The following is a 54,004-nucleotide window of genomic DNA, read 5'->3' on the forward strand; positions in this document are numbered from 1 at the left end:
CACGGTGCCCACAACTTCGGCTCACCGCGAGGGCGCAGAAGGGTTGTGCCGGAAGCACAGGTTGGCGCTCCTGCCGCGCGCAGCAGGAAGGGCTGCCTAGAACGCCCGGAACATCTCGGGCTCCCACCCCTGCGGCAGCGCGTTCGCCATGAAGAGGTAGACGGGCCCGTAGGGAGTCTCCGTCTGAAGGGCCTCCCACTGGTCCAGGTCATGAGCGCAGTACCGGCGCAGCAGATCCTTCATCTGCTGGACCTCTGCGTCGCTCAACGGCCCTTCGCCCCGCACTTCATCCATGCCGCCATGGTAGGCAGCCACGAGACCCGACTCGGGCGACGTGACCAGACGATCTCGCACAGAGAGGCAAGAACGACGATGTCCGCAGCTGCTCGACGGTTTGGCTGACCGTGACGCCGCACTCGGCGGTTCACGAAACCGGCCCCGGCATGAAGCCCGCCCGCGGGAAGGGACGAGGATCGCGCCGATGAGAAGGCGCCCGGAGCTCCACGCCGACTGTGGCTGACTGTACTGAATGCCGTTCTGATTCGACCCCGTGCTCTGTTCCGAGCACGGGGTCGAATCAGTGAAACCAGACGACGAGACGCACGTTCTCCGCGCCGTGAACCTCGCTGAGGATGCGCATGACGCTCCAGACTCGGCCCCAGTCGGTGTCGGTCCCTGCGGCCGACGCGCGGCTTCGTGTGCCGGAGGCGTCCGTCTCCTGCCAGTCGGTGGCCTCCAGCTCAGCCCAGGTCACCCATGTCGTCCCGTGTACGGAGTGAGGACCGCCGTAGCCTGCGAACTCAGCACGCAGCCCGTCCGACGCGTCATCCGGAAACCCACGGCCTTCTGCCGGCGGGCGGAAGCCGAAGGAGTTGCGGATGCCGAAGAGACAGGCGAGGCTGTCGTAGGCGTTGCCCCTGTTGAGCAGGAAGAGGTCGATGCCGAGTTCCCAGACGGCGTCCTCGTCGTCCGGACCCCACAGCCGGACCCCCGGTCGGCACTCGATCATTCCACTGACATCGGTCGACATGGCGTGATCCTGCCCGCCAGGCCCGGGAGCCGGCATCAGCCTTTCGCTCCGCGCGCTGCGGACCGTCCCCTGCTGACCGTCGCCGTTGATGTCAGCCTTAGATGTCAAAGACCCCCAACCATGATCGGTTGGGGGTCTTCGCGTTTCCCACCTGGAGCCCCCTGTCGGGTTCGAACCGACGACCCCCGCTTTACAAGAGCGGTGCTCTGGCCAGCTGAGCTAAGGAGGCAGCCAGTGCAGTGTAACCAAACCCGCACGCGGCGCGGCCGGAAATCTCGGGTCCTTCGGCTGCTGACAGATCGGGCGTGGCCAGGTAGCGTCACCTACGGTTCACCCTGGTGGACTAGACCTCAATCCTTCCTTTACTCGGATCGTCCGGCACGTTCCTGCCGGTGAAGGGACACATCACCATGGCTTCCGTCACTTTCGACAAGGCGACCCGGGTGTACCCCGGTGCCACCAAGCCCTCCGTCGACCAGCTCGACATCGAGATCGCCGACGGCGAGTTCCTCGTCCTCGTCGGGCCCTCCGGCTGTGGCAAGTCGACCTCGCTCCGCATGCTCGCGGGGCTCGAGGACGTCAACGCCGGTTCCATCCGCATCGGTGACCGCGACGTCACGCACCTGCCGCCGAAGGACCGGGACATCGCGATGGTGTTCCAGAACTACGCGCTGTACCCGCACATGACCGTCGCCGACAACATGGGCTTCGCGCTCAAGATCGCCGGCGTCAACAAGGCGGAGATCCGCGCCAAGGTCGAAGAGGCCGCGAAGATCCTCGACCTCACCGAGTACCTGGACCGCAAGCCGAAGGCGCTCTCCGGCGGTCAGCGCCAGCGTGTCGCCATGGGTCGCGCCATCGTGCGTGAGCCGCAGGTCTTCCTCATGGACGAGCCGCTGTCGAACCTCGACGCGAAGCTCCGTGTCTCGACCCGTACGCAGATCGCCGGCCTCCAGCGCCGTCTGGGCATCACCACGGTCTACGTCACCCACGACCAGACCGAGGCCCTCACCATGGGCGACCGCGTCGCCGTGCTGAAGGACGGTCTGCTCCAGCAGGTCGACTCCCCGCGCAACATGTACGACCGGCCCGCCAACCTCTTCGTCGCCGGCTTCATCGGCTCCCCCGCCATGAACCTGGTCGAGGTCCCGATCACCGACGGCGGCGTGAAGTTCGGCAACAGCCTCGTCCCGGTCACCCGTGACGCCATCGCCGCCGCCTCGGCCGCCGGCGACACCACCGTCACCGTCGGCATCCGCCCCGAGCACTTCGACGTGCAGGGCTCGGACAGCGGCGAGGGCCTGGCCGTCACGGTCAACGTCGTCGAGGAGCTCGGCTCGGACGGCTTCATCTACGGCTCCACCCGCGTCGGCGGCGAGGACAAGGACCTGGTCGTCCGCGTCGGCGGCCGTGACGTCCCCGCCAAGGGCTCCACGCTGCACGTCGTCCCGCGCGCGGCCGAGCTGCACGTCTTCTCCACCTCGACGGGCGCCCGCCTCAGCGACTGACCCGCAGTCGCCGCCGAGAACCGGTGAACGGTCCCGCATCTCTTGCAGATGCGGGGCCGTTCGCCTAAGAGGACCCAGACGGATCAAGTCGGGGTTTACCGCGGAAAACCCCGGCATTCAGGGCCTTCCCCCGACCCCCGCGTCAACACGGAATTCGAAAAGCCGCCTCGAACCATCCCCCGCGAGAGTGACTAAATGTCGCCATATCACTACCGGCCGCTACGCTCGCCTGCGTGACGCACACTGCCCGCCGAATCGGCCGCTCTCTCGCCCTCGTCCTGCCCGTCGTCCTGGTGCTCTCGGGAACGCTCGCGGTGTCCGCCGTTCCGTGGGCCGGCCAGGACTCCACCACCCAGCTGACGGCCTCCTCCACGGACGTCTCCGTCCGCGCCAAGTCCCGTGCCCCGCAGGATATTCTCCGCGACCAGCTCCTCGCAGAGCTTCAGGAGAAGGACCCCGGCATCGCCCTCACGCACCTCCAGCGCGAGGTCGAGAACCGGCCGTCGCTCGCCGAGCACTGCATGTCCATCGCCCGCGCCCTCGGCCGCGCCGCCGTGAAGCACTACGGCCCCTCCCGCGCCCAGTCCTTCTCCCGCCCGGTCTGCGACACCGCGTACGCGACCGGTGTCATGCGCGCGAGCTGAGCCGCGAGCTGAAGCGCTCGGCGCGTACGGGGCGCCTATCGTTCCCCGTATGCACACCAACCCGACGCAGGCCGTGGTCCTGGCGGGCGGCCAGGGCTCGCGGCTGCGCCCGTACACCGACGACCGCCCCAAGCCGATGGTCGAGATCCCGGGCACCGGGACCCCGATCATCGGCCATCAGCTTTCCTGGCTCGCCGAGGAGGGCGTGACCGACGCGGTCGTCTCCTGCGGCCACCTCGCCGAGGTCCTCCAGGAATGGCTGGAAAACGCCGACCTCCCCCTGAAGGTGACGACGGTCGTCGAGTCCGAGCCCCTGGGCCGCGGCGGAGGCCTCAAGTACGCCGCCACCCATCTGCCCTCGCCGGACCAGCCCTGGTACGCGACCAACGGCGACATCTGGACCCGCTTCTCGCTCCGCGAGATGGCCGCCTTCCACCACGAGCGCGACGCCGTCGCCACCCTCGCCCTGGCCCGCCCCCGCATCCCCTGGGGCGCCGTCGAGACCGACACCTTCGGGCACATCACCGACTTCGTCGAGGCGCCCCCGTCGCCGTTCCTCATCAACGCCGGCGTGTACGTCTTCTCCGCCGCCTTCACCGACCTCCTCCCGGACCTCGGCGACCACGAGCGGACCACTTTCCCCCGCCTCGCCCGCGAGCGCCGCCTGGCCGGCTTCCCGCTGCCCCAGGGCGCCTACTGGCGCGCCATCGACACCGCCAAGGACCTCACCGAGGCGGCCAAGGAGCTTGCCGCTCAGCGGGCCTGAGCCGATACGGCAGGCACGTACGGGGAGTACGAGAAGGGCGGCGCCGCTTGTGCGGTGCCGCCCTTCTCGTACGTACTCGGCTCAGCCCAGCAGGCCGCCGATCGGGTTCCTCGCGCCGCCCGTCGTCGAGCCGCTCTCCGTCGGCGTGCTGCTGCCGCCCGTCGAGCCCGTCGAACCGGTGGAGCCGCCGCTCGACGAGCCGCCCGTGCTCGTCGGGGTGTCGCTGGTGGTCGGCGGGGGTGCCGGGTCCGACTGCTTCGGCGGGCGGGTGGTCGTGGCCGAGCCCGTACCGCTGTCGCTACCGCTGCCGGTGCCCTGCGTGGACGTCGGACGCTGCTCCTGCGTGCGGGTGCTCTCCCGGGTCGTCTCGGTCGGCCGGGTCGCCTCCTCGGTCTCCTCGCGGCCCGCCGTGGCCTCCGTCGTCTCGGCGGTCGCGGACGGCTCGGGCGCGGTCGTGGCGCTCCGGGAGGGGGCGCGGCGCGTCGGCTCCGTGGGGAGCGGCTGGCCGGGGAGGTGGTTGATCGGGTCGTCGTTGGGGCCCGGGACGGTGACCATCTCGGTCGAGCGGACCGCGCCGCCGAGGACGGAGCCGATGAGGAGGGTGAGGCCGACGACGACCGAGGCGAGGAGCGTGCTGCGGCGCGTGACGCGGCGGCGGAGGGCCCAGAGTTCCGCGCGGGGGCCGAGGGTGCGCCAGGCCTCTCCCGCGAGGCGGCCGTCGAGCGAGTACACGGGGGCGCCGGCGATGATCAGCGGGGACCAGGCGGCCAGGTAGATGATGTCGGCGGAGTCGTAGACCGGGACGGTCTTCCAGCTGACGGTCAGGAGCAGAGCGGCGGAGAGCAGGGCGCCGACGACGGCCGCCGCCCGCTGCCAGAGGCCGAGGACGGTGAGGACGCCGACGACGACCTGGAGGAACGCGACGGTGAGTCCGGCGCCCACGGGGTGCTGGAGGGCGAAGTCGCGGAGGGGTTCGGCGAGCGGCCAAGGGTGCAGCGAGTTGAGCCACTTCACCATCGAGCCGCGCTCGCCGCCGTCGAAGTAGACGGGGTCGCAGAGCTTGCCCATGCCCGCGTAGATGGAGATGAAGCCGAGGAAGACGCGGAGCGGGAGGAGGACGACGCCGAGGTTCATCCGGCGGCCGGGGTAGTACGCGTGCCGGACCGCGTCGTGTCCCTGGCGGCGGCCGTCGCGGCCCGCCTGGCCGTCCCGGCCGTCGTCCGTGGCGTCCCCGTACGGCCCGGGGGCCTCGGGCCGCAGCTCGTACATGTCGTCGTAGGCGCCCTCGGCGCGGCGCATCGGCGGCAGCAGCGGGGCGGCGGCCTCGGCGGGCACCACCGGGGTGGGCATGGTGTCGTCGATGCGCGGGATGGCCTGGGTGATGCCCGTGTCGAGTCCGGCGTGGCCGACGGCCGGGTCGAGGGTGGAGACGGAGGAGTCGCGTACGGCCTGGAGGAGCCCGGTCGCGCCCGGCGCCGACTTGCCCGTCCACACGACGGGACGGCGGCGGGCCGCGCCGCCTCCCGCGGCTCCGGCTCCGGCGGCGGCTGCGCCCGCTCCCGCGAAGGCGGCGACGCGCGGGTTCGCGGCGAACGTCGGCGGCTTGGCCGGCGCGAGCCGCACACGGAAGCTGGCGTGGTTCACGATCACCTGGGCGGGATCGGAGTCCACTTTGACCATGCTCAACGCCGGCTGATCGTCGAACCCCGGCCGGGGCGTTCTGGTGTCCACACTCATCTAACCGAGTGATCTGGGTTTAGGACACTGCCTTGACAGCTCGCAAATGTCCGAGACCCGTCAAGATCAACGCCACGGCCGGGGCCGGGTCGTGCGAAGGGGTACGACGCCGGGCGCCGCGCCCGGTGTTACGCCATACGGCGGCGGGCCGCCTCGTACAGCACGACGCCCGCGGCGACACCGGCGTTCAGCGACTCGGCGCCACCCGGCATCGGGATGCGGACGAGGAAGTCGCAGGTCTCGCCGACGAGACGGGACAGGCCCTTGCCCTCGGATCCGACGACGACGACGACCGGACCGGACAGCGCCTCCAGCTCGTGGACCTCGTGGTCGCCGTCGGCGGCGAGGCCGACGACCGTCAGACCGGCCTTCTGGTACTGCTCCAGGCAGCGGGTCAGGTTGGTGGCGCGGGCGACCGGGGTACGGGCGGCGGTGCCGGCCGAGGTCTTCCACGCACCGGCCGTCATGCCGGCGGCACGGCGCTCGGGGACGACCACGCCGTGGCCGCCGAAGGCGGCGACGGAGCGGACGACGGCGCCGAGGTTGCGCGGGTCGGTGATGCCGTCGAGGGCGACGATCAGCGGGTCCTCGTGGGCGTCGTAGGCGGCCGCGGCGAGGTCCTCGGGGTGCGCGTACTCGTACGGCGGGACCTGGAGGACGAGACCCTGGTGGTTCAGGTTGTTCGTCATGCGGTCGAGCTCGGGGCGCGGCGCCTCCATGATGTGGATGTTGCCGCGGCCGGTGGCGAGGTTCAGGGCCTCGCGCACGCGCTCGTCGTTGTCGATGAACTGCTGCACGTACAGGGTCGTGGCGGGCACGCCGTCGCGCAGCGCCTCGAAGACCGGGTTGCGGCCGACGACCATCTCGGACGTCCCCTTGCCGCCGCGGCGGGCGACGGGCTTGCGCTTGGCCGCCTGCCGGGCCATCGCGTTGGAGACGCGGAACGCCTTGTGGCCCTTGCGGTCCTCGGCCTTGGGGGTCGGGCCCTTGCCTTCGAGGCCCTTGCGCCGCTGGCCACCGCTGCCGACCGTCGCACCCTTCTTGTTCGACGTGCGACGGTTCCTGCGCTGGCTGTTCCCGGCCATGACTACCTGTTTCCTCTGCTGACGTACAAAGTCTGTAACTGAAGTGTGCCGCTCGGAGCCCCGAGCGGCACGTCTTCTAACGGTTGCCCAGCGTCCAGCGGGGGCCGTCGGGGCTGTCCTCGATGGCGAGGCCGGAGTGGCTCAGCTGATCGCGGATCGCGTCCGCGGTCGCCCAGTCCTTCCGCTCGCGGGCCGACTCGCGCTGCTGGAGCACGAGCCGTACGAGGGTGTCGACGACGCCGTGGAGCTCCTCGCCGCCACCGGACTCGTCGGCCCACTGGGGGTCGAGCGGGTCCAGGCCGAGGACGCCGAGCATGGCGCGGACCTCGGCGAGGCGGGCGATGGCCTCGTCCTTGTCGTCCGCGGCGAGGGCGCTGTTGCCCTGGCGGACGGTGGTGTGGATGATCGCGAGCGCGTGCGGCACGCCCAGGTCGTCGTCCATGGCCTCGGCGAAGGCCGGCGGCACCTCGGCGGCGGGGGCGACGGTCGTCCCGGCCTTCTCGGTGGCGCGCTGGACGAAGCCCTCGATGCGGGCGAACGCCGACTCGGCCTCGCGCAGGGACTCCTCGCTGTACTCGATCATCGAGCGGTAGTGCGGGGTGCCCAGGTAGTAGCGGAGGACGATGGGGCGCCAGGCCTTCACCATCTCCGACACCAGCACGCTGTTGCCGAGCGACTTCGACATCTTCTCGCCGGCCATGGTGACCCAGGCGTTGTGCACCCAGTACTTCGCGAACTCGTCGCCGTAGGCCTTGGCCTGGGCGATCTCGTTCTCGTGGTGCGGGAAGATCAGGTCGAGGCCGCCGCCGTGGATGTCGAAGGCGGAGCCCAGGTACTTGTGGGCCATGGCCGAGCACTCCAGGTGCCAGCCGGGGCGGCCGCGGCCCCACGGGGTCTCCCAGTCGGGCTCGCCCGGCTTGGTCGCCTTCCACATCGCGAAGTCGCGCGGGTCGCGCTTGCCGGTGATGCCGTCCTCGGTGGGCTGCCGCAGGTCGTCGATGTCCTGGTTGGACAGCTCCAGGTACCCGGGGAAGGAGCGCACGTCGAAGTAGACGCTGCCGTCGGCCTCGTACGCGTGACCGCGCTCGATGAGGCCGCGCATCATCTCGATCATCTCGGGCACGTGCCCGGTGGCGCGGGGCTCGTAGGTGGGCGGCAGGCAACCGAGGGCGTCGTAGCCCGAGTTGAACGCGCGCTCGTTCTCGTAGCCGATGGACCACCAGGGGCGGCCCTGGTCCGCGCCCTTGGCGATGATCTTGTCGTCGATGTCGGTGACGTTCCGGATGAACGTGACGTCGTAGCCGCGGTAGGCGAACCAGCGGCGCATGATGTCGAAGTTCAGCCCCGACCGGATGTGGCCGATGTGCGGGGCGGCCTGCACGGTGGCACCACAGAGGTAGATCGAGACGCAGCCCGGTGTGAGCGGGGTGAAGTCACGGATCTGCCGGGCGCTGGTGTCGTACAGGCGAATAGTCACCACTCCAGGGTAGTGGGCGTGTGGTAGTGCCCCGCGACCTGTCGACGATTCGCGGGGCACGTTTTTCGCACGTTCCGGGGCTACGGAGCCGTTACGGGGTAGACGAGGGCGGTCGCGAGGGCGGCCAGGCCCTCGGCCCGGCCGGTCAGACCGAGGCCGTCGGTGGTCGTGCCGGAGACGGAGACGGGCGCGCCGGCCGCCTCGCTCAGCGCCTTCTGCGCCTCGTCGCGGCGCTTGCCGACCTTGGGGCGGACGCCGACGACCTGGACGGCGATGTTGCCGATCTCGTACCCCTCGGCGCGGACGATCCGGGCGGCCTCGGCGAGGAGGGTGACGCCGGAGGCGCCGGACCACTCGGGGCGCGAGGTGCCGAAGTGGGCGCCGAGGTCGCCGATTCCGGCGGCGGAGAAGAGGGCGTCACAGGCGGCGTGGGCGGCGACGTCTCCGTCGGAGTGCCCGGCGAGTCCGTACTCCTCGCCCTCCCAGAGCAGGCCCGCGCACCAGAGTTCGCGGCCCTTCTCGAAGGCGTGGACGTCGGTCCCGATGCCGGTACGGGGGATGAGGGGGAGGTCAGAAGCCATCGTTGGCCCTCCTGCGGGCGAGTACGGCCTCGGCGAGGACGAGGTCGAGGGGGCGGGTCACCTTGAAGGCCTCTTCGTGGCCGGGCACGACGACGACGGGCGCGCCGAGCCGCTCGACCATGCCGGCGTCGTCGGTGGCGCCCTCGCCGGTGAGGGCGATGGTGGCGTGGGCGTTGACCAGCGTGTCGTGGTCGAAGCCCTGCGGGGTCTGGACGGCGCGGAGGCGGGCGCGGACCGGTGTGGCGACGACCTGCTCGGGGTCGCCGGGCCGCTCGGCCGGCTCGACCTCCTTGACGGTGTCGGCGACGGGCAGCGCGGGGACGACGGCGACGGCCCCGTCGCGTACGGCCTCGATGACGGCGTCCACGGTGTCGACGGGGACCAGGGGGCGGGCCGCGTCGTGGACGAGGACGGTGGTGACGCCCTCGGGCAGCGCCTGGAGTCCGAGGTGGACGGATTCCTGGCGGGTGTCGCCGCCGGGGACGACGAGGTAGTCGGTCCGCTCGGGGAGGGCGTGGTCGTCGAGGAGGCGCTTGACCTCGGCGGCGCCGTCGGACGGTGCGACCACGACGACGAGCGAGACCGCGCGGGAGGCGGCCATCGCGCGGACGGCGTGGATGAGCATGGGGGTGCCGTTCAGCGCGCGGAGCGCCTTGGGGGCGCCCGGGCCGAGGCGTACGCCCCGTCCGGCCGCCGGGATCACCACGGCGGTACGAGGAGGACGCGCTTCGTCTGACATCGGTTGCACTCCGGCAGGTTTGTTTCCGCGGCCGACATGGGTATGGCCTCACCGTGCCGGACGCTCCGCCTTGACCGGGCCCTTTCCGTGACGACGGTCGAGGCGTGAGCGCGTGAGCACAGGGGTTCGGACGTAACAGGGGGTGCGGGTTCTCTTCAGCGGTACGCACGGGACGGCGGCTCTTCAGGAAGCCGGCCGGCCGGGTGCGTACGGTCGTGCGTACGCTCCGCATTCGTACGCGAACATGCCGCAGCGCCCGGCGACAGCGCTGTGTGGTTCACAGCGCGCCAGCGGGCACCGCGGCATCGCTTCACTTGGAAGCACGCTCGGAGCGAATCGCCCGGAAAGATCCGGCCGCCCGGAGGAATCCGGGTGCCCGGGGGAGACCGGAGCGATTCAGAGCGCGCTCACTCAGGACGCGAGGACCTCGTCGAGGAGAGCCTCGGCCTTGTCCTCGTTCGTGTTCTCCGCGAGAGCCAGCTCGCTGACCAGGATCTGCCGAGCCTTGGCGAGCATCCGCTTCTCACCGGCGGACAGCCCGCGCTCGCGCTCCCGGCGCCACAGGTCGCGCACCACTTCGGCGACCTTGATGACATCGCCGGAGGCGAGCTTCTCGAGATTTGCCTTGTAGCGACGGGACCAGTTCGTCGGCTCTTCGGCGTACGGCGCGCGCAGCACCTCGAAGACCCGGTCCAGCCCGTCCTGACCGACCACGTCGCGAACTCCGACGAACTCCGCATTGTCCGCCGGTACACGAACCGTCAGGTCGCCCTGCGCGACCTTGAGCACCAAGTAGGTCTTGTCCACGCCTTTGATCTGGCGAGTTTCGATGGCCTCGATCAGCGCGGCCCCGTGATGGGGATAGACCACGGTGTCGCCAACCTTGAACGTCATGTGACAGGTACCCCTTCCGTGGCTATCCAGGGTAACACGGAAACTGGTTGTTCTGAATGGCGTTTTCGCAGGTCAGAGCATATCTCGGGGCTTGACAACAGCATCACGAACGTGCTGCGGAGGGCTTCCGGAAGGCGGTATTCGCAGGTCGGAGCGGCTGTACGGACGGAGAGAAACGCGCACGTTACACCTACCTGGAGCCCCTCCAGGGAGGGGCGATGTCCCGGTTTGTCGGGTTCGGAGCGCCCTTCTTCACGTACTCCGTTCGAGGATCGTCCACCCGTACGGATGCATGCCGGGGTGATTCCGGAATTGATCAGGTCGACGACGGTCCGTGATTTTCCGGAGCGGGCCGCGAAGAATGCGGGGCAGCCGTCGAATTGATCAAGGCAGTTATGTGAACAACAGGTCAATGGGTCGCGATCCGGCCACGGAGGGTGGCCCTCGGCGGCGGGCGGAACCCCCGCGACACCCCGCTCGGCACGCGCTCGGCACCGCGCTCGACAGCCTGCCCGACAGCCCGCCCTGCAGCCCGCCCGACAGCCCCCTCCGGGCGGCCCCGGTGACGTCGCCGCGAGTGCGGCGGAGCGGTTAGGGGCGGGTCGGGTGCGGGACGGAGAGTGCGGCTCGGTAACCTAAGCGCGCTGACACACCTTTAGCTGTTCCTTAGTCCCCAGACCTGTCCGTTCGTCCTAGGAGATGCCGCCGCCGTGAGCCGCAGCCTTCGACGCGGCGCCCTCGCCGCCACCGCCATCGTGTTCTCGATCGCCGCGCTGTCCGCCTGTGGTGCGGGCAACGACGCGCAGACGCTCCAGGTCAAGCCCGACAACGCGGCCGTCACCGTGGACGACGTCAAGATCCAGAACGCGCTGGTCATCACGCAGCCCCACCAGGGCGTGAAGGGCCCGGCCGTCGTCTCGGCGACCGTCTTCAACAACGGCCGCACGCCGCAGACCATCGACGCGATCACCCTGCCGGGTACGACCGCGACGGTGAAGCTGACGGCCGCCGCGGGCGCCGCCGGCCCGATCACCGTCCCGGCGCAGGGCTCGGTCGTGATCGGCGGCGAGGGCAACCCCACCGCCACCATCGAGAACGGCACCGAGGCGGCCCGGAAGGGCGACGCGCAGAAGGTCGTCTTCAAGCTGAGCAAGACCGGCGAGGTCGGCCTGGACGCCTTCGTCGTCCCGGCGTCGAGCTACTTCAAGGAGTACGGCCCGTCGATCGTCCCGGCTCCCCCGGGCTCCGAGACGACGGCCCCGGCCCCCGCCGAGGGCGACCACGGCGCCGCCGAAGGCGGGCACGGCACCGAGCCCTCGGGCGAGGCCACGACCGCCGGTCACTGACCGCGCGGCAGGACATGCGTGAAGGGCGCCCCCCGGCCGGGGGGCGCCCTTCACGCGTACAGCGGACCAGCGGTTCTGCTACGGCTCGAACTTGTAGCCCAGGCCGCGGACCGTCACCAGGTAGCGCGGGGCGCCCGGGTCCGGCTCGATCTTGGCGCGGAGGCGCTTCACGTGGACGTCGAGGGTCTTCGTGTCCCCGACGTAGTCCGCGCCCCACACCCGGTCGATGAGCTGCATACGGGTCAGCACGCGGCCCGCGTTGCGCAGCAGCATCTCCAGGAGGTCGAACTCCTTCAGCGGCAGGTCGACCTTGCCGCCCGAGACCGTCACCACGTGGCGGTCGACGTCCATGCGGACCGGGCCGGCCTCCAGGGCCGCCGGGGTGACCTCCTCCGGCTCGCCGCGGCGGCGGAGCACCGCGCGGATGCGGGCGACCAGCTCCCGCGAGGAGAAGGGCTTCGTCACGTAGTCGTCGGCTCCTATCTCCAGGCCGACGACCTTGTCGATCTCGCTGTCCTTGGCGGTCACCATGATCACCGGGACGTTCGAGCGGCCGCGCAGCTGGCGGCACACCTCGGTACCGGGCAGCCCCGGAAGCATCAGGTCGAGGAGGACGAGGTCGGCTCCGTTGCGCTCGAACTCGTCGAGGCCGTCGGGCCCGGTCGCCGCCACGGCGACCTCGAAGCCCTCCTTGCGGAGCATGTACGACAGGGCGTCGCTGAAGGATTCCTCATCCTCGACGACGAGCACTCGGGTCACGGAAGGACCTCCGGGGAGGGAAGCGGTTCGGTCATGAGATCAGGGGTGGTGGGGGAGGAGACGGGCCTGCGGTCCCGTGAGGAGCCCGCCTCGGGAAGCCGCAGGGTGAAGGTGGAACCCTGCCCCTCGGTGCTCCACACGGTGACCTCCCCGCCGTGCGAGGCGGCCACGTGCTTGACGATGGCGAGGCCGAGCCCCGTACCGCCCGTGGCACGGGAGCGGGCCGGGTCGACGCGGTAGAAGCGCTCGAAGACGCGCTCCTTGTCCTTGTCGGGGATACCGATGCCCTGGTCGGTGACGGCTATCTCGATGAGGTCGCCGCCGGGCGCGGCGATCTTGCGTGCCGCGATGCCGACACGGGTGTGGGCCGGTGAGTAGTTGACCGCGTTCTCGACGAGGTTGCCGAGGGCGGCGGCGAGCTGGCCGCGGCTCCCCCAGACGCGCAGGTCGGCGGCGCCGCCGGAGATCATGCTGATCTGCTTGGTGGAGGCGGTGTGCCGGGAGCGGTCGATCGCCTCGGCGACGAGCTCGTCCACGGACACCGGCTCGGAGTCCTCCAGCGGGTCGTCGTTCTGCACGCGGGAGAGGTCGATGAGCTCCTGTACGAGGTTGGTGAGACGGGTCGCCTCGATCTGCATGCGGCCGGCGAAGCGGGTGACCGCCTCGGGGTCGTCCGAGGCGTCCATGACCGCCTCGGAGAGCAGGGAGAGGGCGCCCGTGGGCGTCTTGAGCTCATGGCTCACGTTGGCGACGAAGTCCCGCCGTACGGCTTCGATGCGGCGGGCCTCGGTGAGGTCCTCGACCAGGAGCAGGACCAGCCGCGAGCCCAGCGGGGCGACGCGGGCGGAGACGGCGAGGGCCTCGCCGCGTCCGGTGCCGCGCCGGGCCAGGTCCAGCTCGACCTGCCGTATCTCCCCGTCGCGGCGGGTGTCGCGGGCCATGTTGAGCATGGGCTCCACGGCCAGCTTGCCGCCCCGGACCAGGCCGAGGGCGTACGCCGCCGAGCTGGCCTTCACCACGGAGTCGCTGTCGTCGAGGACGACCGCGGACGAGCGCAGTACGGACAGCACGGTGTCGACGCCGGGCGGGAGCACCGCGTCGGTGTGCAGGGAGGTCCGGGTGGGTCGCGCCTGGTCGCGCTCGCTCCAGCGGAACGCCAGCATGGCGATCACGCCGGTGCACACGCCGGCGATCGCTGCCAATGCGGCGACCGCCGCGTTCACGTCCATGCCCTCAAGGTTATGCGGGTCGACGGACACTCTCCCAGCCGTCCGAGTGGCTGCTCGAACAGTCGTCGCCCAGAGTTCACCGAGGAGACGGGGGTGGTTCATTTGCCACGACGGCCCCGGTGGCGTGTGTCGCCCAGAGTTCACCTGGAGGAAAGTGACGATTCACATGAGGGGGTGGAACCGGACGCGTAGGGAGCCGAACGTGGGAGCGTGGGGGTCCGAAGCCCCACCCGGACCCCGGAGCTTTGCGTAGAGAGGGACACCATGCGGGACGCGTACCACGAGGAACTGGACTCGATCGGCGAGAGCCTGGTCGAGATGGCCCGACTCGTCGGATCGGCGATCGGGCGTGCCACCACGGCGATGCTCGACGCGGACCTGAAGCTCGCGGAGAGCGTGATCGCGGCGGACCAGAAGGTCGACGACCTCCAGCACGACCTGGAGGCCCGGGCGATAGCGCTGCTCGCCCGGCAGCAGCCGGTGGCGACGGACCTGCGGATCGTGGTGACCTCGCTGCGGATGAGCGCGGACCTGGAGCGCTCGGGCGACCTGGCGCAGCACGTGGCGAAGCTGGCGCGGCTGCGGTTCCCCGACACGGCGGTGCCGCGGGACCTGCACGCGACCATCCTGGAGATGGGCCAGCTGGCGCAGCGTCTGATGGCGAAGGCGGCGGAGGTCATCATCACGAAGGACGTCGACCTGGCGCTCCAGCTGGAGCAGGACGACGACGAGATGGACCTGCTGCACAGGACGCTGTTCCAGCACCTGATGGACGACCGCTGGCGGCACGGCATCGAGACGGCCGTGGACGTGACGCTGCTCGGCCGGTACTACGAGCGGTTCGCGGACCACGCGGTGTCGGTGGCGAAGCGCGTCGTGTACCTGGTGACGGGTGAGCACGCGGACGAGCTCCAGGCGGCGGACGCGCCGGTGGAGGGCGCGTAGTCGCGTCCGGGGGCGCGGGCGCCTGTGCGCCGTTGATGCGCCGGTCCGAGTGGGCATGCAATGGGGGGAGGCGACGCGCGCCTCGAAAGGGAGGGACCCCCATGGCCGAATCCCCCATGACGACCGACCCCCGGCAGGAGGCCCCGCGCGGGACGGAGTTCCTGCCCGTCCTCGGGGCCTGCGGCTGCGGCTCGGGCTGCGGCTGCGGGTGCCAGTCGGGCTCGCCGTGCCAGTGCGGAGGCTGCTCGGGCTGACCGGCGGGGAGGGGCGGGGCCGCGACCCCGCCCCTCCCCGTGTGTCCGTACGCCGTTTCCGCGTCCCGCCTGTCCCCGCTCGGGGCTCAGATGTCGAGGACGCCGACGGTCTGGCCTCCGCTGAGCTCGCCGGTCGTACGGAAGCCGAGCCGGCGGTAGAACTCGCCGGGCCCGTCCTCGCCGGGCTCCCAGGTCACGTACAGCTGTGTCGCGCCGCGCCGCCGGAGCTCTTCGCGCACCGCCTCGACGGCGAAGCGCCCGTACCCCTTGCCCTGTCCGGTGGCGGTGATGTTGAGCCGCCAGAGGCCGCTGCGGCGGTCGGCGGGGTCCTTCTTCTCGTTCCACGGGACGTCGAGGAAGGCCATGAGGAAGCCGACCAGCTCGTCCCCGTCGAAGATGAGCCGGGGCCAGGCTGTCTCCCCGAAGGCGTACGCCTCGGCGAGGGAGCGCACGACGGGGGCGACGTTGCGCTCCTGGTGGGGGTGGACGCGCAGCTCCAGGGCGGCGTCCACGTTCTCGGGGGTGACCCGCTCCAGGCGGAGTGTCGTACTGGTCTGTGACGTGTTCATGGCCCGGAACGCTAGCGAGTCGGCGGGCCCGGAGCGAGAAAACACCCCCGACCCGCGCCGTGTGCGCAGGTCAGGGGCATGATCACTTTTCTTACTTCTTCTTGCCCTGGTTCTTCACGGCCTCGATCGCCGCTGCAGCCGCGTCCGGGTCGAGGTACGTGCCGCCCGGGTTGAGGGGCTTGAAGTTCTCGTCGAGCTCGTACGACAGGGGGATGCCCGTCGGGATGTTCAGGCCCGCGATGTCCGCGTCCGAGATGCCGTCCAGGTGCTTGACCAGGGCGCGGAGGCTGTTGCCGTGGGCCGCGACCAGGACCGTGCGACCGGCCAGGAGGTCCGGGACGATGTTGTCGTACCAGTACGGGAGCATCCGCTCGACGACGTCCTTGAGGCACTCGGTCTGCGGGCGCAGCTCCGGCGGGATCGTCGCGTAGCGGGCGTCGTGGGCCTGCGAGTACTCGTTGTCGTCGGCGAGCGCCGGCGGCGGGGTGTCGTAGGAGCGGCGCCACAGCATGAACTGCTCCTCGCCGAACTCGGCGAGCGTCTGGGCCTTGTCCTTGCCCTGGAGCGCGCCGTAGTGGCGCTCGTTGAGGCGCCACGAGCGGTTGACCGGGATCCAGTGGCGGTCTGCCGACTCGAGGGCGAGCTGCGCGGTGCGGATGGCGCGCTTCTGGAGGGAGGTGTGCAGCACGTCGGGCAGCAGGCCGGCGTCCTTGAGCAGCTCGCCGCCGCGCGTCGCCTCCTTCTCGCCCTTCGCGGTGAGGTTCACGTCCACCCAACCGGTGAACAGATTCTTCTCGTTCCATTCGCTCTCGCCGTGGCGGAGGAGGATCAGCTTGTACGGTGCGTCGGCCATGCGTAGGAGCCTAATCGACCGCCGACGATTGACGCGCGTCGTCAATTCGCTGGCGTCCGACCCCTGAGATACGTAAGTTACGGAAGCCGAGGTAGGGGCTTACAACAGCAAGGGGCCGGCCACACATGTCCATCGACTCGCTCAGACGATCAGCTCGTGCGACCGTTTCCGGCTTCCCCCCGGGATTCTGGTGGCTCTGGCTCTCGACCCTGGTCAACCGCACCGGTGCCTTCGTCCTGACCTTCCTCCCCCTCTACCTGACGCTGGAGCTCGGCCACTCCGCCTGGTTCTCCGGGCTCGTCGTCGCCCTCCACGGCCTCGGCGGCGTCGCCGGCTCGCCGCTCGGCGGCGCGCTCACCGACCGCTGGGGCCGCCGCCCCACCATGGTCACGATGCACCTGGCCGCCGCCGCCTGCGCCGCCGCCCTCGCCGTCGTCACCGCCCCGTGGGCCATCGCCACCGTCGTCCTCCTCATGGGCGTGGCCATGCAGGCCGTCCGGCCGTCGATCAACGCCACGATCGCGGACATGGTCCCCGCCCACGACGTGCGCCGGGCGTACGCCCTCAACTACTGGGCCCTCAACCTCGGCTTCGCCATCGCCTCCATCGGCGGCGGCGCCGCCGCCTTCCTCGGCTACCGCACCCTCTTCGTCGTCGACGCCGTCGCGACCGTCCTGTGCGCCGTCATCGTCTTCCTCCGGCTCCCCGAGACCCGCCCCGAGACCCCCGTCGACAAGCGCGGCGAGCCCGTCGCCGAGGCGAAGGTCAGCATGCTGACCGTGCTCCGCGACGCCCCCTTCCGCACGCTCGTCCTCCTCAACCTGCTCGTCTGCGTCGTCTTCACCGCGCCCTGGATCGGCCTCCCGCTGACCATGGCGGGCCAGGGTCTGCCCGCGTCCTCCTTCGGCATGGTCATCGCCGTCAACGGCATCGTGATCGTCGGCTTCCAGCTGCTCGTCAACAAGCTGACCGACAAGCGCTCCCCCGTCCTCCTCCTGTCCCTCTCCTCCCTCCTCTTCGCCTTCGGCACCGGCGCCACCGCGCTCGCCGGCTCCTCCGTCGCCTTCGCCATGACGGTGATCGTGTGGACGGTCGGCGAGATGATCCACGTCCCGACGAACGCCGCCGCCACCGCCCGGCTCGCCCCCGAGCACGCCCGCGGCCGCTACCAGGGCGTCATGGGCATGTCCTGGGCCGTCGCCGGGTTCGTCGCCCCCATCGCGGCCGGCGCGATCGTCGGCGGGCCCGGCCCCGACGTCCTCTGGGCGGCGACCGCCGCCATCGGCGTCCTCGCCGCCGTCGGCTACTACACCCGGCTCCGGAAGGCCCTCGGGGACGAGGACGGTCCCTCGCGGGAGACCTTCACGAAGGAGCGCGGCGCGGAGGACGGTGTCGCGAGGGACGGCGTCGCGAGGGACGGTGTCGCGAGGGACGGTGTCGCGAGGGACGGTGTCGCCGAGAGCGGTGTCACCGAGGACGGCGTCCCGGAGGACACCTCCCGGAACGCCGGTGCCGCCGGCCAGGCCTCCGTCAGCGCCTGACCCCGTACTCCGCCCACCGCACCAGGCCGAACCCCTCCCCCTCCCTGCGCACTTCGACGGCTCCGGACCCGCCGAAGTGCGCAGGGACGACCAGCTCCCGCTCGTCCGCCGCCCGTTCGAGGATCCGGCGACGGCTCGCCGCCCCCCGGACCGGGTCGAGGCAGAAGCAGCTGCCGCAGGACGGTTCGAGGAGCTGTACGGGGCTGTGCACCAGGTCGCCGACGAAGACCGCCCTGTCTCCCCCCGACGTCAGCCGCAGCACCGCCGAGCCCGGCGTGTGGCCGGGCGCCGACTCCAGGGTCAGGTTCTCGTCGACACGGTGCTCCCCGTCCCACAGCGTGACCTGCCCGGCCCGGTGGACGGGCGCGACGCTGTCCTCGTAGACGAGCCGGTCCTCCTCCTGGAGGCCGCCGCCGTAGCCGTTCGCCGGGCCGTAGTGGAAGTCGTCGGCGGCCGGTACGAGGTACTCGGCGTTCGGGAAGGTCGGCACCCACTCCCCTTCCTCCTCGGCGGCGCGGGTGTTCCAGCCGACGTGGTCGGCGTGCACATGGGTGTTGACGACGACGTCGACGTCCTCGGGCCGGATGCCGGCCCGCTCCAGCCGGCCCAGGAACCCGTCCCGCCGCCGGTGGAACTGCGGCGAGTGCGGCCGCTCACGCCCGTCGCCCACCCCCGTGTCGACCAGGATCGTCCGCCCGCCGCTGCGCAGCACCCAGCTCTGCAGCGCCATGACCGCGCTGTCGCTCTCCGGCGCCCAGTGGTCCGGCGCCAGCCACTCCTCGTTGTCCTTCCACACCTCGGCCCCGATCTCCGGGACGATGCGGCGGGCCGGACCGAACGGGCCCTGCCACTCGACGACCCGGATGACCTCGACGTCTCCCAGGACGAGACTCCGCGCGTGCTCTCTCGTGTTCATGTCGTCGAGCGTAGGAAGCCGCCGTGAGGCTCTCAATGCTCCTGCCGCTCCTCTGGATACGCGTACGTCTCACCGGACTTGGGGAGCACGGCCGTACGCTGACGGCATGGACGTGGTGAGCGACGCGATCTCGGCCGTACGCGTCGGGCGGCCCTCCTCCGACCGCGTGCGGGTCGGCGGCGACTGGTGCGCCCGGCTGGACCCGTACGACGGTGCCGGGTTCCACGTCGTCCTGAAGGGCAGCTGCTGGCTGCTGCCCGACGGCGGCGAACCGGTCGCGCTCGGACCCGGCGACGCCGTGCTGCTCCCACACGGTACGGGGCACGTCATCGCCGACTCGCCCGCCGACGCGGCGACCGTGGCGCGCGCGGTGCCGTTCGCCCGGTGGGCCGACAGGACCCTGCCGAGGCCGCCCCGGCCGGCCGTCGACGCGCGCGTGCGCGAGGTCGAGATGCTCTGCGGCAAGTACCGGCTCGACCACAGCCACGCGCACCCGCTCCTCGCGGAGCTCCCCCCACTCGTCCACCTGCCGACCCGCACCGGCCACCACCCCGAACTCCGCGCCGCCGTCGACCTCCTGGGCGGCGAGGTGAGCGGCGGGCCGGGCGGCCGGCTGCCCGGTTCGGCCGTGGCGCTGCCCAGCCTGCTCGACCTGCTGCTCGTCTACATGATCCGTTCCTGGCTGGCGGCCGGGAGCGCGGGCGGCGCCTGGCCGGGCGCCCTCGGTGACCCGGTGACCGCCGCCGCCCTGCGGGCGATGCACGCCGACCCGGCCGCCCCCTGGACCAACGAGCTGCTCGCCGCCGAGGCCGGTGTCTCCCGGCCCACCCTGGCCCGCCGCTTCACCGCGCTGACCGGCCGGCCCCCGATGGCGTACCTGACCTGGTGGCGGCTGACGCGCGCCGCCGCGCTGCTCCGGGACACCCCGGATCCGCTGGCCTCGGTCGCCCGCCGGGTCGGCTACAGCTCGCCGTACGCCCTCTCGCACGCCTTCCGCCGGGAGTTCGGCACGACACCGGGCCGGTACCGGGCGGCACGGGAGGAGTCGTTGCCCGTCACCGGTGCCTGAGCACCCGCTGGGCCTCGTACAGGTTCCGCGGGCGCACCGACGCCGGGCTCCCGTACGCCTCCACGCGCGAGGTCAGGGAGCGGTTTTCTGGGTCAGGTTCTTGAACGCGTCGAGGTTGCGCGTCGACTCGCCGCGCGAGACCCGCCACTCGTACTCCCGCCGGATCGCCGACGCGAAGCCCAGCTCCAGGAGCGTGTTGAAGTCGCCGTCCGCCGCCTCCAGGACCGAGCCGAGCAGGCGGTCCAGCTCCTCGGGCGTGACGGCGGCGAGCGGGAGCTTGCCGGCGAGGTAGATGTCGCCGAGGCCGTCGACCGCGTAACTCACCCCGTACAGCTTGAGGTTGCGCTCCAGGAGCCAGCGGTGGACGCCCGGCTCGTTCTCGTCGGGGTGCCGGATGACGAAGGCGTTGAGGGAGAGGGAGTGGCGGCCCGCCCGGAGCGACAGGGTGGTGAACAGCTTGCGCGTGCCCGGGAGCTTCACGACGTACGCGCCGGGCTCCGGGGACTCCCAGTCCAGCTCCGCGTCGTTGAAGGTGTCCTCGATGATCCGCCGAACGTCCTCAGCCATGGTGCGAGCGTACGCGACGGCGGTTCTCCCGGACCCGGTGGTCGTGCATGGCGGCCGTGTACACGTCGGCCGTGCCCGAGGCCGCCGTGTCCCAGCCGAACGACCCCGCGTGCAGGGCCGCCGCCGCACCCATCCGGTCCGACAGGCCCGGGTCGGCGAGGAAGCGGCCGAGCGCGCGGGCGTAGTCCGCCGGGTCGTGCCCCTGGACGAGGAAGCCGGTCACGTCGTCCCGCACGGCGACGGGCAGACCGCCCACCGCCGCCGCGACGACCGGGGTGCCGGCCGCCTGCGCCTCGATGGCGACCAGGCCGAAGGACTCGCTGTACGAGGGCATGACGAGGACGCTGGCCGCGCGGAACCAGTCCGCGAGCCGGTCCTGCCCCACCGGCGGGTGGAAGCGCACGATGTCCGCGATCCCGAGCCGCGCGGCGAGCTTCTGGAGGCCCTCCGGCTTGGCCAGGCCGCTGCCGCTCGGGCCGCCGACGACGGGGACGAGCATGCGCGTGCGCAGCGAGGGGTCCTGCTCCAGGAGCCGGGCCGCGGCGTGCAGGAGGATGTCCGGGGCCTTGAGCGGCTGGATGCGGCCGGCGAAGACGGGGATGAAGGCGTCCGCGGGGAGCCCGAGGCGGGCGCGGGCGGCGGCGCGGCCGTCGGCGGGGCGGAAGTGGTCGAGGTTCACGCCCGGGTGGACGACCGCGATCTTGCCGGGGTCGGCCTCGTAGAAGCGGGCGAGCTCGTCGGCCTCCTCGGCCGTGTTGGCGATCAGCCGGTCGGCGGCGGAGACGATCTGGGTCTCGCCGATGACCCGGGCGGCGGGCTCGGGGGTGTCGCCCTCGGCCAGCGCCGCGTTCTTGACCTTCGCCATGGTGTGCATCGCGTGGACGAGCGGGACGCCCCAGCGCTCGGCGGCCAGCCAGCCGACGTGGCCGGAGAGCCAGTAGTGGGAGTGGACCAGGTCGTAGTGGCCCGGCCGGTGGCCCGCCCATGCCTGCATCACACCGTGGGTGAAGGCGCAGAGCTGCGCCGGCAGCTCCTCCTTGGCCAGACCCTCGTAGGGGCCCGCGTCGACGTGCCGGACGAGGACGCCGGGGGTGAGCTCGACGACCGGCGGGAGGCCGCCGGTGGTGGCCCGGGTGAAGATCTCCACCTCGATGTCGATGGCGGCCAGGCGCTTGGCCAGCTCGACGATGTAGACGTTCATGCCGCCCGCGTCGCCCGTGCCCGGCTGGTGCAGCGGGGAGGTGTGGACGCTGAGCATGGCCACCCGGCGCGGGGTGCGGTTCCGGCCGGGGAGCCGGAGCCGGGTCGGCGCATGGTGCCGGTGCCGGGTACCGGCGAGCCGGGACACGTACTGGCTCACGTCGGCGGTCCTTCCGCTCGGGGATCCCGAGGGCGGCCTCGGGGCTGAGCTGTGTCGGGCTGAGCTGAGTCGGGCGTGCGGTGCCGTACCCGGTCGTGGGGGCGGCCGGGCATGACTCTCGGAGGGCGCGTACGTCCTCCAGCCCCGACAACACCGGAATGGCCCCTTTCATTTCCTCCGGCGGGGGCGCTTTGCCAATTCGTTGCCCGGACGGGGCCCCCTCGGCCCCCGTTCCCCACCCCTTACGCTCGTGTCATGGCCCCGCGCACCACCCGCCCCGTCGGCACACCGACCCGCGGGACCACCAACCCGAACCGACTGCGCCGCATGGACCGCTGGATCGCCGCCGTCCACGGCCCCGCCCTGCGCCGCTCCCCCGAACCGCCGCTCGCCGTCGACCTCGGGTACGGGGCCGCCCCCTGGACCGCCGTCGAGCTCCTCGCCCGGCTCCGCACCGCCGAGCCCCGCACCCGGCTCTACGGCATCGAGATCGAGCCCGCCCGTGTCGAGGCCGCGCGGCCGTACGAGCACGAGGGCCTCTCCTTCCTGCACGGCGGCTTCGAGGTGCCGGTGCCCGGCGAGGTCGCGCTGATCCGGGCGGCGAACGTGCTGCGCCAGTACGACGAGGAGCAGGTCGAGGCCGTGTGGGCCCGGCTGTGCGGGCGGCTCGCGCCCGGGGGGCTGCTCGTCGAGGGCACCTGCGACGAGATCGGGCGGCGGCACGTGTGGGTGGCCCTGGACCGGAGCGGGCCGCGCACGGTGACCTTCGCGACCCGGCTCGGCTCGCTGGAGCGCCCCTCGGACCTCGCGGAGCGGCTCCCGAAGGCGCTCATCCACCGCAACGTCCCGGGCGAGCCGGTGCACGCCTTCCTGCGGGACTTCGACCGGGCGTGGGCGGCGGCCGCCCCGTACGCCTCGCTCGGCGCGCGCCAGCGCTGGATCCGCTCCGTACGCGAACTGGCGGCGGACTGGCCGCTGACGGACGGTCCGCGGCGGTGGCGGCAGGGCGAGGTGACGGTGCGCTGGGACGCCCTGGCCCCGCGCGCCTGACGGAGCCTCCGCCGCTCCTTCCTTCTCCGGCACCCCGACTCCGGCTGAATTTCCCGTGCGTCGGGAACGCCTCCCGCGCATCTCTCGTCCCTTGAGGAGAACCGGCCCGACAGGCCCTGGTTTCCCCTGTTGTTTTGCGGTCCCGCGTGGCACTATCGCCAAGGTCACCGCCAAGTTACTGACGGTAAATCAGAGAAGACGCGGGCCGCATACGAGGGGGAGCTTGTGAACCGACGTCGCCACACCACCGCCGCGATCACCGTGATCTGCGCCCTGGCGGTGCTGGCCTCACCGGCACTGACCCTCCAGGCCGCCGCCGCGCCGCTGCCCCCGCCCCCTCCGAAGAAGAGCCTGGAGGAGGTGCGCAAGGAGATAGACGGCCTGTACCGGCAGGCCGCCGTCGCCACCGACGCGTACAACCTCGCCGAGGAGAAGACCAAGGAGCAGTCCGCGGAGATCGTCCGGCTCGCCCGGATGATCGTCGAGGGCCGCGAGAAGGTCGAGGACCTCAAGGCCAAGGCGGGCGCCGCCGCCCGCGCCCAGTACCGCAACGGCGGGCTCCCGGACGGCGCGCAGCTCGTCCTCACCGACGACCCGCAGCTCTTCCTCGACACCGCGGGACGGCTCAAGGCCGGCGCGAAGGCCACCACGGACCTGCTCGGCGAGATGACCCGCACGCAGGCCGAGTTGGGCGTCTACGCCAAGGACGCCGGCGCCAACTGGACCAAGCTGGAGGCCCACCGGGTCAAGCAGGCCCAGGCGAAGAAGGAGATCAACGGCAAGATCGCCGCGGCCGAGAAGCTGGAGTCCGAGCTCGCCGCCGAGGAGCGCGAGCGACTGCGCCGGCTGGAGGAGCAGGCGCAGTACCGGGCCCAGACGAACTGGCTCGACACCGGCATCCTCGGCGACCTCAAGACGGGGGCGACCCCGTCGGGCAAGAAGGCGGTCGAGTTCGCGACGGCGCAGATCGGCAAGCCGTACGTGTGGGGGGCGGAGGGCCCGGACTCGTTCGACTGCTCCGGCCTCACCCAGCTCGCCTGGGCCAAGGCGGGCGCCCCGATCCCGCGCACCTCGCAGGAGCAGTGGCGGCTGCTGCCGCGCGTGGACGTCAAGGACATGCGCCCGGGCGACCTGATCGTCTACTTCAAGGACGCGAGCCACATCGGGATGTACATCGGCAACGGAGCGATGGTGCACGCACCGCGCCCGGGCCGGAACGTGACCATCGCGGGGGCGGGCTCGATGGAGATCCTGGGAGTGGTCCGGCCCGGATAGGGGCCTGCAGCGAGCCGGGCGGACCGGGCAGGGGCATGCAGCGAACCGGGCCGAACCCGGACGGACGGGCCAGGGGCCCCGGCAGGTCGCGCCGAACCCGGACGGACCGGGGCAGACCGCCACCCCGGCAGGACATGGCGGGATTTCGCGCCCCAGGCCTGGCCGGATCCCGTCCATCGACCTGACGGACGCCGGCCGCCCGGCGTGACCTTTCTCATTGCCGCCGGACCCCTTCCGCGGCCCTCCGCGGCACTTCCCGCGACAACTACCTCCCCATCCGCGGCATATGCCAAGCACGGGCAGGCCACTCCCCCGCTGATCACCATTCCGCTGCGCACCGACCTACCGCTAGGGTCCGGGACGGGCGGGGCGCCACCCGGCGCCCTGCGCACCCTCGGGGGGAGGGAAGGAAGCTCCGGACCGATGCCCGTATCCGTACCGCGCCAGAGAATCGTCTCTGCTGACGCGGGACCCGGCGACGCCACCGCTATGGACGCCACCGCTATGACTGGCACAGGCACAGGAACCGACCGCGATCGCACCGATCTCACCCTCCTGGTCGTCGAGGACGACCCGGCGGGTGCCCTCGCCGTGCCCGAGCTCCTGGACGCGGCAGACGCCGCCGGCACCCGCGTACGCATCCGTACCGCCCGCAACCTCACCGAGGCCGAGCGGCTCCTCACCGACGACGTCCACTGCGTCCTCGTCGACCTCTCGCTGCCCGGCCCCCGCGCCGCGGCCGGGGACGACCCGCTCGCCCCGCTGCGCCACATCCTGCGCCTCGCCCCCCGCCACGCCGTCCTCGCCCTCGCGACCTCCGCGGACGCGGAGCTGGCGGCCGAGGCGGTACGCGTCGGGGCCCAGGACCACCTCTTCCGCGAGGAGCTCGACGGGCGGCTGCTCAGCCGGGCCATCCGGTACGCGGTCGAGCGCAAGCGCGCCGACGCCGTCCAGGTGAAGCTGGCCGAGTCCCGGCTGCGGGCCCAGGAGAACGCCCGCCTGGAGCGCGGCCTGCTCCCCACCCCGCTCCTGGAGGGCTCCGACCTGCGGTTCGCGGCCCGCTACCGGCCCGGCCGCGAGCGCGCGCTGCTCGGCGGCGACTTCTACGACGTCGTCCGCACGCCCGACGGCACCGTCCACGCCATGATCGGCGACGTCTGCGGGCACGGCCCCGACGAGGCCGCGCTCGGCGTCGAGCTGCGGATCGCGTGGCGGGCCCTGACCTTCGCGGGGCTGTGCGGGGACGAACTGCTCTCGACGATGCAGCAGGTCCTGGAGCACGAGCGGGAGAGCGACGAGATCTTCGCGACCCTCTGCACGGTCGACATCGCGCCCGACGGCCGCCGGGCGGGCCTCTGCCTCGCCGGCCACCCGTCACCGCTGATCGCCCGGCAGGGACGGGCGGCCCGGCTGCTCCCGTACGAGGACGGCGGACCGGCCCTGGGGCTGCTGCCGCGCGCCCGCTGGCCGCGCCGCCAGGTGGAGCTGGGCGGGGCGTGGAGCCTGCTCATGTACACGGACGGGCTGATCGAGGGCCGCTCGGCCGGCCCCGGTTCGCCGCGGCTCGGTCAGGACGGGATGGTCCAGATGATCAACCGGCAGCTGTCCGAGGGCCTGCGGGGCGAGGAGCTCCTGGAGACGGCGGTGACGGAGGTCAGGGCGCTGAACGGCGGCGAGCTGACGGACGACGTCGCCGTCCTGGCCCTGGAAAGGGACAGGACCCGGGGCTGACCGCCCCAGGTCCCGTCACTCGTCGCTCTCGGTACCGCTGCCGGTCCGCTACCGGCCGCCGTTGTAGGGGCCGTACGGTCCGTCGCTGCTGGAGCCGCCGCCCCGGCGGCCGCGGCCGCCTCCGCCGGAGACCTGCGCGAGCGCGGGGCGCACGTCCACCATGAAGACGATGGCGGCGATCAGCCCGGCGATCTGCAGGAACAGCATGGGCAGCAGCAGGTTCAGGGCGAGGTTGATCGCCAGGAGGATCAGCCAGAACTTCTTCGTCTGCTTGTCGGCGGCGCGGTAGGCGTCCTCGCGCGCCATGGCGGCGAAGACGAGCGCTGCGACGGCGAAGCCGGTGAAGACCAGGAAGATCACCAGAGAGAGAAGAGAGTCGAATCCCGCGCGCAACATGCTGAGCACCGCCTAGTGGTGATGTGGAGAAAGCGCCTCGCGGTCAAGGTACCCGTTACAACGCATCGGGTACCCGTATTGGTGCCCGACCTGTTCGGCCCGCTCCCCTGCCCGGTTCCTGCTCGTCCTGCCCGGTTCCTGCTCGTCCTACTCGGCCTCGGCGGCGACGGACGCCTTCTTGGCGGGGGCCTTACGGGTGGTGGCCTTCTTCGCCGGCGCCTTCTCGGCCGCGACGACCGGGGTCTCCTCGGCCTCCGCCTCGGCCACCCGGGGCTCCGGGTCCGGCTCCACGACGACCGCGATCTCCGTGATCTCCTCGGCGGCCTCGCCCCGCCAGACCTTGACGGCCTCCTCGCCGCGGGCGGCGACCTCCTCGTACTTCTCGCGCGCCTTGACCGCGTACTCGGCGGCCACGCCGACACCGCGGAGGGCGAGGTCCTGCGCCGTCTCGCCGAGCTTCTTGAGGTCCGTGTCGAGACCGCCGACGACCTCGGCGAACTTCGACTGGACGGTGACCTGGGCCTCCTTGGCCTGGGCGGTCACCTTCTCCTGGACGGCCTTCGGGTCGGTCTTCCGCACGGCCTCGATGCGGGCGGGCGCCTCGGCGGCGAGCTGCTCGATCAGGCCGGGGACCTTCCTGGCCTGCCGCACGGCGAGGTCGGCGGTGCCGGCGGCGAAGTAGAGGGGGGTACGCAGTTCGTCGATGATGGCCATGCTGGTGGTCCTCCCGGGTGTGGCGTACGTACGTACTACGGCGAAGGCGAATCGGCATCGGGCGCGGGGCCGGCGGTACCGGTCTCGGCGGCTGCGGCGGCTGCGGCCTGGGCCGCGGCGACCGCGGCCTCGGCGGCGTTCTCCTTGCGGAAGGAGTCGTAGATCTGGAGCAGCACCTGCTTCTGCCGCTCGCTGATCGAGGGATCGGCCAGGATGACGGCGCGCGTCTCCAGCTCCTCCCGCTCCTTCTCGTCGAGGATCCCGGCCCGCACGTAGAGCGTCTCGGCGGAGATCCGCAGCGCCTTGGCGACCTGCTGCAGCACCTCCGCGCTGGGCTTCCGCAGCCCGCGCTCGATCTGGCTCAGGTACGGGTTCGACACGCCGGCGGCGTCGGCGAGCTGCCGCAGGGACAGCTGCGCGGTCCTCCGCTGCTCGCGGAGGTACTCACCGAGATTGCCGACGTTGAGCGATGCCATGCCCCGACCATGCCAGCCTCTGCTAACTATTGCAAGCAGGCGCTTGCAACTGTGTCGGCCTTCGCGCGGGGCCGTGCGATGCTGGGAGCGTGAGGCTGGAGGACTTGACGCGGCTGCGGCGGGCGCGGGACGTGATGGACCGGGACTACGCGCTGCCGCTCGACGTACCGGCGCTGGCCAGGGTCGCGCTGATGTCGGCGGGGCACTTCTCCCGCAGCTTCCGGGCCGCGTACGGCGAGACGCCGTACAGCTATCTGATGACCCGGCGCGTCGAACGGGCGAAGGCGCTGCTGCGGCGCGGGGACCTGAGCGTGACGGAGGTCTGCTTCGCGGTGGGCTGCACCTCGCTCGGCTCGTTCAGCTCGCGGTTCACGGAGCTGGTGGGCGAGCCCCCGAGCACGTACCGGGCGCGGTGCCACCAGGCGGGTGCGGTGATCCCGGCGTGCGTGGCGAAGGTCCTCACGCGCCCGACCAGGACCGACTGAGCGGGCGGCGCCGCAAGCGGTCACGATCGGAGAAGCGGATTCCGGGCCGCCGCCGTACCGTCGAAGCCATGAACGTCAAACTCTCGCAGTGCTTCATCGCCGTCGACGACCACGACAAGGCCCTCACCTTCTACCGCGACGCCCTGGGCCTTGAGGTCCGCAACGACGTCGGGTTCGAGGGGATGCGCTGGGTGACCGTCGGCTCGCCGACGCAGCCGGACGTCGAGATCGTCCTCGAACCGCCGCTCGCCGACCCGAACGCCTCCGCCGCCGACCGCCAGGCCATGGCGGAACTGCTCGCCAAGGGCATGCTGCGCGGCGTGATCTTCTCCACCGACGACGTCGACGCCACCTTCGAGCACGTCAGGGCGGCCGGCGGCGAGGTGCTGCAGGAGCCGGTCGACCAGCCGTACGGCGTCCGCGACTGCGCCTTCCGCGACCCGGCGGGCAACATGCTCCGCTTCTCCCAGCCCCGCAAGTCCTGACCTCACCCGTACATCCGCAGCGACCCGCACGGGACCCGGCCCGCGCATCCCACGCCCCAGCCCCCGCACCCGTCCCGCCCCGCGCTCAGCCCGCAGCCGCCGCCCAGGCGGCGAGCGCCGCGAAGTCGGCCTCGGCGAGCCCGCGCCGGGGGTCCACCCGGTGGAGGAGCGCCCGGCCGGGGTGCCGGGCGGCGACCCACTCCCGGTCGACGGCGCCGATCTCGTCGTCCACCCAGGCGAACGGCCGCCCCGCCGCCCACGCCACCAGCGCCGGCGCCTTCCAGTGGAGCCCCGGCACCCAGGCCTCCTCTCCGGGGCCGTCCGGCCAGGGGACGAGGGGCAGAGTGGGGAGCCCGAGACGCGGGGCGACCCAGGTGTTGGCGTCCTCCTCCCAGGTCGTCGCCCACACCAGCTCGCACGGGAGCGCCGCGAGCCGAGCCCCCTGCGCCGGGTCGAGCCGCGCGAGGAGCGGGCTCACGGACGGGGGCGGTGCGGGCGGATGGGCCGGGTATATCCCTCCCGGCGCGCCGAACGGGATCAGCGGCCCGTCCACGTCCAGGAAGAGCAGCGGTGCGGTCACGCCACCATCCTGACGCCCCCGGCAAAGAAGTCGTCCGCTTCCTGACGATCCGCCACAGATCTAGTTTCGTTACCCTGGCAGACATGACTGCCATGGCGCCCACCCGCACCGAGCCCGATCTCTCCTACCTCCTCGACCACACCAGTCACGTCCTGCGCACCCGCATGACCGCGGAGCTCGGCGAGATCGGGCTCACCCCCCGGATGCACTGCGTCCTCGTCCACGCCCTGGAGGAGGAGCGCACGCAGGCGCAGCTCGCGGAGATCGGGGACATGGACAAGACCACGATGGTCGTGACCGTCGACGCCCTGGAGAAGGCCGGGCTCGCCGAGCGGCAGCCGTCGAGCACCGACCGGCGGGCGCGCATCATCGCCGTCACCGCGGAGGGGGCGAAGGTCGCCCAGGAGAGCCAGAAGATCGTGGACGGGGTCCACGAGAAGGCCCTCGCCTCCCTCCCCGACGAGGAGCGCGAGGTGCTGCTGCGCGCGCTGAACCGCCTGGCCACCGGCCATCTGGAGACCCCCGTGGAGGGCCCGAGGACCGCCCGCCGGGCCCGGCAGCGCGGCTGAGCCGGACCGGGAAGCCCCGCCAGAGCCCACCAGGAACCTGCCCCACTCCCGAAACTCCTCCCGTAAAAAATAGTCTGCAACAAAACCATCTGTTAATGTCTCTCCTGTTGCCTCCATCGAACAGGAGAGAGAGCCATGTCCTCCCCGCGCCTCGCCCTCGGCGTCCTCGCCACGAGCATGCTGATGACCGTCCTCGACGGCAGCATCGTCACCGTCGCGATGCCCGCCATCCAGAGCGACCTCGGCTTCACCCCCGTCGGCCTCAGCTGGGTCGTCAACGCCTACCTCATCGCCTTCGGCTCGCTCCTCCTGCTCGCCGGCCGTCTCGGCGACCTCCTCGGCCGCAAGCGGATGTTCCTCCTCGGGACGGGCCTCTTCACCGCCTCCTCCCTCCTCGCCGGCGTCGCCGCCTCCCCCGAGGTCCTGATCGCCGCCCGCTTCCTCCAGGGCGTCGGCAGCGCGATGTCCGCGGCCGTCGGCCTCGGCATCCTCGTCACCCTCTTCGCGGAACCCCGCGAACGCGCCAAGGCCATCGCCGTGTTCAGCTTCACCGGAGCCGCCGGCGCCTCCCTCGGCCAGGTCCTCGGCGGAGTCCTCACCGACGCCCTCGCCTGGAACTGGATCTTCTTCATCAACCTCCCCATCGGCGTCGCCGCCCTCCTCCTCGCCCTCCCCGCCCTGCCCGCCGACCGCGGCCTCGGCCTGAAGGCCGGCGCGGACGTCCTCGGGGCGCTGCTCGTCACCTCCGGCCTGATGACCGGGATCTACGCCGTCGTCACCATCGAGGAGTACGGGGCCGGTTCGGCCCACACCCTCGGCTTCGGCGCCCTCGCCGTCGCCCTCCTGGCCGGCTTCCTCGTCCGCCAGACGAAGGCCGCCACCCCGCTCATGCCCCTGCGGATCCTCCGCTCGCGCAGCGTCTCCGGCGCCAACCTCGTCCAGATGCTGATGGTCGCCGCGCTCTTCTCCTTCCAGATCCTCGTCGCCCTCTACCTGCAGAAGGTCCGCGGCTACGGCGCCGCCGAGACCGGCCTCGCGATGCTGCCCGCCGCCGCCGTCATCGGCGCCGTCTCCCTCGGCGTCTCGGCCCGCCTCATCGCCCGCTTCGGCGAGCGGAACATCCTCCTCACCGGCCTCCTCCTGCTCGTCGGCGTCCTCGGCCTGCTGACCCGCCTCCCGGTCGACGCCGACTACGCCACCGACCTGCTCCCCGTCATGCTGCTCGCCGCCGGCTTCGGCCTCGCGCTCCCCGCCCTCACCTCGCTCGCCATGTCCGGCGCCGAGGAGCAGGACGCGGGCCTCGCCTCCGGCCTCTTCAACACCACCCAGCAGATCGGCATGGCCCTCGGCGTCGCGGTCCTCTCCACCCTCGCCGCCTCCCGCACCGAGTCCCTCACGGCGGCCGGCCGGCCCACCGCCGAGGCCCTGACCGGCGGATACCACCTCGCCTTCGCCGTCGGCACCGCGCTCGTCCTCGCCGCCCTGGCGGTCGCCTTCACGGTCCTGCGCCCGTCGAAGAACGCCCCCACCGGCACCGCCACCGACACGACCACCTCCGGCACCGGCACCGGCACCGACACCTCCGACTCCGACTCCGACTCCGACTCCGACTCCGAGAAGACTCCCGGGGTGGCCGTGGCCGCATGAGAGCCGACCCGCTCGCCGCCGAACCGGCGTGTCCGAACGGACCGCCCCCCGGGACCTCGAAGCGCTCGCGAGCGCTTCGAGGTCCCGGTCCGTTCACAGGCCGGCCAGGGCGGCGACCGGACCTCCCGGCTCCGCCACCAGGCACTCCGGCAGTTCCTCCGCGTGCACCAGCGCCAGACGCGACACGGCGCGGGTGAGCACCACGTACAGCCGGTTCACCCCGCGCGCCTCGGCCGCCACGATCGCGGCGGGTTCGACCACGACGACATGGTCGAACTCCAGGCCCTTGACCGCCGTCGCGGGCAGCACGGTCACCCGCTCGTCCGCCCGCGCGCCGCACCCGCGCACCGCCTCCTCCACCCGCCCGACCAGGCCGTCGGCCGTGATCACCCCCACCGAGCCCTCCGCCGCGAGCGCGGCACGGACGGCGGTGGCGATCGCGGCCGAGAGGTCCGAGGCCCGGTGGACCGTCAGCTCCCCGTCCGTACGGACCGACCGGCCCGCCGGCACGTCAGCGCCCAGGTGCGGCAGGAGCCGGTTGGCGAGGTCCACGATCGCCGCCGGAACGCGGTACCCGAGGGTCAGCGGCACCACCGGCGCCTCGGGCCTGCCCAGGTGGACCAGTTGCTCGCGCCAGTCGCGGGCCGCCCACGGGGTCGTGCCCTGGGCGAGGTCCCCGAGGACGGTGAGCGAGCCGAAGGCCGTACGGCGGGCGATCGCCCGGCACTGCATCGGCGAGAGGTCCTGGGCCTCGTCGACGACGACGTGGCCGTAGCTCTCGGGGCGTTCGATCAGTCCCGCCAGCTCGTCGAGGAGGACGAGATCGGCGGCGGTCCACCGCGCCGAGCGGTACGACCGGGGCGGCCGCTCCCAGCGGATCGCCGCGGCCTCTCCTTCCAGCAGACCGCCGCCCTCCACGCCCCCCGCCGACCCGTCCCCCACCAAGGACGCGCCCCGCACAGCCCCGTCCCCCACCACGGCCCCGGCCCCCACCGGGTCCGTCAGCAGCTCCGCGAGCACCTCCTCCGGTGTCGTCCGCGGCCAGCACGCGTCGAGGAACGCGGTCACCGCCCGGGCCCGCTCGACGCGCCGCACCCACGCCGCGCCCACGGCCCCCGCCCGGCGCTCGGCCCGGAGCTGGAGTGCCCGGACGACGCGGGCCCGGACCCGTTCGCGTCCCGTGGCGTAGGGCGGCGACTCCTCCCGTACCGCCTCGACGATCGCGGCGAGTTCGGCGGCCGGCAGCCGCCAGTGGTACGAGCCGTCGGGGACGGCCAGGTCGCCCGGCGGGACCGGGTCGACCCTGCCGTACAGCGCACGGTGCAGCACCCCCGCCATCCGGGCGTCGTGCTTGACCCGGGCCGCCGCCTCCCCGTCCTCGGCCCGCACGGGGTGGCGGGCGAGTTCCTCGTCGAGGGTCGCCTGCCGCACACCGGTCTCGCCGAGCGAGGGCAGCACCTCGGCGATGTACGACAGGAAGGCGCGGTGCGGACCGAGGACGAGGAGGCCGGAGCGGCTGATGCGCTGCGGGTGGCTGTAGAGGAGGTAGGCGGCCCGGTGCAGGCCGACGGCGGTCTTGCCGGTGCCGGGCGCGCCCTGCACGCAGAGCGAGGCGGCCGGGTCGGAGCGGACGAGGTCGTCCTGTTCGGGCTGGATGGTGGCGGCGATGTCCCGCATGGGGCCCACCCGGGGCCGCTCGATCTCCCCGGCGACGAGCGCGCTCACGGTCTCCGTCCCGCCGTTCGCGAGGCGTTCGTCCTCCAGGGCGGTGAGGTCCTCCGTGGCGCCCCGGCTGTTCGGGGCCCAGCCGAAGCGGCGGCGCCGGAGGACACCCTGCGGGTCATGCGCGCCGGCCTGGTAGTAGGCGCGGGAGACGGGGGCGCGCCAGTCGACGACGAGCGGCGGGGCGGCGGGGTCCTCGGAGATCCGGCGGCGGCCGATGTGGTGGGTCTGGCCGTCCTCGCGGTCGAGGCGCCCGAAGAACAGCGGGCCCGGCGGCTGTTCCCCCATCTCCTTGGCGCGACTGCGCAGATGGAAGCCGAGGGCCTCGGCGTCGGCGCCGGACGCGGCGACGTCCTCGCCGGTCACGACCTGTTCGGAGACGTCCTCGGCCATCCGGGTCAGGGCGGCGCGGCAGGCGTCGTGGTGGGCGCGTTCACGGGCGAGCTCAAGGTCCGGTGACGTCATTCCGCCAAGACTAACGGAAAACGTTACCGGGTTACGTTTTTTACTTCGCCATTACGCTCGCCCGGGCGGCAGGTCAGTACGGCAGCCCCTCCCGGAGCGCCCGGAACGCCCGCCCCGCCGCGGCCACCGCGTCCGCCGCCACCTCCCCGGCCGTCTCACCGCCCGCGATCCGGGCCGTGTTCTCCTCGGCGAGGACCCGCAGCACGGCCACGATCTGCCCGGCCGCGATCCGCGCGTCCAGCGGATCGCCGCCGAGCGCCTCCGCGAGGGCCGCCTCCGACCGCGCGCGGTACCCGTGGAGGCGGGCGACCAGGGCAGGCGTGCCGTACAGGAGCCGGTGGTACGCCAGCACGGCCGGGTGGTCGCAGAGACCGGTCACCGGGTCCTGCCTGCGGAGCCCGTCGAGCACGTGCGCGTACAGCGCGTCGAGCGGAGCCGTACCGGCGAGCCGCCCGGCGGCCACCACCCGGGCGGCCTCGTCCTCGTGGTCCGCGAACCGGTGGAGGACGAGGTCCTCCTTGGCCGGGAAGTACCGGAAGAGGGTCGGCTTCGACACCTCGGCGGCGGCGGCCACCTCCGCGACCGAGACCGCGTCGAAGCCCTTCTCCAGGAAGAGCGCGACGGCGGCCTCCGACAGGGCCTGCCGGGTGCGCTCCTTCTTCCGTTCGCGCAGCCCGGACGACTCCGGAGCGTCCGAGGTCATGAACTCCCTCTCCTTTCCCGGCCCGTAGGGCTCAGAAGACATCCGGCGAGAACGGCCGCAGCGACGTGCGGAACAGCAGGTCGGCGCGGGCCGCCGCACCGGGGGTGAGCTCCTCGACGCGGCCGAGGCGGGCGAGCCGTACCGCCGACTCGTCGCCGAAGGCCAGCGTCCCCAACTCCGCGATGTCGAAGGCGAGATCGGCGGAGTCGGTGGTACGGACACAGCTCGCGCCCGCCGGGGAGGCGTCGAGACGGTAGCGCCCGCCCGCCGGCCCGGTCCCGTCACGCAGGTCGAGGACGAGGCTCCCGTCCACCGGATACGTCCGGCCCTCCAGGACCTTGACGACGTCCAGGACCCGGACCCACATCATGTCCGCGTACGTCAGCATCTTCGCCGCGCGCGGGTCCGGCAGGAGCAGCGGCAGCAGATCGTCGGGCGCCCGGTAGCCGGAGCGGACCGTGGTGATCCAGTCGACCGAGCAGACGTACTGCCAGAGGGCCCGCTCGGCGGCCGGGGTGACGGCGATCAGGTCCCGCACGGACGCGGTGTTCAGCGGCTGCTTGGCGTCGTCCCACTTGTCGTCGGCGGTGTAGGCGACGTACCCCTCCACCTCGCCGGAGGCGGAACGGTAGACCGCGTAGAACGGCTCCTTCCACGGGTCGAGCTGGTACCCGAGACCGGTGCCCTGCTCCCAGAGGCGCGCGGTCCGGTCGGTGACCCCGGCGCGGACCCCGGCGAGCCGGCGGTGCACCTCGGGGCCGATCTTGCGGATCTCCTCGCCGTCGGCCAGGTCGATCCGGCCGCCGTCGTCCGGGCGCCCCGTGCGCCGCGGGTCGAGCCCGGCCCGCGGCACGTCCACGCTCCACTCGGTGGCCCAGCTCGCCGGCCCGAAGCCGTACCGGCCGTAGATGGGGTACTCGGCGGCGATCAGAGTGGCGATCGCGTCGCCCCGCTCCTTCGCCGCGGCGAGGTCGACGGCCATCATGCGGCTGAGCAGCCCCTGGCGCCGGTGCGTCGGGGAGACGGTGACCTGGGTGACGGCGTTGGCGGTGAGGCTGCCGCCGCCGACCGTGCTGACCTCCTGCCGGAACGACCGGAAGGTGGCGACGATCCGGTCGCGGTCGAAGACGCCCTGCGTCCGCGCGAGATCCGAGTTCGCGAGCCGGTCGGCGACCAGCTCGTCGGGGACGTGGGGCGGCCGGAGGAACCCCGTCTGCAGGGCGAGGAGCCAGCCGGGGAACTCGGATTCCGTCACCGCACGCACGTCGACACTCATCCTTCGACCCTACGCAGCGCCCCACCACGCCCGCACCCGGGTTTTCCCCGGCACGGCCCGGCGTCCCCGGCCCCTCGGACACTCGCCACGTCCACGACCAGGTCGGTCCCCGCCCCCTCAGGCCAGCAGGTCGTCGACCTGCGCCTCGCCCTCGCGGTAGCGGCGGGCGATCTCGCCGCTGCAGTCGTCGGCGGTCCGCTGGAGGTGCTGCCGGCGGCGCGAGATCTGCTGCTCGTACCCCGCGAGCCGCCCCATCGCCGTGTGCAGCTCCTCGTCCGTACGGGCCGTCAGGTCCGACAGCTCGACCTCCGACAGCATCTCGGCCGCCAGCCGCCGGTACTCGTCGCCGCGCGGCGTCGACATCGTCACGTGCCGGGCCGAGCTGCGGTGCCGCGAGGGGACGTCGGCGAGGATCTCGGAGAGCCGGTCGAGGACCGGGGCCTCCGGGTCGGTCCGCCGCGCCAGCTCGGCCCGCAGGATGTCGATCCGCCCCTGGAGCATCCGCCGTACGTAGCTCAGGTCGGCCTCGTCGCTCTGCGCCTCGCGCCGCAGCGCGCGCAGCTCGGGCAGCCGCAGCGCGCCGAGCTCCGGCCGCGCCGGGTCCGCGAGGGCCGGCTCCCCGGTCCGCTGCACGGGTGGACGCACGATCGGGCTTCCGCCGACGCCTACGGCGGGGCTTCGCCCCACCCCTGCGCTTCCGGCGCGGAACAGCGGTACGGGACCGGACGGCGTCGGCCCGGTGCCAGGTGCACTCATGAGAATCGTCCCCTCGACCGGTGCGGAGCCGCACCGCCTGACAGGCATCGTGCCACTCCCACCCGGGCCCGTGCAGGCGCTCTGCACCCGTTCGGCCCCTTACTGTTCCCGGCCGGTACGTTGGGACGCATGCGAGCTGTGGTGCAGAGAGTGGACGGCGCGAACGTCGTCGTCGCAGGGGAGACCGTCGGGGAGATCGTCGGCGAGGGGCTGTGCGTCCTGGTCGGGGTGACCCATGACGACACCCCGGAGAAGGCGGCCCAATTGGCCAGAAAGCTCTGGTCCGTCCGGGTGCTCGACGGCGAGAAGTCATGCTCCGACGTGAACGCTCCGCTGCTCGTCATCTCCCAGTTCACCCTCTACGGAGACGCCCGCAAGGGCCGCCGCCCCACCTGGAACGCCGCGGCCCCCGGCCCCGTCGCCGAGCCGCTCGTCGACGAGGTCGTCGCGCAGCTGCGGAACCTGGGGGCGCACGTGGAGACGGGCCGCTTCGGAGCGGACATGCGCGTCTCGCTCACGAACCACGGCCCGTTCACCGTACTGATCGACGTCTGAGCCCCCACGGCCCGACGGTCGTCGCCCCTACGGCTCGACGACCGTCTCCTGGGCGGCCGCCGTGTTCCCGGCGAGCAGCGGCGCGTCCACCGGGACGTTCCGCTTCACCAGGGCCAGGGCGATCGGGCCCAGCTCGTAGTGGCGGACGGCGCTCGTCACGAAGCCGAGCTGCCGGCCCTCCTCACCGTCGGCGGCCAGCCGGACCGGCGCGCCGTGGGAGGGCAGCAGCACCTCGCTGCCGTCCAGGTGCAGGAAGACCAGACGGCGCGGGGGCTTCCCCAGGTTCTGCACGCGGGCGACGGTCTCCTGGCCCCGGTAGCAGCCCTTCTGGAGGTGGACGGCGCTGCCGATGAGGCCGACCTCGTGCGGGATGGTCCGGTGGTCGGTCTCGAAGCCGAGCCTCGGCCGGTGGCCCTCGACGCGCAGTGCCTCGTACGCGAGGACACCCGCGGCCGGGCCGTGCGAGGCCGCGAAGGACTCCAGGTCGGCGCGGGGCAGGAACAGGTCGCGGCCGTGCGGGGTCTCCCGTACGACGGCGCCTTCGGGGACCTCGGCGATGGAGCCGGCCGGGAGGTGGACGACGGCGATGTCGTCCGTACGGTCGGCGACCTCCACCCGGTAGAAGAACTTCATCGACTCCAGGTACGCGAGGAGTTCGTCCCGCGTCCCCGGCTCGACGTGCGCCCACACGGTCTCGCCGTCGTCGACGAGGTACAGGGCGTGCTCGATGTGCCCGTTCGCGGAGAGGATGAGCGCCTCGGTCGCCCGCCCGGGCGCCAGGTCGGTCATGTGCTGGGTGACGAGCAGGTGCAGCCAGCTCAGCCGGTCGTCACCGGTGACGGCGACGACACCGCGGTGGGAGAGGTCGACGAAACCGGAGCCGCCGGCGAGGGCTCGCTGCTCACGGAACAGGTCGCCGTAGTGGGCGGCGACGCCTTCGTCGCGCCCTTCGGCGGCGACGGCGCCCGGCAGGGACAGCAGAGGGCTGGTCGTGGAATGTCGCTGCATGGGAGCCAGCCTACGACTCGCCGGACGACGACCTCGGGGCCGTCCTGCCGATCAGGCCTCTCGGCCCTCTCAGGCCCCCGCGGCCTTCCCGCTCTCCCCGACCGCCCCGACCGCCTTGGCCTCCTTGGCCTCCTTGGCCACCCCGGCCTTCGCCGCCTTCGCGGTGCAGTCGGCGCACCGGCCGAAGATGGCGAAGTGCTTCATGTCCGTCTCGAAGCCGAAGGTCTCCCGGAGCTTGCCGGTGAACTCGGCGGCCACCTCGACGTGCGCCTCGATGACGCCGGAGCAGTCACGGCAGACGAGGTGCAGATGGTGGTGCCGGTCGGCGAGGTGGTACGTCGGAGCCCCGTGCCCCAGGTGCGCGTGGCTCACCAGCCCGAGCTCCTCCAGGAGCTCCAGGGTCCGGTACACGGTGGAGATGTTCACCCCGGAGGCCGTCCTGCGGACCTCGCCCAGGATCTCGTCCGGGGTCGCGTGCTCCAGCGTGTCCACGGCCTCCAGGACAAGCTGGCGCTGCGGGGTCAGCCGGTAGCCGCGCTGCCGCAGGTCGCTCTTCCAGTCGGTGCTGTCGGTGGTCACCACGCCCTCCATTGTAGGAGGGCGCGGCGCGCCACCCCCGGGTGTCTAGCGGAAGAAGGCGATGCCGTCGTCCGGCAGGTCGCCGAGGTTGCGGGCCATGTCCGCGACCTCCTCGGGCGTCACGACCTTCTTCAGGTGGGCCGACATGTAGGGGCGGAGCGGGACCTCGGGGGTCGCCTTCTCGCCGACCCACATGAGGTCGCTCTTGACGTAGCCGTAGAGGCGCTTGCCACCGCTGTACGGGCTCGCGGCCTCGGTCCGGGCGACGGCGTCCGTCGCCAGGTCGATCTGCGGCTTCTGGTCGGCGAGCTCGCCGTACCAGACCTCGACGATGCCCTGGTCGCGGACCATGACGACCTCGACCTTGCGGTCCTTGTCGATGCGCCAGTAGCCGCTCTCGCTCTCCAGCGGGCGGACCTTGTTGCCGTCGTTGTCGAGGACCCAGGAGTGCGAGTGGTACTCGAGGAAGTCCCGGCCGTCGTGGCTGAAGGTCACGGACTGGCCGAAGTTGCACTTCTCGGCGCCGGGGAAGTCGGAGACGCCCGCGCCCTCCCACGTACCGAGCAGGAACGCGAGGGGGACGAGGTCCGGGTTGAGGTCGGACGGGATCTCGATCATGAGCAGCTCTGGCGTTCTCTAGAGGTGGTTAGCGCTGGCCCTGGTACAGCTTCTTCACGGCCAGACCGGTGAAGGCGAGCACGCCGACACAGACCAGGGCCAGCAGAACTTCGAAGAAAATGATCACGGAGTGCTCCTCGAGTGAGCGGTGAAGGCGGAACGGGCCGGACCCCAGCTTAGTGGGCGGGGGCCCGGCCCACTCTGTGAGGTGGGTCTAGCGACGCGGCGTGACGAACGGGCTCAGCCGAGCAGCTGCGCCTGGAGGGCGACGGTCTGCTGGAAGGGCACGGTGAGCACCTCGCCCTTACGGGTCTGGGTGATCACCCCGAAGGTGTCGCCCGCGGCGATGTACGCCCACCGGGTCTGCTCGGTCCCGTACTCCCCGTCCTCCGTGTAGGCGTAGGCGGAGACGCCCGGGACCACGATGTCCTTCGTGGACATGTCGATCTTCGAGGCGTCGACCCCGAGGGGCAGCCGCTCGAACTGCGAGACCTCGCGCATGGTCTCGTCCTTGAACGCCTCCGCGTAGGCCACCGAGGAGAACCGCAGCAGGTGGATCCGGGTCGTCGTGCCGTCCGGGGCGGTCCAGCCGCGGGCGGCGACGTGCCGGAGCGCGGACTCCGCCGCGTACTCCTTCACCGGGGCGCGGTCCTTCTCCTTCAGCAGCGCCAGGTACGAGTCGAGCCCGGCCCAGCCGCCCTTCAGCTTCGGGTCGGCCGTGGCGCCGGCCGGGGCGGGCAGCAGGAGCCGTCGCAGGTCGGCGTGGTGGATCTCGCCGTCGTTGCCGTCGCTGAACGGCCGCGGGGAGCCCTCGGGCAGCGCCGGGAGCGTGAGCTCCGGGTACTCCCAGCGGCCGTCGGACGCGGTCGCGAGCCCGGGCACGTCGGACCGGTCGAGGGCGGTGATCCCCATCGCCGTCCCGGCCCCGACCCCGCCGCAGACGAGGACGGCGGCGGTCCAGCGGGCGATGCCCAGGAGCAGGGCCTTCCGGGACCTCCGGGGCTTGGGCTCGACCGTCTCGGTCCGAGCCTGCTCGGGCGCCGGGAGCGACGACTCGGGTGCCGGGAGCTGCTCGGGCGCCGGGAGCGACTCGGGCGTCCCGGTCTGCTCCGTCGTCCCGACCTGCTCGGGCGTCCCGGTCCGCTCAGGCGTCTCGGCCTGCTCCGTCGTCCCGGCCTGCTCGGGCGTCTGGGTCTGCTCGGTCATACGTACTCCCCCGGGGACTCGATGTGTTCGAGCTGCTTCTTCAGCAGGTCCGCCACGCGCGCCTTGTCGAACGGCTTGGCGCCCGCCGCCTTGACGGTGACGAAGACCTCGGAGTCGTACGCGATGCAGTACATCTCCCCCAGCGCCACGGCCCGCTCCTTCTTGTCGAGCGAGTCGTTCTCGGGTGCCAGGTAGCAGGCCGCGTTCCGGTGGTCCTTCACCTTGGGCCCCTTCGGGAACTCCAGGGTGTCGAGGACCTCCTTGCGGATGCGGTAGCTGGTCCTGATCTGCTTCTTGTCCTTCATCCGCATGATCTCGACGGTGACGACGACGTCGTTGCCCAGGTCGGCGAAGGTACGGACGCCGACGCCCGCGATGCCCAGCTTGTCGACCTCCTTCTCGAACGCGCGGCGCTTCTTCCCGGAGAGCCCTTCGCCCGCCTGCTTCATCAGCGCGGTGGCCTCCGCGGCCCCGAGCTCGCCGTCGTTCCCGTACAGCCCCTCGTCGGGGCCGAAGGCGTACCCCTGCGGCAGCGGCAGCAGGAGCTTGCCGAGTGGCGTGCCGGTCCTGCCGCGTGCGTGTGCGGCGGCCGGGTCCTCGTTCCTGTCCTTCGCCGCGGCGTCCGTCGAGCCCCACACCTCGGTCGGCGCGGTGCGGTCGGCGGAGGAGACGGTGACGGCGGTGTACGCGACGCCGCCGCCGATCAGGCCCAGGACCAGCACGGAGGGCAGGACGATTCCGAGCAGGACCCGCCGGGCACCCCGCTTCCCCTTCGCCTTCCCGTCCGGCTCCGCCGGCTGCTGGTCCACCACGGGTTCGGTCACGTCGTTCCGGTCCTCACTCACAGGCGCCCCAGCTGTCGCTCGGCCAGCGAACGGATGTCCTTCTCCGCGACCTTCTTCGTGCCCACGACGAAGATCTCGACCGCGATGTCACCGCGGTCGAAGTAGGCCCGGGCCTCGTAGATGTCCTGGTAGCCGGCCTTCCGCTGCACGGGGAAGACGTAGTAGCGGCCGTGGGTCGAGCCCTTGAGGGCGGTTCCCTCGCTGTCGGCGTAGTCCTCGTCCGGCATGTAGAACTGCTGGTCCTCGACGAAGTCCCGCGCGCCGCGGACGTCGTTGGAGCGGTACTGGACCAGCCGGATCTCGGTCGCCGTGTGCTCGCCCGTCATCCAGGACCCGACCGCGATCCGCCGGATGCCCAGGTCCAGCTGGTAGTCGAGCACTTTGCTCGGCCCCTTGAACTGCGACGCGAAATCGCTCACCGACATCCAGCCGTCGGCGTCGTGGAACTCGGTCTTCTTCGCTCCGGCGGGCTTCGGCAGCAGCAGCTTCCGCAGATCGCCCTGCGTCTTCGCCTGCAGGTCGTCCTTGGCCGGCAGCGGCGCGGTCTCCTGCCCCTTCGGGAGCGGCTTCGCCGGGTAGGCGAGGCCCGGCTGGTTGAGCGGCGGGAGGGCGACGGGCTCCCGCTCGGCCTGGATGCCGTAGCCGACGGCGGTGCCGCCGACGAGGCCGAGGACGGCGGCGACGGCGACGATGCCGACGGTACGGAGACCGCGGCGGCGCGGACGAGCGACCGGACCCGCTGGTTCCGTCACCGCCTCCGACTCCGGCGGTGGTCCGGTTCGCCGCTGTTCGTCCGCACTCCGGATACTTTCTTCGATGCTCAAGAGTCCCCCCACGAGACCTGAAGCGCGGATTCCGATCACCCGCGCACCCAGCTGACACGCGAGGGGCACCAGGGGTTGCGGCGGCGCGCATTACAGTTCGGCACATGGCGAAGAAGCTCGTGATCAAGGTGACCGCAGGGGCCGACGCCCCCGAACGCTGCTCCCAGGCCTTCACGGTGGCCGCCGTCGCCGTCGCCAGTGGGGTCGAGGTCTCGCTCTGGCTGACCGGCGAGTCCTCGTGGTTCGCCCTCCCGGGCCGCGCGGCCGAGTTCGAGCTGCCGCACGCCGCGCCCCTGCCGGACCTGATCGACTCGGTGCTCGCGGCCGGCCGGGTGACCCTCTGCACGCAGTGCGCGACCCGCCGCGAGATCACGGAGAAGGACGTCCTGGACGGCATCCGCATCGCGGGCGCCCAGGTCTTCGTCCAGGAGGCCATGGCGGACGAGACGCAGGCCCTCGTCTACTGAGGACCGGCGGAATCTCCTAGGGCGTGTGCCAGGCGCCGTCGGGCAGGCGGGACTTTCGCAACACGCCCTAGGACCGGCGCTTCTTGCCGTCGAGTTCGTCCCACCACTCGTCCGACTTCGGGTCCCCGGAGGGGTCGTCCCACCAGCGGTCCTCAGGGCCCCGCCGGTTCGCGACCATCGCGGCGAACGGGGGGATGACCATGGCGACGACGCACATCCCGATCGCCACCGGCATCGAGAAGAGCCGCACGACGGCCCAGGCGCCCACGAAAAGCACCAGGCAGGCGCCCATCATCCAGAAGTAGACGTGGCGACGGCGTGCGTACACACCTTCAGCGTACGTCCGGACGGGTCGCCCGTCACCGGCGGCCGGAGGCTGCCGCAGCGGCTCGGACCCTGCTCGGCGCCCCGGCGCCGAGCAGTGCGAGGGCCGCGTGAAAGGAAAGGACCGGAGGGCCGTGCCTCAGGTCCTGGTGATGGCGTCCAACCCCCCAGGAGGCACGGCCCTCCGGCCGTTCGGGTGCGGTGTGTCACCGCGTCCGCGGATCAGACCGCGATGGCCACGTCCGTCAGGCCGCCGGCCTCGGTGACGACGACCTTGCGGTCGGCCTGGGCGCCCGGAACCAGGGCGCGCAGGGTCCACTCGCCGGTGGCCGCGTAGAAGCGGAACTGGCCGGTGGCCGAGGTCGGGACCTCGGCGGTGAACTCACCGGAGCCGTCGAGGAGGCGCACGTAACCGGTGACGGGCTCGCCGTCCTTGGTCACCTGGCCCTGGATGGCCGTCTCACCGGGCTTGAGCGTGCTGACGTCGGGGCCGCCGACCTGAGCTCCACACATGTTCTCTGTCCTGTCCTAGAGGAATCGGGGGTCGCGCGACCGGGACTACTTGTTGGCGCCGAGCTCGATCGGCACGCCGACGAGGGAGCCGTACTCGGTCCACGAACCGTCGTAGTTCTTGACGTTCGTGACCTCGAGCAGCTCGTGCAGGACGAACCACGTGAGCGCGGAGCGCTCACCGATGCGGCAGTACGCGATGGTGTCCTTCGCCAGGTCGACCTGCTCGTCCTCGTAGAGGGCCTTGAGCTCGTCGTCCGACTTGAAGGTGCCGTCGTCGTTGGCGTTCTTCGACCACGGGATGTTGCGGGCGCTCGGCACGTGGCCGGGGCGCTGCGACTGCTCCTGCGGGAGGTGCGCGGGGGCGAGCAGCTTGCCGGAGAACTCGTCGGGCGAGCGGACGTCGACCAGGTTCTGGGAGCCGATCGCGGCCACGACGTCGTCGCGGAAGGCGCGGATCGAGGAGTCCTGGGCCTTGGCCTTGTACTCGGTGGCCGGGCGGGACGGCACCTCGGCGACGAGGTCGCGGGAGTCGAGCTCCCACTTCTTGCGGCCGCCGTCGAGGAGCTTCACGTCCTGGTGGCCGTAGAGCTTGAAGTACCAGTAGGCGTAGGAGGCGAACCAGTTGTTGTTGCCGCCGTAGAGGACGACCGTGGTGTCGTTGCCGATGCCCTTGGCCGAGAGGAGCTTCTCGAAGCCCTCCTGGTCGATGAAGTCACGGCGGACCGGGTCCTGAAGGTCCTGGGTCCAGTCGATCCGGACGGCGTTGCGGATGTGGTTCTTCTCGTAGGCCGAGGTGTCCTCGTCGACCTCGACGATGGCGACCTGCGGGTTGTCGAGGTTGGCCTCGACCCAGTCCGCGTCGACCAGGACGTCGCTGCGAGCCATGCTGTTCTCCTCCGGGGCAGTGTGCGGCGGTGTGGTGCGGTTGGTGCGGGTTTGTGATGCGGTACGCGTCGTCGCGTGGCGTACGACGGACGTGCGTACGGCTGCACAGGGTGGCCCCGACCGCGGTCGAAGGGCCTGAGGGAATACGGGAGTCGGCGCTCCCGCTCAGACTGAACGACAGAGCATGGCGGCGACGCGGCACAGGTCTACTGCCCGCCGCTTCGTGAGATCCGCCTGTCGCTTCATGCCCTCGATCGTAGGGACGGACAGGCGGCCGTGTCACCGGTGTGTCGTATTTTGAGACGCGATCGTCCGAGATGCGAGACGTGATCACCGTACGAGTCGGCTCCGGACGCCTCCGTACAGCGGTGTCCGCTTCGGTTTCTGCGGATCGGACGGGGGCGTCTCACCATGTGATCACCGCGCCGTTCGTCAGCCCCCCAGGGCGATGTCCTTGCCCGAGACCGCGACCGCGAGGCCCTCCGGCGTCGCCTCGACCTTCTCCACCTTCATGCCGGCGATCAGACCGATCGGCCGCTCGAAGTCGGTCCGCTTGCGGACCAGTTCCTCCACACCCGGGATGCCCTCACCCGGCACCTCGTCCGCGCGCACCTTGATCGTGTCGCCGTTGACGATGGTCACGGTGGACAGGACCGAGCGGGTGAGCGTGCGGCCCATGATCTCGACCCCGCCCGTGACCTTCAGCTTGCCGTCGCCCCCGTAGGCGACGGTCGCCTCGCGGTCGGAGGCCGCCGTGAGGTCCGCGTACGAGATGAGGGCCGTGCCCGAGGCCGAGCCCGCCCGCGCGCCCGCCCAGTCGCCGGTGACGGTCACGTCCCGGAGCCCGGCCGTCAGCTCGGAGATCTTGACCTTCCGGCTGCCGGCCGTCGTCTCGACGCCCTTCGCCACCACGTCGACCTCGCCGAAGCGCTTGTCCATGACCTGGGTCAGGAAGGGGAAGCCCTTGATGTCGACCTCGACCGAGTCGCTCCGGGCCCCCGAGAGCTTCACCCGGCTCGCCGCCTCCGACTCGGCGTACGCCACGGCGAGCCGGTCGATCCCGACGAACACCCCGCCCAGCACGACGGCCACGATCAACAGAATCCGCAGTGCTCGCATGGGTTGTGCGTCCCCCCGGTAGAGAGTCAAAGGTCTGGATAAGCGTTCGGCCCCCCGACACGAAGATCGACGTGTCGAGGGGCCGGTTGGTTCCCCTGCCGTGGCCGGCCCTGCTCAGCCGAGGGCGCGGCCCAGCAGGTAGACGGCGGGCGCGGCGGCCGTCAGCGGCAGCGCGATGCCCGCGGTCATGTGGACGAAGCGCGACGGGTAGTCGTAGCTGGCGACCCGCAGGCCGATCAGCGCGCAGACCCCGGCCGCGAGGCCGACCAGCGCCCCGGAGGTGCCCAGTCCGGTCAGGCCGCCGGCCGCGATCCCGGCGCCCGCGCCCGCGAGGAGCGCGACGACCAGGGAGACCGGGCCGGGCAGCGGGAGCGCCCGGGCGACGACGGTCGCGGCGACCGCGATCCCGCCGGCGACGACGGTGTCCGGGTCCGCTCCGAGGTGCCCGGCGGCGACGACCGTCAGCGCGGCCGAGGCGATGGTGGCCATCAGGCCGTACATCCGCTCGTCCGGGTCGGCGTGGCTGCGGAGCTGGAGGACGAGACAGAGCAGCACCCAGGCGCCGAGCGTGCCCAGGATCGCGGCGGCCGCGTGCTCCCGGCCGGTGGCGAGCAGGGCGGCGTCGGCGACGAGACCGCCGGCGAAGGCGAGGGCGATGCCCTGGCGGGCCGGCCACATGCCGTTGAGCCGGAACCAGCCGGCGGCCGTGAGGCCCTGGAGCAGCACGAGCGGGACGAGCAGCCCGTACGGGCCGAGGGCGGCGCCGCCGGCGAGCAGCAGGCCGAGGACGGCGGTCAGGACCGCCGGCTGGAACCCGGGCTCGATCACGGGCGAGCGGCCTTCGGCACGCGCGCGCTGGGCGTCGGTGATCCGGAGGTTCCCGGAGGTGGTCGGCGAGGACCAGCCGGGCCCGGCCTCCTCTGCCACGGCGGCGGCCGCGGGGGCGGTCACGGGGGCGGTCACGGGGGCCATGGGCTCCCCGGCGGGCGTGCCGTACGCCACGGGGGCGGCCGGGGCCGCCGCGTACGGCTGCTGCTGGTGCTGCTGCTGCTCGTACATCACGCCCTGCGGCGGCAGATACGCCGTGCTGTCGTACGCCGGCTCGTACGCGGGCTGCGCGTACGGGTCCTGGTACGGGGCGGGCTCGTACGCCACGGGCGGCTGCTGGGCCTGCTGCGCCGCGGGCCGCGCCACCGGCTGGACCGTGGGCTGGAACTGCGTGTCCCAGGTCTGGCCCTCCCACGTCTGCGTGACGTCGTGGGCCTGCGGCCCGTGCCCCTGCGGCCCGTGGTCCGGCTGCCCGTTCGCGTACGGGTCGTACTGCTGGTCGTTGCTCATGCTCTGGGGTTCACCCTCCTGCGAACGGGGGGAGCACCTCGACCGTGCCGCCCTCGGCAAGCCGTACGGTCTCATGGCTCCGGGTGCCGACGGGGTCGCCGTCGATCAGGAACGAGCACCGCTGGAGGACCCGGACGAGCTCACCGGGGTGCTTCTCGCGGGCCGCGTCCAGGGCCTCCGCCAGGGTCTCGGCGGTGTACGGCTCCTCGGCGACACCGGCGGCGGCCTTGGCCGCGGCCCAGTAGCGGATGGTTCCCGCTGCCATAGCGGCGCTCCCTTCGTTCGTGTGCGCGCCGCCCCCCATGATGGGCTATCGGCGCGTGAGCCAGTCCCCCAGCCGGGCGAGCAGCTCCTCGTCCGCCGCGTTCTCGGCGTGGCCCATGCCGCGCTCCAGCCACAGCTCCGCCGCGCCGCCGGCGGCGGCGGCCAGCGCGCGGGGGTGGTCGAGCGGGAAGTACGCGTCCCGGTCGCCGTGCACGACCAGCAGCGGGACCGGCGCGATCAGCGGGACCGCCTCGACGGGCGAGAGGGGTACGGGGTCCCAGGCCCGCCGGTCGATCCGGGTGCGGAGCCCGTACCGGCCGACCAGCCGGCCCGTGGGACGGGTGACCACCCAGTGGAGGCGGCGCATCGGGGCCGTGCCCCGGTAGTACCAGCGTGCGGGGGCGGAGACGGCTGCCACCGCGTCCACCCGGCCCTCCGTGCCCCGCTCAAGGGCCGCGTGGCGCAGGACGACGGACCCGCCCATGGAGAAGCCGACCGTCGCCACGCGCGCGTGGCCGAGCTCGCGGGCCCAGCGGACGGCGGCGGACAGGTCGAGGACCTCCCGGTCGCCGACCGTGGAGCGGCCGCCGGAGCCGCCGTGCCCGCGGAAGGAGAAGGTCACGACGGCCGCGCCGCGCTCCGCGAAGGCGCGGGCGGCGCGGCGGACGGCGGGCCGGTCCGCCGATCCGGTGAAGCCGTGCGCGACGACCACGGCCGTATCGGTGACACTTGCCGCAGGTGGTTCGTAAACCGCCTCGATACGGACACCGTCATCCGTACGCAACATCACACGCCGTGGATCAGCAGGATGGACGGAAGTGAGCGACGAGACATCCACCATGTGAAATCGGCTCTCTCCCTCTGAACTCATGTGGGCTATTCTGCTGGGCAGAGGATCCGGGCGATGCAGCCCCCGGGTCCTTTTGCGTTTTCCGACCGTTGTTACGGATAGGTGAACAAAAGCTCTCAGGGCGCGAGAGCCGTCAGTGATCTGTACGAAGCAGTGCACGTCCTCGCAGGGACCGAGGAGGAACCGACGTTATGAGCGAGCGAACGCAGCACGTCCGACCGATGGCAGGTGGCGCGGTATGAGCTCTCTGCTGCTCCTGACCAACGCCCTCCAGCCGTCGACCGAGGTGCTGCCCGCACTCGGCCTGCTGCTGCACAACGTCCGGGTGGCCCCGGCCGAGGGCCCGGCCCTCGTGGACACCCCCGGCGCGGACGTGATCCTCGTCGACGGCCGGCGCGACCTCCCGCAGGTCCGCTCGCTCTGCCAGCTGCTGCGCTCCACGGGGCCCGGCTGTCCGCTGATCCTCGTCGTCACCGAGGGCGGCCTCGCGGCCGTCACGGCCGACTGGGGCATCGACGACGTCCTGCTCGACACCGCGGGCCCGGCCGAGGTCGAGGCGCGGCTGCGGCTCGCGATGGGCCGCCAGCAGATCGTCTCCGACGACTCCCCGATGGAGATCCGCAACGGCGACCTGTCGGTCGACGAGGCGACGTACAGCGCGAAGCTCAAGGGCCGGGTCCTGGACCTGACCTTCAAGGAGTTCGAGCTGCTCAAGTACCTGGCCCAGCACCCCGGCCGGGTCTTCACGCGTGCCCAGCTCCTCCAGGAGGTGTGGGGGTACGACTACTTCGGCGGCACCCGTACGGTCGACGTCCATGTGCGTCGGCTGCGGGCGAAGCTCGGCCCCGAGCACGAGTCGCTGATCGGCACCGTGCGGAACGTCGGATACCGCTTCGTCACCCCGGAGAAGGTCGAGCGCGCGGCGGAGGAGGCCCGGGCGAAGGACACCCGGTCGGCCGAGGCCGCCCGTACCGCCCGTGTCAAGGAGACGGACCGCGACGTCACTCCGGCGGAGGACAGGAACGTGGCGGACGCCACAGTGCGACCTGCCGGTAGGTAGGTCACCCCGCGTAGACTGCCGCGCGTGGCCAAGGTGACGCGGGATGACGTAGCTCGACTGGCAGGTACTTCGACCGCGGTCGTGAGCTACGTGATCAACAACGGACCCCGGCCGGTCGCCCCGGCCACGCGCGAGCGTGTCCTCGCCGCCATCAAGGAGCTGGGCTACCGCCCCGACCGGGTGGCCCAGGCGATGGCGTCCCGACGCACGGACCTCATAGGCATGATCGTCCCGGACGCCCGCCAGCCCTTCTTCGCCGAGCTGGCGCACGCGGTCGAGCAGGCCGCCGCCGAGCGCGGCAAGATGGTCCTCGTCGGCAACTCCGACTACCGCACCGAGCGCGAGATCCACTACCTGCGCGCCTTCCTCGGGATGCGGGTCTCCGGACTGATCCTGGTCAGCCAGGGCATGAGCGAGCAGGCCGCGAGCGAGATCGAGGCCTGGGACGCACGTGTGGTGCTGCTCCACGAGCGGCCCGAGGCGATCGACGACGTGGCCGTCGTGACCGACGACATCGACGGCGCCAAGCTCGCCGTCCGGCACCTCCTGGAGCACGGCCACGCGTACGTGGCCTGCCTGGGCGGCGTCCCGAACACCCCCGCCGTCGGCGACCCCGTCGCCGACCACGAGGAGGGCTGGCGCCAGGCCATGCTGGAGGCGGGCCTGTCGATCGAGGGCCGGCTGTTCCAGGCCCCGTACAACCGCTACGACGCCTACCAGGTGGCCCTGAAGCTGCTCTCCGGCCCGGACAGGCCGCCGGCCATCTTCTGCTCCACCGACGACCAGGCCTTCGGTGTCCTGCGGGCGGCGCGCGAGCTGCGCATCGAGGTGCCCACGGAGCTGGCGGTCGCGGGCTTCGACGACGTGAAGGAGGCGGCGCTCACCGACCCGCCGCTGACCACGGTCTCCTCGGACCGCCCGGCGATGGCCAGGGCCGCGGTGGACCTGGTCCTGGACGACGGCCTGCGCGTCGCCGGCTCGCGCCGCGAGCGGCTCAAGCTCTTCCCCTCGACCCTGGTCGTCCGCCGCTCCTGCGGCTGCGGAGAGTAGCCCCCACCCCCTCCTCCCCCGGCCTCTTTATATGGGGCATACAGGGTTCTGTCGGGCTTCTCAGCCGGTCCTCAGACGGCTCTCATGAACGGCTCCGAGAGTCATAGCCATGACGGACTTCCAGGAGCAGCAGCCACAGCCACAGCAGCCGTACTATCCGCCGCAGCCCCCGTACGCCCCGACCCGGCCGATCACCACCGAGCCGGGCACGACGGTCTGGCCGTCCGGCGGGCACGTCCCGCCGCCGCCCGCCGGCCCCCCGGTCGCCACCGCGGCGGCCGGCGCCGCTCCGGGCTCCCGCCGGCGCGCCAAGCGCGGGGTCGGGCTCCTCGCCGCCGTGGCCATCGCGGCCGCTGCGGTCGGCGGCGGCACGGCGACCCTCGTCCAGCAACTGACCTCCGACAGCCCCGTGACCGCCTCCTCGGTCGTGAACGGCACGAACGTCTCCGCGAGCAGCGTGGGCACGGTCGCCGGCGTCGCCCAGGCCGTCTCCCCCTCCATCGTCGAGATCTCCGCGAGCTCGAACTCCGGCAAGTCCACCGGCTCGGGCGTGATCATCACCTCCGACGGCGAGATCGTCACCAACAACCACGTGATCTCCGGCGCCTCCTCGATCTCCGTCCAGCTCAGCGACGGGAAGACGTACGAGGCCCAGGTCGTCGGCACGGACCCCGACAAGGACCTCGCGCTGATCAAGCTCCAGGGCGCCTCCGGCCTCAAGGCCGCCACGCTCGGCGACTCGTCCGAGGTGAGGGTCGGCGAGGAGGTCGTGGCGATCGGCTCCCCCGAGGGCCTCACCGGCACCGTCACGAGCGGCATCGTCTCCGCGCTCGACCGCGACGTGACCGTCGCCAAGGACGACGACGGCGGCAGCCAGGACCAGCAGCAGGGGCAGCGGTACGACCCGCGACAGGGCTGGCCGTTCGAGTTCGGCGGACAGCAGTTCAACGGCGACACGGGCACGTCGAAGACGACGTACAAGGCGATCCAGACCGATGCCTCGCTCAACCCGGGTAATTCCGGCGGCGCCTTGATCAATATGAAGGGCGAGATCATCGGAATCAATTCGGCCATGTATTCGCCCAGTTCTTCGAACGGTTCCACGGCAGGAAGTGTCGGCCTCGGATTCGCCATTCCGGTCGACGCGGTGAAGGCCGACCTGGACAGTCTGCGCGCGGGCGGCGACAACTGACCGGCGAAGGGACGCCGTGCGAGGCTGAGCCCATGACGGGACAGCAGAACGAAGCCGAGCGCATCCTGATCGTCGAGGACGAGCCCGCCGTGCGGGAGGCCCTGCGCCGCAGCCTCGCCTTCGAGGGGTACGACACGCAGGACGCCGTCGACGGCCTCGACGCGCTCGCGCGGATGGAGGCCTACGCCCCCGACCTCGTCGTCCTCGACGTCCAGATGCCCCGCATGGACGGGCTCACCGCGGCCCGGCGGATCAGGGCCGCCGGCTCGACCGTGCCGATCCTCATGCTGACCGCCCGCGACACCGTCGGCGACCGGGTCACCGGCCTCGACGCGGGCGCGGACGACTACCTCGTGAAGCCCTTCGAGCTCGACGAGCTCTTCGCCAGGATCCGGGCGCTGCTCCGGCGCAGCTCGTACGCCTCCGCCGCCGCGGCCCCGGCCGCCGCCGAGGACGTGCTGTCCTTCGAGGACCTGCGCATGGACCTCTCGACGCGCGAGGTGACCCGAGGCGGGCGGACGGTGGAGCTGACGCGCACCGAGTACACGCTCCTGGAGATGTTCCTGGCGCACCCGCGGCAGGTGCTGACCCGCGAGCAGATCCTCAAGGCCGTGTGGGGCTTCGACTTCGAGCCGAGCTCGAACTCGCTCGACGTGTACGTGATGTACCTGCGGCGCAAGACGGAGGCGGGCGGGGAGCCGCGCCTCGTGCACACGGTGCGGGGCGTCGGCTACGTCCTGCGGGGAGGAGGCGGCGAGTGACCCGGTTCCGGCCCCTGGCCTGGTTCCGTTCGCGGCCCCTGCGGTCGCGGCTCGCGCTGCTCACCGCCTTCGCGGTGGCGGTCGCGGTGGCGGCGGTCTCGCTGGCCTGCTGGTTCGTGACGCGGGCCCAGCTGGAGGCCGAGCTGGACTCCTCGCTGCGCAACAGCCGGCTCGACGGCGCCTCGGTGGGCACCCTGCTCACCCTGTGCCGCGAGGGCACGACACCGCCGCCGATGGCGGGCGGCTCGTACACGGTGCAGGTGATCCTCGCCAACGGCAGCGTCTGCACCTCCGGCCAGGCCCCGATCCCCGCGGGCCCCGCCGACCTCGCGGTGGCACGCGGGCAGCTGACGTACGCGCTGCACACGGTGAAGGACGAGGACGGCCGGGAGATGCGGGTCTACACCTACCCGCAGCAGGTGCCGCCCGGCCTCACCCTCGGCGTCTCCGTCGCCCGCCCGCTCGCCGAGATCGACAACTCGATGTCCACCCTGCGCTGGGTGCTGCTCCTGGTCTCCGGGATCGGCGTCGTCGGCGCCGGCGCGGCCGGCCTGTGGGTGGCGCGGACCGGCCTCGAACCGGTGAACCGGCTGACCGGCGCCGTCGAGCACGTCGCCGCGACCGAGGACCTGACCGTCCGCATCCCGGTGGAGGGCGAGGACGAGATCGCCCGGCTGTCGCGCTCCTTCAACGCGATGACGGCGGCGCTCGCGACCTCCCGCGACCGGCAGGCTCAGCTGATCGCGGACGCCGGCCACGAACTCCGTACGCCCCTCACGTCCCTCCGGACGAACGTCGAGCTGCTCGCGCGGAGCGAGGAGACCGGGCGGGCGATCCCGGCCGACGACCGGCGGGCCCTGATGGCCTCGGTGAAGGCGCAGATGACGGAGCTGGCGGCGCTGATCGGCGACCTCCAGGAGCTGGCCCGCCCGGACACCGTGCGGCCCGGCCCGCTGGAGGTCGTACCGCTGCACGGCATCCTGCGCTCGGCCCTGGACCGGGCCCGGCTGCGCGGCCCGGAGCTGACCTTCGTCACGGACCTCGCGCCCTGGTATGTACGGGCGGAGCCGGCGGCGATCGAGCGCGCCCTCGTCAACGTCCTGGACAACGCGGTGAAGTTCTCGCCGCCCCGGGGCACGGTCGAGGTGACCCTGATGCGGGGCGAACTGACGGTCCGGGACCACGGCCCCGGCGTCCCGCCGGACGAGCTCCCGCACGTCTTCGACCGCTTCTGGCGCTCGCCGTCGGCCCGCAGCCTGCCGGGCTCGGGCCTGGGGCTCTCGATCGTCGCCCGTACGGTCCACCAGGCGGGCGGCGCGGTGACCCTGGCCCCGGCCCCGGGCGGCGGCACGGTGGCGACGCTCCGTCTGCCGGGCGCGCCGACACCGCCGCCGTCAGTTGTGGCGGACGAGCGACGCGACGAGGCCTGAGCGGGTGTTCGGGTAGTCCATGGCGACGATGCCGAGCCCCTTCCAGGCGTTCGCCGTGCCGTCCAGGAAGCCGTGGACCCGGGGGTTGAGGTTGTCGGAGTTCCAGCGCGGCGGCAGGGACGCGGACGTGCTGACGAAGTTGACGTACAGCTTGCCGGGCTGCTCGACGGCCGCGCGGAAGTGGGCCTCGATCTTGGGGTACTTGGCGTTCGGCAGGGCGTTCCAGTCGTCCTGGATCGCGATGGCCCCGCCGTCCCACCACTTGAGGCCGGGCAGCCCGCCGTTGTCGGCGATGAGGACGACCTTGCCGCGGGCCTCGCCGAGGGCGGGCAGGGTGTCGCCGATGCGGAACAGCGACCGCCAGCCGCGGTTGTCGAGGTAGTCGTCGAAGATCGCGCGGAAGGTGGCGTCGGAGTCAGAGGAGTACTCCTGCTTGACCCGCATGAGGACGGTCTCGGAGGGGTGGGCGGCGAGGAAGTCGCGGCAGGCGACGAGGACGTCGCCGAACATCATGTTCTGGTAGGAGGGGCCGTGGTGGATGGCGAAGGATCCGCCGGTCACCCGGCACCGGACGTCCAGGAACCGGATGCCGCTGTCCAGCTGCTGGGCGACGGTGGTGTTCTGGCACTCGGACCAGGGGCCGCCGAAGCGGGCGCCGGAGTCGTGGGTGCCGGGGATGGTGAGCCGCGCGAGGGCGGTCCCGTCCGGGTGCGCCCCCATCCACGCGCGCGTGTCCACGGCGGCGGCCGGGGGTGCCCCGACGAGAAGAGCCGTCCCGGCCGCGCCCATGGCCCCCAAGGCCCCCGCGAGAAATCGTCGTCGGTCCATGGCACCGCACTATGACAGGTCCACATCAAGCCCACCAGACCGCGGACCCCTCCCGCCCCGCGGGGGAACGGGAAAGGGGCGCCGGACCG

At 72.2% G+C, this 54,004-nt stretch carries 60 protein-coding genes and 1 tRNA gene; 22 read left to right on the forward strand and 39 right to left on the reverse strand.

Translation table 11 applies throughout. The features are described from left to right. Positions 1-96: 96 nt before the first annotated feature. The 3 genes from ACF08F_RS13485 to ACF08F_RS13495 form a co-directional block, all read right to left on the reverse strand. A complete protein-coding gene (locus ACF08F_RS13485; RefSeq protein ID WP_392298635.1) occupies positions 97-294 on the reverse strand; it encodes a hypothetical protein in 198 nt (65 codons plus the stop codon). Positions 295-577: 283 nt separating this feature from the next. Then, on the reverse strand, positions 578-1,030 hold the full coding sequence (locus tag ACF08F_RS13490) for a hypothetical protein (RefSeq protein WP_392298636.1): 453 nt from the start codon (positions 1,028-1,030) through the stop codon (positions 578-580). Between the two features lie 152 nt (positions 1,031-1,182). Next, positions 1,183-1,259 (reverse strand) — tRNA-Thr (locus ACF08F_RS13495). Positions 1,260-1,440: 181 nt separating this feature from the next. On the opposite strand from ACF08F_RS13495, the gene ACF08F_RS13500 reads away from it, so the two are divergent. The 3 genes from ACF08F_RS13500 to ACF08F_RS13510 all read left to right on the forward strand — a co-directional run bounded on the left by ACF08F_RS13500 (position 1,441) and on the right by ACF08F_RS13510 (position 3,948). Then, the gene (locus ACF08F_RS13500; RefSeq protein WP_392298637.1) at positions 1,441-2,538 is read left to right on the forward strand and encodes an ABC transporter ATP-binding protein; all 1,098 of its coding nucleotides are present in this window, start codon (positions 1,441-1,443) and stop codon (positions 2,536-2,538) included. A 233-nt stretch (positions 2,539-2,771) separates the two neighbouring features. After that, positions 2,772-3,182 carry a hypothetical protein gene (locus ACF08F_RS13505; protein WP_392298638.1) on the forward strand — a complete coding sequence of 137 codons (411 nt, stop codon included), beginning with the start codon at positions 2,772-2,774 and terminating at the stop codon, positions 3,180-3,182. Positions 3,183-3,231: 49 nt separating this feature from the next. Then, complete coding sequence (locus tag ACF08F_RS13510) at positions 3,232-3,948, forward strand: NDP-sugar synthase (protein ID WP_392298639.1); 717 nt, start codon at positions 3,232-3,234, stop codon at positions 3,946-3,948. A gap of 81 nt (positions 3,949-4,029) precedes the next feature. Here ACF08F_RS13510 and ACF08F_RS13515 read toward each other — a convergent pair whose 3' ends face one another. The 6 genes from ACF08F_RS13515 to ACF08F_RS13540 all read right to left on the reverse strand — a co-directional run bounded on the left by ACF08F_RS13515 (position 4,030) and on the right by ACF08F_RS13540 (position 10,461). Further along, positions 4,030-5,685, reverse strand: a complete 1,656-nt coding sequence (locus ACF08F_RS13515) for a DoxX family membrane protein (RefSeq protein WP_392298640.1) — start codon at positions 5,683-5,685, stop codon at positions 4,030-4,032. 128 nt (positions 5,686-5,813) lie between these two features. Continuing rightward, positions 5,814-6,770: a 23S rRNA (guanosine(2251)-2'-O)-methyltransferase RlmB gene (gene rlmB, locus ACF08F_RS13520; protein ID WP_392298641.1), complete on the reverse strand. Its 957-nt coding sequence runs from the start codon at positions 6,768-6,770 to the stop codon at positions 5,814-5,816. Positions 6,771-6,846: 76 nt separating this feature from the next. Then, positions 6,847-8,247: a cysteine--tRNA ligase gene (gene cysS, locus ACF08F_RS13525; protein ID WP_392298642.1), complete on the reverse strand. Its 1,401-nt coding sequence runs from the start codon at positions 8,245-8,247 to the stop codon at positions 6,847-6,849. Between the two features lie 80 nt (positions 8,248-8,327). After that, a complete protein-coding gene (ispF, locus tag ACF08F_RS13530) occupies positions 8,328-8,828 on the reverse strand; it encodes a 2-C-methyl-D-erythritol 2,4-cyclodiphosphate synthase (RefSeq protein ID WP_392298643.1) in 501 nt (166 codons plus the stop codon). After that, positions 8,818-9,567 (reverse strand): 2-C-methyl-D-erythritol 4-phosphate cytidylyltransferase, encoded by a 750-nt coding sequence (gene ispD, locus ACF08F_RS13535; RefSeq protein ID WP_392298644.1) that lies wholly within the window; start codon positions 9,565-9,567, stop codon positions 8,818-8,820. The genes ispF and ispD overlap by 11 nt, the downstream gene beginning before the upstream one ends. Before the next feature lie 411 nt (positions 9,568-9,978). Then, positions 9,979-10,461, reverse strand: a complete 483-nt coding sequence (locus ACF08F_RS13540; protein WP_003953493.1) for a CarD family transcriptional regulator — start codon at positions 10,459-10,461, stop codon at positions 9,979-9,981. Positions 10,462-11,171: 710 nt separating this feature from the next. On the opposite strand from ACF08F_RS13540, the gene ACF08F_RS13545 reads away from it, so the two are divergent. Further along, positions 11,172-11,807, forward strand: coding sequence for a DUF461 domain-containing protein (locus ACF08F_RS13545; RefSeq protein ID WP_392298645.1), 636 nt, complete (start codon positions 11,172-11,174; stop codon positions 11,805-11,807). A 78-nt stretch (positions 11,808-11,885) separates the two neighbouring features. Here ACF08F_RS13545 and ACF08F_RS13550 read toward each other — a convergent pair whose 3' ends face one another. Together ACF08F_RS13550 and ACF08F_RS13555 are read right to left on the reverse strand one after the other, a co-directional pair. After that, a complete protein-coding gene (locus tag ACF08F_RS13550; RefSeq protein WP_017242433.1) occupies positions 11,886-12,566 on the reverse strand; it encodes a response regulator transcription factor in 681 nt (226 codons plus the stop codon). Further along, on the reverse strand, positions 12,563-13,795 hold the full coding sequence (locus tag ACF08F_RS13555) for a sensor histidine kinase (protein ID WP_392298646.1): 1,233 nt from the start codon (positions 13,793-13,795) through the stop codon (positions 12,563-12,565). Before ACF08F_RS13555 ends, ACF08F_RS13550 begins: the two co-directional genes overlap by 4 nt. Before the next feature lie 264 nt (positions 13,796-14,059). Here ACF08F_RS13555 and phoU point away from each other — a divergent pair, with 264 nt between their 5' ends. Next, on the forward strand, positions 14,060-14,740 hold the full coding sequence (gene phoU, locus ACF08F_RS13560) for a phosphate signaling complex protein PhoU (RefSeq protein WP_024756335.1): 681 nt from the start codon (positions 14,060-14,062) through the stop codon (positions 14,738-14,740). Between the two features lie 101 nt (positions 14,741-14,841). Next, positions 14,842-14,994, forward strand: coding sequence for a hypothetical protein (locus tag ACF08F_RS13565; protein WP_392298647.1), 153 nt, complete (start codon positions 14,842-14,844; stop codon positions 14,992-14,994). Between the two features lie 86 nt (positions 14,995-15,080). Here ACF08F_RS13565 and ACF08F_RS13570 read toward each other — a convergent pair whose 3' ends face one another. Both ACF08F_RS13570 and ACF08F_RS13575 read right to left on the reverse strand, forming a co-directional pair. Further along, positions 15,081-15,563 carry a GNAT family N-acetyltransferase gene (locus ACF08F_RS13570; RefSeq protein WP_392298648.1) on the reverse strand — a complete coding sequence of 161 codons (483 nt, stop codon included), beginning with the start codon at positions 15,561-15,563 and terminating at the stop codon, positions 15,081-15,083. A gap of 91 nt (positions 15,564-15,654) precedes the next feature. Next, positions 15,655-16,416 (reverse strand): phosphoglyceromutase, encoded by a 762-nt coding sequence (locus ACF08F_RS13575; RefSeq protein ID WP_030554270.1) that lies wholly within the window; start codon positions 16,414-16,416, stop codon positions 15,655-15,657. 125 nt (positions 16,417-16,541) lie between these two features. Between ACF08F_RS13575 and ACF08F_RS13580 the strand changes: the two genes are divergently transcribed. After that, on the forward strand, positions 16,542-17,957 hold the full coding sequence (locus ACF08F_RS13580; RefSeq protein ID WP_392298649.1) for an MDR family MFS transporter: 1,416 nt from the start codon (positions 16,542-16,544) through the stop codon (positions 17,955-17,957). Here ACF08F_RS13580 and ACF08F_RS13585 read toward each other — a convergent pair. Beyond that, positions 17,947-18,873, reverse strand: coding sequence for an MBL fold metallo-hydrolase (locus ACF08F_RS13585; RefSeq protein ID WP_392298650.1), 927 nt, complete (start codon positions 18,871-18,873; stop codon positions 17,947-17,949). The two genes, ACF08F_RS13580 and ACF08F_RS13585, sit on opposite strands and share 11 nt — an antisense overlap. Before the next feature lie 106 nt (positions 18,874-18,979). On the opposite strand from ACF08F_RS13585, the gene ACF08F_RS13590 reads away from it, so the two are divergent. Next, positions 18,980-19,942, forward strand: a complete 963-nt coding sequence (locus ACF08F_RS13590; protein ID WP_392298651.1) for an AraC family transcriptional regulator — start codon at positions 18,980-18,982, stop codon at positions 19,940-19,942. 72 nt (positions 19,943-20,014) lie between these two features. On the opposite strand, the gene ACF08F_RS13595 is transcribed toward ACF08F_RS13590, so the two are convergent. Continuing rightward, positions 20,015-20,509, reverse strand: a complete 495-nt coding sequence (locus ACF08F_RS13595) for a YbjN domain-containing protein (RefSeq protein WP_392298652.1) — start codon at positions 20,507-20,509, stop codon at positions 20,015-20,017. After that, entirely contained in the window at positions 20,502-21,869 is a 1,368-nt protein-coding gene (gene mshA, locus ACF08F_RS13600; protein ID WP_392298653.1) for a D-inositol-3-phosphate glycosyltransferase, read from the reverse strand. The genes ACF08F_RS13595 and mshA overlap by 8 nt, the downstream gene beginning before the upstream one ends. A 255-nt stretch (positions 21,870-22,124) precedes the next feature. Here mshA and ACF08F_RS13605 point away from each other — a divergent pair, with 255 nt between their 5' ends. The 3 genes from ACF08F_RS13605 (at position 22,125) to ACF08F_RS13615 (ending at position 25,925) form a co-directional block, all read left to right on the forward strand. After that, positions 22,125-22,919 carry a class I SAM-dependent methyltransferase gene (locus tag ACF08F_RS13605; protein ID WP_392298654.1) on the forward strand — a complete coding sequence of 265 codons (795 nt, stop codon included), beginning with the start codon at positions 22,125-22,127 and terminating at the stop codon, positions 22,917-22,919. A gap of 225 nt (positions 22,920-23,144) precedes the next feature. After that, entirely contained in the window at positions 23,145-24,194 is a 1,050-nt protein-coding gene (locus ACF08F_RS13610; protein WP_392298655.1) for an NlpC/P60 family protein, read from the forward strand. Positions 24,195-24,683: 489 nt separating this feature from the next. After that, positions 24,684-25,925, forward strand: coding sequence for a PP2C family protein-serine/threonine phosphatase (locus ACF08F_RS13615; RefSeq protein WP_392298656.1), 1,242 nt, complete (start codon positions 24,684-24,686; stop codon positions 25,923-25,925). 48 nt (positions 25,926-25,973) lie between these two features. On the opposite strand, the gene ACF08F_RS13620 is transcribed toward ACF08F_RS13615, so the two are convergent. From ACF08F_RS13620 to ACF08F_RS13630, 3 genes are all read right to left on the reverse strand, one after another. Next, positions 25,974-26,321 (reverse strand): DUF2516 family protein, encoded by a 348-nt coding sequence (locus ACF08F_RS13620; RefSeq protein ID WP_392298657.1) that lies wholly within the window; start codon positions 26,319-26,321, stop codon positions 25,974-25,976. A 147-nt stretch (positions 26,322-26,468) separates the two neighbouring features. After that, positions 26,469-27,035 (reverse strand): hypothetical protein, encoded by a 567-nt coding sequence (locus ACF08F_RS13625; RefSeq protein ID WP_392298658.1) that lies wholly within the window; start codon positions 27,033-27,035, stop codon positions 26,469-26,471. 35 nt (positions 27,036-27,070) lie between these two features. Continuing rightward, positions 27,071-27,511 carry a helix-turn-helix domain-containing protein gene (locus ACF08F_RS13630; protein WP_392298659.1) on the reverse strand — a complete coding sequence of 147 codons (441 nt, stop codon included), beginning with the start codon at positions 27,509-27,511 and terminating at the stop codon, positions 27,071-27,073. An 89-nt stretch (positions 27,512-27,600) separates the two neighbouring features. Here ACF08F_RS13630 and ACF08F_RS13635 point away from each other — a divergent pair, with 89 nt between their 5' ends. Both ACF08F_RS13635 and ACF08F_RS13640 read left to right on the forward strand, forming a co-directional pair. Continuing rightward, positions 27,601-27,996, forward strand: a complete 396-nt coding sequence (locus ACF08F_RS13635; RefSeq protein ID WP_392298660.1) for a helix-turn-helix transcriptional regulator — start codon at positions 27,601-27,603, stop codon at positions 27,994-27,996. 68 nt (positions 27,997-28,064) lie between these two features. Next, a complete protein-coding gene (locus ACF08F_RS13640; RefSeq protein ID WP_392298661.1) occupies positions 28,065-28,481 on the forward strand; it encodes a VOC family protein in 417 nt (138 codons plus the stop codon). Between the two features lie 85 nt (positions 28,482-28,566). Here the strand turns inward: ACF08F_RS13640 and ACF08F_RS13645 are convergent, their stop codons facing one another. After that, the gene (locus ACF08F_RS13645) at positions 28,567-29,061 is read right to left on the reverse strand and encodes a hypothetical protein (protein ID WP_392298662.1); all 495 of its coding nucleotides are present in this window, start codon (positions 29,059-29,061) and stop codon (positions 28,567-28,569) included. An 83-nt stretch (positions 29,062-29,144) separates the two neighbouring features. Between ACF08F_RS13645 and ACF08F_RS13650 the strand changes: the two genes are divergently transcribed. After that, positions 29,145-29,630, forward strand: coding sequence for a MarR family winged helix-turn-helix transcriptional regulator (locus ACF08F_RS13650; RefSeq protein WP_392298663.1), 486 nt, complete (start codon positions 29,145-29,147; stop codon positions 29,628-29,630). 135 nt (positions 29,631-29,765) lie between these two features. Beyond that, positions 29,766-31,277, forward strand: a complete 1,512-nt coding sequence (locus tag ACF08F_RS13655; protein WP_392298664.1) for an MFS transporter — start codon at positions 29,766-29,768, stop codon at positions 31,275-31,277. A gap of 93 nt (positions 31,278-31,370) precedes the next feature. Here ACF08F_RS13655 and ACF08F_RS13660 read toward each other — a convergent pair whose 3' ends face one another. The 4 genes from ACF08F_RS13660 to ACF08F_RS13675 all read right to left on the reverse strand — a co-directional run bounded on the left by ACF08F_RS13660 (position 31,371) and on the right by ACF08F_RS13675 (position 36,199). Further along, a complete protein-coding gene (locus tag ACF08F_RS13660) occupies positions 31,371-33,464 on the reverse strand; it encodes a HelD family protein (protein ID WP_392298665.1) in 2,094 nt (697 codons plus the stop codon). A 73-nt stretch (positions 33,465-33,537) separates the two neighbouring features. Beyond that, on the reverse strand, positions 33,538-34,167 hold the full coding sequence (locus ACF08F_RS13665; RefSeq protein ID WP_392298666.1) for a TetR/AcrR family transcriptional regulator: 630 nt from the start codon (positions 34,165-34,167) through the stop codon (positions 33,538-33,540). A gap of 31 nt (positions 34,168-34,198) precedes the next feature. Next, positions 34,199-35,443 carry a GNAT family N-acetyltransferase gene (locus ACF08F_RS13670; RefSeq protein ID WP_392298667.1) on the reverse strand — a complete coding sequence of 415 codons (1,245 nt, stop codon included), beginning with the start codon at positions 35,441-35,443 and terminating at the stop codon, positions 34,199-34,201. Positions 35,444-35,560: 117 nt separating this feature from the next. Next, positions 35,561-36,199: an ABC transporter substrate-binding protein gene (locus ACF08F_RS13675; protein WP_392298668.1), complete on the reverse strand. Its 639-nt coding sequence runs from the start codon at positions 36,197-36,199 to the stop codon at positions 35,561-35,563. Between the two features lie 129 nt (positions 36,200-36,328). Between ACF08F_RS13675 and dtd the strand changes: the two genes are divergently transcribed. Continuing rightward, positions 36,329-36,754, forward strand: coding sequence for a D-aminoacyl-tRNA deacylase (gene dtd, locus ACF08F_RS13680; RefSeq protein WP_392298669.1), 426 nt, complete (start codon positions 36,329-36,331; stop codon positions 36,752-36,754). A gap of 27 nt (positions 36,755-36,781) precedes the next feature. Here dtd and ACF08F_RS13685 read toward each other — a convergent pair whose 3' ends face one another. The 6 genes from ACF08F_RS13685 to ACF08F_RS13710 all read right to left on the reverse strand — a co-directional run bounded on the left by ACF08F_RS13685 (position 36,782) and on the right by ACF08F_RS13710 (position 41,762). Beyond that, positions 36,782-37,762: a YgfZ/GcvT domain-containing protein gene (locus ACF08F_RS13685; RefSeq protein WP_392298670.1), complete on the reverse strand. Its 981-nt coding sequence runs from the start codon at positions 37,760-37,762 to the stop codon at positions 36,782-36,784. 69 nt (positions 37,763-37,831) lie between these two features. Next, complete coding sequence (locus ACF08F_RS13690; RefSeq protein WP_392298671.1) at positions 37,832-38,344, reverse strand: Fur family transcriptional regulator; 513 nt, start codon at positions 38,342-38,344, stop codon at positions 37,832-37,834. 42 nt (positions 38,345-38,386) lie between these two features. Beyond that, positions 38,387-38,959 (reverse strand): FABP family protein, encoded by a 573-nt coding sequence (locus ACF08F_RS13695; RefSeq protein WP_392298672.1) that lies wholly within the window; start codon positions 38,957-38,959, stop codon positions 38,387-38,389. 240 nt (positions 38,960-39,199) lie between these two features. Further along, entirely contained in the window at positions 39,200-40,165 is a 966-nt protein-coding gene (locus ACF08F_RS13700) for a hypothetical protein (RefSeq protein ID WP_392298673.1), read from the reverse strand. Next, positions 40,162-40,989: a hypothetical protein gene (locus ACF08F_RS13705; RefSeq protein WP_392298674.1), complete on the reverse strand. Its 828-nt coding sequence runs from the start codon at positions 40,987-40,989 to the stop codon at positions 40,162-40,164. Before ACF08F_RS13705 ends, ACF08F_RS13700 begins: the two co-directional genes overlap by 4 nt. Before the next feature lie 17 nt (positions 40,990-41,006). Further along, a complete protein-coding gene (locus tag ACF08F_RS13710; protein ID WP_392298675.1) occupies positions 41,007-41,762 on the reverse strand; it encodes a hypothetical protein in 756 nt (251 codons plus the stop codon). A gap of 176 nt (positions 41,763-41,938) precedes the next feature. Here ACF08F_RS13710 and ACF08F_RS13715 point away from each other — a divergent pair, with 176 nt between their 5' ends. Then, entirely contained in the window at positions 41,939-42,301 is a 363-nt protein-coding gene (locus ACF08F_RS13715) for a DsrE family protein (protein WP_024756301.1), read from the forward strand. Between the two features lie 67 nt (positions 42,302-42,368). Here the strand turns inward: ACF08F_RS13715 and ACF08F_RS13720 are convergent, their stop codons facing one another. The 8 genes from ACF08F_RS13720 to ACF08F_RS13755 all read right to left on the reverse strand — a co-directional run bounded on the left by ACF08F_RS13720 (position 42,369) and on the right by ACF08F_RS13755 (position 47,615). Then, the gene (locus ACF08F_RS13720; RefSeq protein ID WP_392298676.1) at positions 42,369-42,629 is read right to left on the reverse strand and encodes a DUF3099 domain-containing protein; all 261 of its coding nucleotides are present in this window, start codon (positions 42,627-42,629) and stop codon (positions 42,369-42,371) included. 218 nt (positions 42,630-42,847) lie between these two features. After that, a complete protein-coding gene (locus tag ACF08F_RS13725) occupies positions 42,848-43,138 on the reverse strand; it encodes a DUF1416 domain-containing protein (protein ID WP_389307668.1) in 291 nt (96 codons plus the stop codon). 45 nt (positions 43,139-43,183) lie between these two features. After that, positions 43,184-44,023 carry a sulfurtransferase gene (locus ACF08F_RS13730; RefSeq protein WP_392298677.1) on the reverse strand — a complete coding sequence of 280 codons (840 nt, stop codon included), beginning with the start codon at positions 44,021-44,023 and terminating at the stop codon, positions 43,184-43,186. A gap of 165 nt (positions 44,024-44,188) precedes the next feature. Next, on the reverse strand, positions 44,189-44,269 hold the full coding sequence (locus ACF08F_RS13735; RefSeq protein ID WP_350497993.1) for a putative leader peptide: 81 nt from the start codon (positions 44,267-44,269) through the stop codon (positions 44,189-44,191). A gap of 186 nt (positions 44,270-44,455) precedes the next feature. Beyond that, positions 44,456-45,142 (reverse strand): DUF2993 domain-containing protein, encoded by a 687-nt coding sequence (locus ACF08F_RS13740; protein WP_392298678.1) that lies wholly within the window; start codon positions 45,140-45,142, stop codon positions 44,456-44,458. Between the two features lie 114 nt (positions 45,143-45,256). After that, complete coding sequence (locus ACF08F_RS13745) at positions 45,257-46,480, reverse strand: hypothetical protein (RefSeq protein ID WP_392298679.1); 1,224 nt, start codon at positions 46,478-46,480, stop codon at positions 45,257-45,259. A 10-nt stretch (positions 46,481-46,490) separates the two neighbouring features. After that, the gene (locus ACF08F_RS13750) at positions 46,491-46,745 is read right to left on the reverse strand and encodes a MoaD/ThiS family protein (RefSeq protein ID WP_024756296.1); all 255 of its coding nucleotides are present in this window, start codon (positions 46,743-46,745) and stop codon (positions 46,491-46,493) included. 45 nt (positions 46,746-46,790) lie between these two features. Then, positions 46,791-47,615 carry an alpha/beta hydrolase gene (locus ACF08F_RS13755; protein ID WP_392298680.1) on the reverse strand — a complete coding sequence of 275 codons (825 nt, stop codon included), beginning with the start codon at positions 47,613-47,615 and terminating at the stop codon, positions 46,791-46,793. A 217-nt stretch (positions 47,616-47,832) separates the two neighbouring features. Between ACF08F_RS13755 and ACF08F_RS13760 the strand changes: the two genes are divergently transcribed. The 5 genes from ACF08F_RS13760 to ACF08F_RS13780 all read left to right on the forward strand — a co-directional run bounded on the left by ACF08F_RS13760 (position 47,833) and on the right by ACF08F_RS13780 (position 53,087). Then, a complete protein-coding gene (locus tag ACF08F_RS13760) occupies positions 47,833-48,654 on the forward strand; it encodes a response regulator transcription factor (protein WP_392298681.1) in 822 nt (273 codons plus the stop codon). Positions 48,655-48,678: 24 nt separating this feature from the next. After that, positions 48,679-49,704, forward strand: a complete 1,026-nt coding sequence (locus ACF08F_RS13765; protein WP_392298682.1) for a LacI family DNA-binding transcriptional regulator — start codon at positions 48,679-48,681, stop codon at positions 49,702-49,704. Positions 49,705-49,813: 109 nt separating this feature from the next. Further along, positions 49,814-50,896, forward strand: a complete 1,083-nt coding sequence (locus ACF08F_RS13770; RefSeq protein WP_392298683.1) for a S1C family serine protease — start codon at positions 49,814-49,816, stop codon at positions 50,894-50,896. Between the two features lie 32 nt (positions 50,897-50,928). Next, entirely contained in the window at positions 50,929-51,657 is a 729-nt protein-coding gene (locus ACF08F_RS13775) for a response regulator transcription factor (protein ID WP_392298684.1), read from the forward strand. Further along, on the forward strand, positions 51,654-53,087 hold the full coding sequence (locus ACF08F_RS13780; protein WP_392298685.1) for a sensor histidine kinase: 1,434 nt from the start codon (positions 51,654-51,656) through the stop codon (positions 53,085-53,087). The genes ACF08F_RS13775 and ACF08F_RS13780 overlap by 4 nt, the downstream gene beginning before the upstream one ends. Here the strand turns inward: ACF08F_RS13780 and ACF08F_RS13785 are convergent. Continuing rightward, complete coding sequence (locus tag ACF08F_RS13785) at positions 53,052-53,915, reverse strand: phosphatidylinositol-specific phospholipase C (protein WP_392298686.1); 864 nt, start codon at positions 53,913-53,915, stop codon at positions 53,052-53,054. The two genes, ACF08F_RS13780 and ACF08F_RS13785, sit on opposite strands and share 36 nt — an antisense overlap. Positions 53,916-54,004 lie beyond the last annotated feature (89 nt).

It is taken from the genome of Streptomyces sp. NPDC015130, from assembly GCF_043080005.1.
Lineage (GTDB): Bacteria > Actinomycetota > Actinomycetes > Streptomycetales > Streptomycetaceae > Streptomyces.

Coding starts and splice junctions, on each gene's coding strand:
- ACF08F_RS13660 (WP_392298665.1), bottom strand. CDS start 33,464: ATGACGTCACCGGACCTTGAGCTCGCCCGTGAACGCGCCCACCACGAC.
- ACF08F_RS13740 (WP_392298678.1), bottom strand. CDS start 45,142: ATGCGAGCACTGCGGATTCTGTTGATCGTGGCCGTCGTGCTGGGCGGG.
- rlmB (WP_392298641.1), bottom strand. CDS start 6,770: ATGGCCGGGAACAGCCAGCGCAGGAACCGTCGCACGTCGAACAAGAAG.
- phoU (WP_024756335.1), top strand. CDS start 14,060: ATGCGGGACGCGTACCACGAGGAACTGGACTCGATCGGCGAGAGCCTG.
- ACF08F_RS13655 (WP_392298664.1), top strand. CDS start 29,766: ATGTCCTCCCCGCGCCTCGCCCTCGGCGTCCTCGCCACGAGCATGCTG.
- ACF08F_RS13540 (WP_003953493.1), bottom strand. CDS start 10,461: ATGACGTTCAAGGTTGGCGACACCGTGGTCTATCCCCATCACGGGGCC.
- ACF08F_RS13565 (WP_392298647.1), top strand. CDS start 14,842: ATGGCCGAATCCCCCATGACGACCGACCCCCGGCAGGAGGCCCCGCGC.
- ACF08F_RS13640 (WP_392298661.1), top strand. CDS start 28,065: ATGAACGTCAAACTCTCGCAGTGCTTCATCGCCGTCGACGACCACGAC.
- ACF08F_RS13735 (WP_350497993.1), bottom strand. CDS start 44,269: ATGAAGCGACAGGCGGATCTCACGAAGCGGCGGGCAGTAGACCTGTGC.
- ACF08F_RS13750 (WP_024756296.1), bottom strand. CDS start 46,745: ATGGCAGCGGGAACCATCCGCTACTGGGCCGCGGCCAAGGCCGCCGCC.
- ACF08F_RS13510 (WP_392298639.1), top strand. CDS start 3,232: ATGCACACCAACCCGACGCAGGCCGTGGTCCTGGCGGGCGGCCAGGGC.
- ACF08F_RS13775 (WP_392298684.1), top strand. CDS start 50,929: ATGACGGGACAGCAGAACGAAGCCGAGCGCATCCTGATCGTCGAGGAC.
- ispF (WP_392298643.1), bottom strand. CDS start 8,828: ATGGCTTCTGACCTCCCCCTCATCCCCCGTACCGGCATCGGGACCGAC.
- ACF08F_RS13570 (WP_392298648.1), bottom strand. CDS start 15,563: ATGAACACGTCACAGACCAGTACGACACTCCGCCTGGAGCGGGTCACC.
- ACF08F_RS13490 (WP_392298636.1), bottom strand. CDS start 1,030: ATGTCGACCGATGTCAGTGGAATGATCGAGTGCCGACCGGGGGTCCGG.
- ACF08F_RS13630 (WP_392298659.1), bottom strand. CDS start 27,511: ATGGCATCGCTCAACGTCGGCAATCTCGGTGAGTACCTCCGCGAGCAG.
- ACF08F_RS13695 (WP_392298672.1), bottom strand. CDS start 38,959: ATGATCGAGATCCCGTCCGACCTCAACCCGGACCTCGTCCCCCTCGCG.
- ACF08F_RS13625 (WP_392298658.1), bottom strand. CDS start 27,035: ATGGCCATCATCGACGAACTGCGTACCCCCCTCTACTTCGCCGCCGGC.
- ACF08F_RS13485 (WP_392298635.1), bottom strand. CDS start 294: ATGGATGAAGTGCGGGGCGAAGGGCCGTTGAGCGACGCAGAGGTCCAG.
- ACF08F_RS13755 (WP_392298680.1), bottom strand. CDS start 47,615: ATGAGTTCAGAGGGAGAGAGCCGATTTCACATGGTGGATGTCTCGTCG.
- ACF08F_RS13580 (WP_392298649.1), top strand. CDS start 16,542: ATGTCCATCGACTCGCTCAGACGATCAGCTCGTGCGACCGTTTCCGGC.
- ACF08F_RS13555 (WP_392298646.1), bottom strand. CDS start 13,795: ATGGACGTGAACGCGGCGGTCGCCGCATTGGCAGCGATCGCCGGCGTG.
- ACF08F_RS13715 (WP_024756301.1), top strand. CDS start 41,939: ATGGCGAAGAAGCTCGTGATCAAGGTGACCGCAGGGGCCGACGCCCCC.
- ACF08F_RS13650 (WP_392298663.1), top strand. CDS start 29,145: ATGACTGCCATGGCGCCCACCCGCACCGAGCCCGATCTCTCCTACCTC.
- ACF08F_RS13725 (WP_389307668.1), bottom strand. CDS start 43,138: ATGTGTGGAGCTCAGGTCGGCGGCCCCGACGTCAGCACGCTCAAGCCC.
- dtd (WP_392298669.1), top strand. CDS start 36,329: ATGCGAGCTGTGGTGCAGAGAGTGGACGGCGCGAACGTCGTCGTCGCA.
- ACF08F_RS13605 (WP_392298654.1), top strand. CDS start 22,125: ATGGCCCCGCGCACCACCCGCCCCGTCGGCACACCGACCCGCGGGACC.
- ispD (WP_392298644.1), bottom strand. CDS start 9,567: ATGTCAGACGAAGCGCGTCCTCCTCGTACCGCCGTGGTGATCCCGGCG.
- ACF08F_RS13620 (WP_392298657.1), bottom strand. CDS start 26,321: ATGTTGCGCGCGGGATTCGACTCTCTTCTCTCTCTGGTGATCTTCCTG.
- ACF08F_RS13730 (WP_392298677.1), bottom strand. CDS start 44,023: ATGGCTCGCAGCGACGTCCTGGTCGACGCGGACTGGGTCGAGGCCAAC.
- ACF08F_RS13770 (WP_392298683.1), top strand. CDS start 49,814: ATGACGGACTTCCAGGAGCAGCAGCCACAGCCACAGCAGCCGTACTAT.
- ACF08F_RS13500 (WP_392298637.1), top strand. CDS start 1,441: ATGGCTTCCGTCACTTTCGACAAGGCGACCCGGGTGTACCCCGGTGCC.
- ACF08F_RS13685 (WP_392298670.1), bottom strand. CDS start 37,762: ATGCAGCGACATTCCACGACCAGCCCTCTGCTGTCCCTGCCGGGCGCC.
- ACF08F_RS13575 (WP_030554270.1), bottom strand. CDS start 16,416: ATGGCCGACGCACCGTACAAGCTGATCCTCCTCCGCCACGGCGAGAGC.
- ACF08F_RS13675 (WP_392298668.1), bottom strand. CDS start 36,199: ATGAGTGCACCTGGCACCGGGCCGACGCCGTCCGGTCCCGTACCGCTG.
- ACF08F_RS13585 (WP_392298650.1), bottom strand. CDS start 18,873: ATGAACACGAGAGAGCACGCGCGGAGTCTCGTCCTGGGAGACGTCGAG.
- ACF08F_RS13785 (WP_392298686.1), bottom strand. CDS start 53,915: ATGGACCGACGACGATTTCTCGCGGGGGCCTTGGGGGCCATGGGCGCG.
- ACF08F_RS13595 (WP_392298652.1), bottom strand. CDS start 20,509: ATGGCTGAGGACGTTCGGCGGATCATCGAGGACACCTTCAACGACGCG.
- ACF08F_RS13515 (WP_392298640.1), bottom strand. CDS start 5,685: ATGAGTGTGGACACCAGAACGCCCCGGCCGGGGTTCGACGATCAGCCG.
- ACF08F_RS13700 (WP_392298673.1), bottom strand. CDS start 40,165: ATGACCGAGCAGACCCAGACGCCCGAGCAGGCCGGGACGACGGAGCAG.
- ACF08F_RS13760 (WP_392298681.1), top strand. CDS start 47,833: ATGAGCTCTCTGCTGCTCCTGACCAACGCCCTCCAGCCGTCGACCGAG.
- ACF08F_RS13670 (WP_392298667.1), bottom strand. CDS start 35,443: ATGAGTGTCGACGTGCGTGCGGTGACGGAATCCGAGTTCCCCGGCTGG.
- ACF08F_RS13590 (WP_392298651.1), top strand. CDS start 18,980: ATGGACGTGGTGAGCGACGCGATCTCGGCCGTACGCGTCGGGCGGCCC.
- ACF08F_RS13615 (WP_392298656.1), top strand. CDS start 24,684: ATGGACGCCACCGCTATGACTGGCACAGGCACAGGAACCGACCGCGAT.
- ACF08F_RS13745 (WP_392298679.1), bottom strand. CDS start 46,480: ATGAGCAACGACCAGCAGTACGACCCGTACGCGAACGGGCAGCCGGAC.
- ACF08F_RS13665 (WP_392298666.1), bottom strand. CDS start 34,167: ATGACCTCGGACGCTCCGGAGTCGTCCGGGCTGCGCGAACGGAAGAAG.